This window comes from Halomonas sp. YLGW01 (assembly GCF_014840935.1).
Lineage (GTDB): Bacteria > Pseudomonadota > Gammaproteobacteria > Pseudomonadales > Halomonadaceae > Onishia.
Window position 1 is genome coordinate 1,976,424 of the sequence record NZ_CP062005.1, and the last position, 56,164, is coordinate 2,032,587.

Consider the following 56,164-nt stretch of genomic DNA (forward strand, 5'->3'; position numbering starts at 1 on the left):
GAGCCGATTCTCCCCGTCTCGACTCACTTCGGACCAGAGTCGATGCAAGGCATCGAGCCTAGACGCGCAGGCCGCCGTCACACTCGAGCACGCGTCCACTGAAGTAATCGTTGGCAAAGATATAGGCCACGCTCTCGGCGATGTCTTCAGGCTGCCCCAGCTTCCCCACCGGTATGCCCTTGGTGATCTTCTCGAGCACCTCCGGGCGAATCGCCGAGGTCATCTCGGTCTCGATGAAGCCGGGGGCCACGGCTCCTACCCGAATGCCATAGCGGGCCAGTTCCTTGGCCCAGGTCACGGTCAGCGATGCAACGCCCGCCTTGGCCGCGGAGTAGTTGCTCTGCCCCATGTTGCCGGCCCGCGAGATACTCGAGATATTGACGATCACCCCGCCCTCGCCGGCCTCGACCATTCGATAGGCCGCTTCCTGACCACAGAGAAAGACCCCAGTCAGGTTGACGTCGATGACCTGCTGCCACTGCTTGAGACTCAGTCCCTTCTCGACCTTGCCATCCTTGACCTTGACCAGCAGCCCATCCCGAGTAATGCCGGCATTGTTGACCAGTCCCTTGAGCGGCCCCATGTCGGCCACGATCGACGCAAAGGCGCGGCCCACCGACGCTTCATCCGCTACATTCACCTCGTAGGCTCTGGCTTCGACGCCCTGATCCAGCAGGGCATTGACGGCCTGATCCAGGGTGTCGCGTTCCAGGTCCAGAAGTGCCAGTCGCGCGCCCTGCTGCCCCAGGTGCCGGGCCATGGCCAAGCCAAGACCGCGCGCACCGCCGGTAATGGCCACTACCGCTCCTTTCATCTGCATGTCGACTCCCCTTGCGTGACTCGAGATGGTGCACTCGTCTTGTGCGATGCAACATGAATCAATCTAGCATGGTCTCTCTCTATTTGCCCATGTGGGGTAGAGCGGCGCGCCAGATTGATCGAACATGCCTTGAAAAAGGCCTCGCCGCCGCCATTATTCTTCAGTCACCGAACATGGAGTCATCATGCCCCTGCTCTTGCTTTTTACCCTCTTCGCCCTGCTCGACTTCGTCATCCTGTTTTCCATCGGCAGTGAAATCGGCCTGTTGACCACCCTGCTGCTGGTAATCGGCAGCGGTTTCGTCGGCCTTCACCTCATCCGTCGCGAAGGCACGGCGACTCTCGCCCGTGCCCAGCAGCGCTTTGCTCAGGGCGAAATTCCCTCCGGCGAGCTCATGACAGGTGCCGCCCTGATCTTCGGTGGCGCCCTGCTGATGGCACCGGGCTTCCTTTCCGATGGCCTGGGCCTGATGTGCCTGATCCCCGATGCCCGACGCCTGCTCGGCAAGCTGCTCGCTCGGGTGGGACTCAAGGCCCGCGTCTTTGGTGGCACCTCGGGCGCCGGCCCCTCGGGTCCGTCCTTCGATGGCTGGGAGGAAGCCAGCGGCGCCAAACGCGAGGAGCGCCATGACGACGCTGCCTCCCAGCACTCGAGCGACCAGGCTCCCCTGGAGGGAGAGTTCATTTCCCGAGACGAGCCGCATCGCTGAACCATGTCACTGACCTGAGCGTAAAAATTTTGCCTTCGAGCCCTTGAAAGGCCTTCGCCAGCCCCCACTCATGGCGTAGTGCTGAGAGGTAAGATCAGTACCCCGTTTCGGCGGCCGAGCCAAGGCCCGGTTGCCATCAACACAGAAGGCGCAAGCCTTCGCTTCGAGACTTCGGTTTCGAAGATGATATGGACCCGCCAGGGACATCCCTGGCACCGCTAATTTCAGGAGAACGTGAGCAATGAACATCCGTCCCTTGCACGATCGCGTCATCGTCCGTCGCGTGGAAGAAGAACAGAAAACTGCTGGCGGTATCGTGCTTCCGGGCAGCGCCCAGGAAAAGCCGACGCGCGGTGAAATCCTCGCCGTCGGTAACGGCCGGATTCTCGACAACGGCGAAGTCCGTGCCCTGGACGTCAAGGTCGGCGACACCGTCATCTTCAAGGACGGCTTCGGCGTCGAAAAAGAGAAGATCGACGGTGAGGAAGTCCTGATCATGAGCGAGAGCGACATCCTCGCCGTGGTCGAAGGCTGATTACAGCGAGTAAACACTTGTCGTAAGCACTTGCTCAAGTTTCACGAACATCAAGTAGGAAGATCGAACAATGGCAGCGAAACAGGTTAAGTTCTCCGACGACGCCCGCAAGAAAATGTCTCGTGGCGTTGACGTTCTGGCCAACGCCGTCAAGGCGACCCTGGGCCCGAAAGGTCGTAACGTCGTACTCGAGAAGTCCTTCGGCGCACCGACCGTCACCAAGGACGGCGTCTCCGTGGCCAAGGAAATCGAACTGAAGGACAAGTTCGAAAACATGGGCGCGCAGATGGTCAAGGAAGTCGCTTCCAAGACCTCCGACGTCGCCGGCGACGGCACCACCACCGCCACCGTGCTGGCTCAGGCCATCGTCACCGAGGGCATGAAGGGCGTGACCGCCGGCATGAACCCGATGGACCTGAAGCGCGGCATCGACAAGGCCGTGGCCGAGGCCGTCAAGCAGGTACGTGAACTGTCCGTGCCCTGCACCGAGCCGAAGTCCATCGCTCAGGTCGGCACCATCTCCGCCAACGGCGACGCCAACATCGGCGAAATCATCGCCGACGCCATGCAGAAGGTCGGCAAGGAAGGCGTCATCACCGTCGACGAAGGCCGCGGCCTGGAAGACGAGTTGGAAGTGGTCGAAGGCATGCAGTTCGATCGCGGCTACCTGTCGCCGTACTTCGTGACCAACCAGGACACCATGGCGGTGGAACTGGAAGACCCGTACCTGCTGCTGGTCGACAAGAAGATCTCCAACATCCGCGAACTGCTGCCGGTGCTGGAAGCCGTCGCCAAGGCCGGCAAGCCGCTGGCGATCATCGCCGAGGACATCGAGGGCGAAGCCCTGGCGACCCTGGTGGTCAACACCATGCGTGGCATCGTCAAGGTCGCAGCCGCCAAGGCACCGGGCTTCGGTGACCGTCGCAAGGCCATGCTGCAGGATATCGCCATCCTGACCAACGGCACAGTGATCTCCGAGGAAGTCGGTCTGACTCTCGAGCAGGCCAACCTGGATCACCTGGGCAGCGCCAAGCGCGTCACCATGTCCAAGGAAAACACCACCATCATCGATGGTGCCGGTGAAGAGGCCGACATCGAGGCCCGCGTGGGTCAGATCCGTGCTCAGATCGAGGAAACCTCCTCTGACTACGATCGCGAGAAGCTGCAGGAGCGTGTCGCCAAGCTGGCTGGCGGTGTTGCCGTCATCCGCGTCGGTGCCGCTACCGAAGTGGAGATGAAGGAGAAGAAGGCTCGCGTCGAAGACGCCCTGCACTCCACTCGCGCTGCCGTCGAGGAAGGCGTGGTCCCGGGTGGCGGTACTGCCCTGGTCCGCGTGCTGACCATGATGCAGGAGCTCCAGGGCGACAACGAAGACCAGACTCACGGCATCAAGCTGGCGCTGCGCGCCATGGAAGCGCCGCTGCGTCAGATCGTCACTAATGCCGGTCAGGAAGCATCCGTGATCCTGAACCGCGTCAAGGAAGGCGAAGGCAACTTCGGCTACAACGCCCAGACCGGCGAGTTCGGCGACCTGTTCGAAATGGGCGTGCTGGACCCGGCCAAGGTGACCCGCAGCGCGCTGCAGTCTGCCGGTTCCATCGCAGGCCTCATGATCACCACCGAGTGCATGATCGCCGACGATCCGGAAGAGAAAGACGCCGGCGGTGCCCCCGACATGGGCGGCATGGGTGGCATGGGTGGCATGGGCGGCATGATGTAAAGCCAGCCCAGCGCCATGCTCAGGCCTTGCCCTCGGCAAGGCCCTGACGCTCAAGCCCCATCGGCTCATGCCGGTGGGGCTTTTTTGTGCATCACACCTTGTCCCTCCATGCCCGCCTCGGTCTGCCTTGCCGCCGGTCTCCTTTCCAGCCAGGTGCTACGGGCAGGCATCCGCGCGCCGGCTCGCGTACACTAGGCGCCCCCACTTTCTCAACGCCAGAACCACGATGCTTTCCAACGTCCGAATCGTCCTCGTCCAGACCTTCCACCCCGGCAACATCGGCCAGGCCGCCCGCGCCATGAAGACCATGGGGCTCAACGATCTGGTACTGGTCAACCCGCGCTGCTTTCCCGATCCGGAGGCTACCCGGCTCGCCGCCGGCGCCGAGGATCTGGTCGAATCGGCTCGCGTGGTCGGAAGTCTCAAGGAGGCCGTCGGCGACTGCGTCCAAGTCGTAGGCGCCAGCGCCAGGCTGCGCAGCCTGCCGCTGCCTCACTTCGATGAGCCAGACGACATGGCTCATGAACTTGCCGATCATGCCGTGGACGCGCCGGTGGCGCTGGTCTTCGGTCGCGAGCGCTCGGGGCTGACCAATGACGAGATCGGCCACTGCACCCACCAGGTCAGCATCCCGGCCAACCCAGACTACGGCATCCTCAACCTCGCCCAGGCGGTGCAGGTGCTGGCCTACGAGGTCAACCGCGCCTGGCGGCGCCGGCCAGACAGCGGCTACCACCCCACTCGGCCCACTGGCGAGAAGCTGCCCAGCCGCGAGCAGCTCGACCACTTCCATGAACATCTCGGCCGGGTCATGCAGGCCAGCGGCTTCCTGACCCAGCCCCATGCCCGCACCGAGGCTCAGTTGCAGGCCCTATTCGCCCGCGCCCAGCCGACCCGCCGCGAGCTGTCGCTGCTACGTGGCCTGCTGAGCGCCCTCGAGCCCAAGGATCACACGCCCGGCGACGGGCAAGCGTGATCGCGCTTCCAGTACTCAAGGAACCTTCCAGGCGCTTTTCCTAACAAGCGCTTTTAATACAAAAACGGCGCCCCGAGGGGCGCCGTTTTGCTATCTCAATATGCTCTGTGAACTGGCACTGCCTAGAACGTCATGGCCGCCAGCCACCCAAAGGCGATAAGCGGGATGTTGTAGTGCAGGAAGGTCGGCACCACGCTGTCCCAGATGTGGTCGTGCTGGCGGTCGACGTTGAGCCCCGAGGTCGGCCCGAGGGTCGAATCAGAGGCCGGCGAGCCGGCATCGCCCAGCGCCGCGGCGGTGCCCACCAGGGCAACGGTGGCCAGATCAGAGAAGCCGAACTGCACGGCCAACGGCACGAAGATGGTGGCGATGATCGGGATGGTCGAGAACGACGAGCCGATCCCCAGGGTGATGAAGAGCCCGACCAGCAGCATCAGCAGCGCCGCCAGGCCCTGATTGTCGCCGATCGCGTCGAAGGAGCTCTGGACCAGGGTATCAACCTCCCCGGTCGCTTCCATCACCGATGCAAACCCGGAGGCGGAGATCATGATGAAACCGATCAGTGCCATCATGCGCATGCCGCTGGTGAACAGGTCGTCCGCCTCACGCCATTTGAAGATGCCGCCGACCGACAGCAGGGCGAAGCCCACCAGGCCGCCCAGCACCATCGAGCCGCTATAGAGCTGAATGCCCAGGGCGGCGAGAATCGCCACCACCGACATCACCAGGCCTGAAGTGCTCACCGCTTGCGCCTGGTCGTCCCCATGGGCTGGATAGTGGGGCTGGTTGCTGGTGACCAGCTCGCTGTCGGCGTAGTTCCGCGGCTTGCGATAGCTGAAGGCGACGGCCACGATCAGGCCCAGCGCCATACCGGCCACCGGCACGCCCATGGCCAGCGGCACCATGCCACGAGAGATCTCGAGGCCCAGCGCCTCACCGGCGCTGTTGATATTGGCCAGCAGGATGTCATTGAGGAAGATCGCCCCGAAGCCCACCGGCAGCAGCATATAAGGCGCCGTGAGACCAAAGGTCAGCGCGCAGGCGACCGCACGACGGTCCAAGCGCAACTGATTCATGACCTTGAGCAGCGGTGGAATCAGGATTGGGATGAAGGCGATATGTACCGGGATCAGATTCTGCGATGACACCGCGACCAGCAGCACCGAGCCCAGCAGCAGGTACTTCACCGCTCGCTGGCGACGATGAGTCGCGTCCTGACCCAGCAGCCGGATCAGCCGCTGCGCCAGCAGATCGGGAAGCCCCGAGCGGGAGATCGCCACCGCGAACGCCCCCAAGGTGGCATAGGCCAGTGCCACCTTGGCGCCCCCACCGACGCCCTCGTTGAAGGCCGCCAGCGTGCTATCGAGGGACAGCCCACCGACCAGTCCACCGACCAGGGCTCCGACCACCAGCGCGAAGACCACCGACACCCGGGCCAGCGACAGGCCCACCATGACAAGTACCGCGAGAATTACCGCATTCATGCCTTTTTCCCACCGAAAGATATGTGTTAGGACGCGAAAGGCGGCGATTCTAGCAGAAAAGAGCGCGATGAGCTTCGGATCGTATGGATTCCGCCCCGTAGATACGCCAACAAAATGTCACCAATATGTTATCGGGGTGTCACAAAACGTCGCCATGTACTATTCTGAAGCCAGTGGGGTGTTGAGGGGAAAACGATACTCTGCGGCATAAAAGACAAGGGACACTGTCGATTAGACGCCACGGACGCGACGGCACAGGACGTGCTTCAGGGAAAGGCAGGATGCCACGACACCCGGAGGGTGTTCAGGGAGGTTGAAGATACCGCCGTGGGGTGCATGCACTCCACGGCGTTTTTGTGCTTCTGAGTCACTCTACCCGGCCATAGAATCGCCGAGGTGACAGGGTGCGTCTTACTGACTGACGGGTAGGCGACCATCGACGGCAATGGGTCACAACCAACCCGGTGCCGACCTCAGCCGCCCTGAAATCCCTCGAGGAAGGCGGCCAGATTGGCGCCAAGGGCCTCGGTCGGATAGCCCCCCTCCTGTATCAGCACCGTCGGCAGGCAGAGCCGCCCCAGGCGGGCACCGACGCGGCGAAAATCGGCCGTCTCCAGCGCCAGGCCCGCCAACGGATCATCCTTGTGGGCATCAAGCCCGAGGGCCACCACCACCGCCTCGGGGCGGAAGGCCTCGAGGCGCTCGAGGAGTGTCTCCAGGGCCTCGAGGAATGCCGTCCCGTCACTGCCCAGCGGCAGTGGCAAATTGACGTTGGTGCCCTGGCCATCGCCGCTGCCGGTCTCGTCGGCGCCCCCCCAGAAGAAGGGATAGAACTCATCCGTATCGGCATGCAGCGACCCGGTCCAGACATCGCCGCGTGCATAGAAGATGTCCTGGGTGCCGTTGCCGTGGTGTAGGTCCACATCGACGATGGCCACCCGGGCATGACGTTCGCGCAGGATGGTCGCCGCCAGCGCCGAATTGTTGAGAAAGCAGAAACCACCGGCCCGCTCCGGCCCGGCATGATGGCCCGGCGGACGACAGAGGGCATAGGCACGGGATTCACCGGCACAGACGCTCAGCGCCGCAGCCTCCGCGCTCGCGGCACTGGCCAGGATACCCGTGAAGCTGTCGGGCCCGATCGGGCAGGCCATGTCATGAAGGTGCCACCCCGCCTGACCGACCGGGTGTCGTGGATAATGCTGCCCCCCACCACAAGGATGCACGTTAGGCGCGACCAGGGCCGAGGCCCCCGGCATCTCCTGCCAGCGGGCATGGATAGTCGCGAGAAAGTCGAGATAGCGGGGAGTATGGATGCGCTCAAGTCGCTCGCGGAGGCAAGCCGTGCCCTCGGCCCCGGGGGATTCGAGACGTAGCCCCAGTTCCGCGATGGCCTCGGCGAGGCGCACCGCGCGCTCCGGGCGCTCCGGGGACGGCGCAGGCTTGCCCCTCAGCAGAAAGGTCTCGGGGGCATGAAGATCCTGGGTCGCGGTATAGAAAAGCTTCATGAAGCGTCATCCGGCAGGCTGGGCATCCAAGTCAACAGAACCGGCACGGCGGCCAGGGTCCTGGGCGGTCGTGAACCATGCAATCATGAATCAGGCCAGCATGAAACAGACTAGCAACGCATAGGCCTGACGCGCCGCTACTTCCTGTTTTGTTCCTGCGAGAAAGGAACCGCGAGCGAGCCCAGACGGTGTCTTCGCACGGTTCCGGGCGTCAGCCTGGGCCGAATGGCGGCCCAACCGCCACGCCAAACGTCAGCAGCGTCCCTTCATCGCCTGCCCCGGCGGGCAAAAGCCGCCCCGATGGCTCTCGTCACGATAGCGGTCGCGATCACGATGGCGCCGACGCTCCTCGTAATGACGAACATCGTAGCGACGGACATCGTAGTGGCGCTCCTCATGGTGGCGGCCGTCGTAGTGGCGATTGGAACGATGACCGTGGTAGCCATCGATCTCGAGCAGTGGCCGGGCTTCCAGGCGCGCGGGGGTATAGCTGCAGCCGGCCAGCAACAGCGCACAGCGCACAGCCGATCAGGCAAGGGACGATGAATTTCATGGATCAAGCCTCTCGAGAAGCATGGATGACACGCTTCCCTGCGAGCTACCGGTATGTCGCGAGACCTTTGCGACTCCTGCCGCGCCTCCGACACACTCAAACAGCGTTTTATAACTGATCAGTGTACCCGGCGAGGCGGCGGACTTCCCGCAACAAACGAGGAAACGACTACATCAGAAGCATGACGGCGACCGCACGACCTCAGCAGCGTCCCTTCTTGGCCTGACCGGGAGGACAGAAGCCGCCTCCGCCACTGTGGCCGTCGTGGTGGCCGCCATCGCCGATCTCGATGATCGGTTCCGGGGTGATGCGGGCGGGCTGGTAGCTGCAGCCGGCCAGCATCAGGGCGGCGACTAACGCCGTCAAAGCAAGTGTGGTCGATTTCATGCAAAGCTCCTTCCCGTAAGATCAGGCAGGTAATAGAAAAGGTTGGGCACTGAGTGTAGTGGGCCTGAGTACCGGGCCCCAACTGTCGCAAATGCCAGACAGTCGACGATGACCGCCGTCCTCCCTCACTGGACAGGGTGCTGATTATACAGGTACACCTTGGCGGGCCCGATCCTATCGATCCACTCATTCGACCCATCCACTCATCGAGGACTCAGCATGCGATTTGCCATCTATGGAAGCGGCGGCGTGGGCGGCTATTTCGGCGCCCGGCTCGCCGAGGCCGGCGAGGACGTCACCTTCATTGCCCGGGGCGATCATCTGGCCGCGATCCTGCGCGACGGCCTGACCGTCAGGAGCATCAACGGCGACTGCCACCTCGCCAAGGCACAGGCTAGCGACGATCCGGCGACCATCGGTGTGGTGGATGTGGTGATCGTGGCGGTGAAGGCCTGGCAGGTCGAGGAGATTGCCAGGTCGATGGCACCTCTGATCGGCCCCGAGACCCTGGTGCTGCCGCTTGAGAACGGCGTCGAGGCCACCGAGGTGCTCGGCGAGGCCGTGGGGCACGACAAGGTACTTCGCGGCCTGTGCGGCATCCTCGCCTGGCGCGAGGCCCCTGGCGTGATTCGCCATGCAGGCGTCGAACCGTTCGTGCGCTTCGGCGAGGCCGATAACCACAAGAGCGAGCGCACCCAGCGCGTGAAGGCGGCCTTCGACCAGGCCTCCGGGGTCACCGCCGAGATTCCCGACGACATCCAGGTCGCGGTGTGGAGCAAGTTCCTGTTCATCTGCGCCATGAGCGGTGTCGGCGCGGTGACTCGCGCGCCGATGGGCGTCAGCCGCCAGCTGCCGGAGAGTCGCCGGCTGCTCGAGCAGGTCATGGAAGAAATCACCGCGGTGGGCCGAGCGAGAGGCGTGGCCCTGCCCGATGATGCGGTGACGAAGGCACTGACGTTCATCGACACCCTGCCCGCGACCAGCACCGCCTCGATGCAGCGCGACATCATGGGTGGCCTGCCCTCGGAGCTCGAGTCACAGAATGGCGCCGTGGTGCGCCTGGGCCAGGCAGCTGGGGTCGCGACCCCGATCAACGCCGCCCTGTATGCGGCCCTGCTGCCCCAGGAGGCGCGGGCCCGAGGCCAGGTCGCGTTTGACGACCGCTAAGACAATGACGGACGGCGCCGCCCTCAGGCGTTATGGACGACCTCGCCGAGCCCGGTGAGGTCGTAGCCCTGCATCAGCTCGGCCCGCTCCGCGAAGCGAGCCTCGCGAGCGAAGGCCAGCAGATGCTGCACCGGCCGCTCGAAGTAACTACGCCGACGCATGGCCAGATCGAAGTATTCCTGGTGCAGCGGCACGAACTCGAGCCCATGACGCCGCGCCGCGGCTTCCACCCCCAGTCCCGCGTCGGCCTGGCCCTTGAGCACCGCTAACGCCAGGTCATCCTCGCTGAGCATCGGATGCGGCGCCAGCCGCAGATCCTCGAGAGCCAGGCCGTCGCGCGCCAGCAGATACCGCAACAGTCGGTCGGCCCCGGCCCCCGACTGGCGCCGCGCCACCAGCGGCGCCCCCTCTCCTGCCGCGCGTTTAAACCCGGCCAGCGAGCGAATGCCTCGCGGATTGCCCGGCGGCAACATCAGCCCCTGGCAGCGTCGCGCCCAGCGAATGATCACCAGGTCACGCATACCGCCAAGGCCCAGCGACTCCGGGCGGTTATAGCCGCCGTCGGCGTCGTCGATCACATGCACGCCCGCGAGCAGAGCATCGCCATCCAAGAGCCGACGCACCCCATCGCCGCTGCCATGGCAGAGCAGCGCCAGCTCCGAACCACTCTCGCGCACGCTCCATTCAAGCAGCGGATCCTGGCTGCCGGCGAGCACTCGCGGCACCGGCCGCTGGCCGGGTCGATCGCCTTCCAGATGACTCATCAACCACAGATCCAGACTCTGACGGGGAAAGAGCAGCTTACCGGTCACCTTGGTGCAGGGAATCTCGCCCTGACGGACCAGATCGTAGACCTTGCGCTCCTTGAGTCTCAGGTAATCCGCCGCCTCGGCGGTGGTGAGGTAGGTATGGCGGTGCGGCGCCAGTGGCGAATCATCCCTGGGCATGGGCGTCTTCCCTGTCGGTCATTTTTGTCGTTTATAGATCTTTCGCTGCATATTTTTCAGCATAGGATGCGTTTACGCTCTGCAGAACACATGCTGCAAGCATCATCAGGAGGATGCCATGTCGACCAGCGGGATTGCGGCCAGCGACAGTGCCCTGCACACGGCCCTGGCGCTGGTCATCGACATGGACCCGGCCCTGGTGGAGATCGTCGCCCTGTCGCTTCAGGTGTCGCTGAGTGCGGTGCTGATCGCCAGCCTGATCGCCCTGCCGCTAGGCGCCGCCCTGGCGCTATGGGCCTTCCCCGGCCGAGGCGTAGTGATCGTCGCGCTCAACGCGCTGATGGGGTTGCCGCCGGTGGTGGCGGGGCTCGGCGTCTATCTGCTGCTGTCGCGGGCCGGCCCGCTGGGGGAATGGGGGCTCCTGTTCACGCCCACGGCGATGATCCTCGCCCAGGTGGTGCTGGTGCTGCCGATCATCGCCGCCCTGGCCCGCCAGCTGATCGAGGAGCTGTGGGGCGAGTACCGCGAACAGCTGTCTTCCTTCGGCCTCAGTCGCGCCCGGGCCATCCCGACCCTCTTGTGGGATGCCCGGTTCGGGCTGATTACCGTGATACTGGCCGGCTTCGGCCGGGCCAGTGCCGAGGTCGGCGCAGTGCTGATCGTCGGCGGCAACATCGATGGCGTGACCCGAGTGATGACCACCGCCATCGCCCTGGAGACCAGCAAGGGCAATCTGCCCCTGGCTCTGGGCCTGGGCATCGTGCTTTTGAGTCTGGTGGCCCTGGTCAACGGCGCCGCCTACGGCATCGGCGAAACCGCCAGGAGGCGTCTGGGATGACCGACATGAGCATGGCGATGGGTATCGATCAGGCACCGGCCAGTCTGGCGCTGGAGGCGGTGAGCTTCGAGCACCGCGGCCAGCCCCTGCTTGAGGACGTGACCCTCACGCTCTCGGGCCCCGGCAAGACGCTGATCATGGGCCCCAACGGCGCCGGCAAGAGCCTCTTGATGCGCCTGGCCCACGGCCTGTTGGAGCCCAGCCGGGGCAGGGTCAGCTGGCCCGGTGGCCGGCCGCGTCAGGCCATGGTCTTCCAGCGCCCGGTACTGCTGCGCCGCTCGGCACTGGCCAATCTGACCTACACCCTGAAGATCAACGGCTCGCCTCGCGCCGATCGTCGCGCCCTGGCCCTCGAGGCGCTAGAGCGCTTCGGCCTGGGCGCGCTGGCACGACGGCCGGCGCGGGTGCTGTCCGGCGGCGAGCAGCAGCGCCTGGCCCTGGCTCGCGCCTGGCTGATCGGCCCCGAGATGCTGTTTCTGGATGAGCCCACCGCGGCGCTGGACCCCGCCGCGATCAAGGCGGTCGAGGATGCCATCGAGGACTTCCATCGCCGCGGCACCCGCATCGTCATGACCAGTCATGACCTCCACCAGGCGCGACGCCTGGCCGATGAGGTGATCTTTCTGTGCAACGGCCGGCTGGTCGAGCACAGCAAGGCCGAGATCTTCTTCTCGGCACCACGCAGCGCGGAGGCCCGTGCCTTCGTCAAAGGGGAACTGGTGTGGTGACGCGTTCCGCGCCAGCCACGCCATGCGTCAGTACAGCGCCACTACAAGGAACGACCGTATGCACTATCGGATCATCAGCCTCGCCGCCCTCGGCCTGATCGGCACTACCCTCTCCGCTGCCACTCTGTCCTCCGCGGCTCGGGCGCAGGACGACGCGCCTTTCATCACCCTTGCGTCGACCACGTCCACCGAGCAGTCGGGGCTGTTCGGCTCGATCCTTCCCAAGTTCAAGGAAGGTAGCGGCATCGACGTGCATGTGGTCGCGGTAGGCACCGGCCAGGCCTTCGAGATTGCCCGTCGCGGCGATGCCGACAGCCTGCTGGTGCATGACACCACCGGCGAAGAGCGCTTCGTCGCCGAGGGCTATGGCAGCGAACGCCAGAACGTCATGTACAACGACTTCGTGATCCTGGGGCCGGACAACGACCCCGCCGGCGTGCGTGGTGCAAAAAACATCGAGGAAGCCCTGACCCGCATCGCCGAATCCGAGGCACCCTTCGCCTCACGCGGCGATGACAGCGGCACCAACCGCGCCGAGCTTCGCCTGTGGAATGTCGCCGACATCCAGCCGAGCGGCGAATGGTACCGGGAACTGGGCAGCGGCATGGGCCCGACCCTCAATACCGCCGCCGGCATGGACGCCTATGTGATGTCTGATCGCGCCACCTGGGTGGCCTTCAAGAACCCGCAGAACCTGGCCATCGTCTTCGAGGGCGACGACGCCCTGTTCAACCAGTACGGCAGCATCCTGACCAACGAGGAACGCTTCCCGGATCTCAAGCACGACCTGGCCGAGCAGTGGCATGACTGGCTGCTGTCGGACGACGGCCAGCAGGCGATCGGCGATTACCGCGTCGATGGCCAGCAGTTGTTCTTCCCCAACGCCGGCCCCTCCAAGGCCAAATAGCCAGTTCCCTGAGCACAGGACAGCTCGCCTTCAGACACGAAAGCCCCCGGTGGCCATGGCCACCGGGGGCTTTATCATCTGACGTTACGCGGTATCAGCTCTTTTTCAGGCTGGCGATGTACCAGTCGGGATTGGCACGCTTCAAGCCGATTTCATAGAGCACATAGGCACTCAGGAAGGTAACGGGCGCCGAGAACCCAGCAATGCTCGGCAGCTGCATGATCACCATGCCCGCCACGGTGGCCACACACCAGGCGATCAGGCCACAGGGGTTGTAGGCAGGAATATAGGCATTATCCAGCTCCACATGCCCGTCGAAGCGCTGCTGGTAGGTACGCGACAGGATGTGCGCGAGGGCGACACCGACCCAGGCCACCACGAACACGCCCTGATAGGCGAGCGCCTGGAGGATGTAGCTGAACACATCGGCGATCATCAGCAGGTAGGACATGAGACCGATCAGACACCCCGCCACCACCTTGGGCAGCTTGATGCCTGTGACCTTGCGCACCAGTGCCTCGAAGTTGACCGTGGCCAGATAGTAGTTCGCGGTGTTGATCCGGCTCTGGGTGACCCAGACCAGCAGCAGCCCTCCTACGCCCATCAACTCCAGCAGCCCCAGCACAATAGAGGCTTCCGACAGACCATCGGTGGGAATCATCGAATCCAGCAGGATGCCAATGATGCCACTGAACAGGAACGTCATGGCATAGAAGGGAATGCCGAAGGTCACCTTGGCATGGAAGTTCGCATCACTCTGCTTGCCGAAGCGGGCATAGTCGAAGGTGAACATCATCAGCACCCACACGCCCATGTAGTAGGCAAAGGTATGCAGCCAGCCCCAGGGCGATGCACCACCTTCCGGCACCCGCGACAGCCAGTCGCTCGGATAGCCAAACTCGGCAACGGCCATGCCCACCGCAATCAGCATACCGATGACATAGACCGGCAACAGCACGCCATTGAACTTGTCCAGCCAGTGCTGAACACTGCCGAAAATCAGCGAGACCCCGATAATCGCCACGATGGCGGTACTGACGCCCATCGTCAGGCTGCCACTCCACTCGCTCAGCACCAGGGCCATCACATAGCCTTCGAACACCGCGTAGTAGAGCGCTGTCGCAAAGAAGATCAGTGTGGCGACCACCGCCCCCACATGACCGAATAACACCCGGGAGAAAAGGGCGACGGTCAGCCCCGTCTTCATCGCGTAGCGGCTGATCACTCCGTTGATCACCCCATAGGCGATCACCGTCAGCACGATGCCGATCAGCGCGTTGGCCGTGCCGTAACTGCGCGCCATGGCGGCGGCCACCACCATGTAGAAGATGGCACTGCAGACGGCCCACCATGCCATCATCAGGTTGGTACGCGGCATCCGCCCATCGGCGGGGACCGGCTGTTCTGCATAGTCGAGGTCGGTGGCCTCGTTGGTCTGGGATTGCTTGGTCATTACGCACACCTTTGTTGTGATTATCTAGGTGGTTGTGGCCATCTCTCGGACAGACCCGCCCCGGGCCGCCGGAATCGACGACCGTTACGGGACTGTGAGATAGAGGCCGTGTGGCTCGGGTCATGCCACCACGGTGGCCACCTGGCGCCTGCCGGGTGGCATGACGGTCATGGCATCTGGCGCAGAGCCGCCATCTGCTGTTGATATTCCGCGCGCGCGGCCAGCGCCGCCTCCAGGCTGACGGGCACGAAACGGACCTTCTGGTGCGGCTGGATCTGTCCGACCCAGTCCATGTCGGCACTGATCACAGTACCGATCATCGCGTAGCCGCCACCAGACACGGCATCGCGATGCAGGATGATCGGCTCGCTGCCACTGGGCACCTGGATGGAGCCGATCGGATAGCAGGCATCGACGATATTCGAAGGATCATCACCGGCACCGAACGGTGGCTCGCGATCGATGAACGACAACGGGCTCCCTCCCTTCATGCGGTAGCCGATCCGGTCGGCCTCCGAGGCGACCGTCCAGTCCTCCTCGTAGAAGCGCTCGCGGCTCTCGTCGGTCAGGCGGTGATCGTAGATGCCGGGCACCACTCGCAGCATGTAGTGCTTGGAGAAATTCGGCACCAGCGACTCCGGCAGCCGTCGCCCTTCACGAGTGGAGGTGGCGACAGGCAGCAGGTCCAAGTGATCACCTGCTTGCAGCGGCCGGCCCTCCAGCCCCCCCAGGCTGCCCAGTGAATAGGTACTGCGGCTACCCAGCTTCTCGGGCACGTCGATGCCGCCCTCGATGGCCAGGTAGAGTCTTGCCCCGGCCTTGACGAAATCGAAGCTCAGGGTGGATCCCGCGGGCACCCGGAACACTTCATTGAGCGGCTGCGGCTCACCGTCGATCCGCGGCGTCATCTCGGCGCCACAGGCCGCAACACAGCGGCTCTCGCTGAAGCTAAGCTCCGGCCCCATCAGCGCGCACTCCAGCACCGCGGCACCTTCCGGATTACCGAGCAGCAGGTTGGCCGCTCGCAGCGAACGCTGGTCCATGCCGCCGGAGGGCGGAATCCCCAGGTGGTAATTGCCCTGACGGCCTGTGTCCTGAATGGAGGTGGCAAGCCCTGGCTTGATCACGTCAATGGTCATGGAGCACCTCCTTGATACGACTGGCATAGCCATCGGGGTCACGGTTGAAGTCATCAAGATCGAAGGTGAACGGCACCACCCTGGGTTCGAAGCCACCGGCCTCGGCATCCGCTGACAGGCGATCGTATTCATCACGATCGATGGCGCGATGCTTCACGATGTCGCCGGGACGGAAGAAGATCATCGATTCGTCGATATGCGGCTGCTGATCGGCCGGATCGTAGAGCGGCATCGGGGTCACGCCGAACATCTGGTAGCCGCCTGCGCCGCGCACCGAATAGATGCAACTGAAACAGCCGCCATAACCCACCGTCTGCTTGGGCGTATCGGTTCGCGGCCGCAAGTACTTCGGCACCTGAATCTGACGCTCGCGCGGCACCATCTGATACATGAACGGCAGCCCCGCCACGAAGCCCACCATGGAGACGAACCAGGGACTTCCGCTGTGTGCCTCGATGAAGGCATCGACACTGTCGAAGCCGTTGATTCGCGCTGCATAATCAAGGTCGGTGCCCGAGGGATCCTGGTGACGATCTCGGAAACGCATCAGCGTCTCGTGGGTCCAGGGGTCGTTGTAGAGCACCGGTACCTCGATCACTCGCGTCTCGATGGTGCGCACCTGCTGGGCCGAGACCTCACGATCCAACGATTCCAGGGTCTCCTGCAGCTCGCCTGCGCTGATCTGCTCCGGGTCATAGCGCACCTGGTAGGAGGCATTGGCAGGACAGATCTCGATGATGCCGGGAACGGACATGGCCTTGAGCCGCTGGGTGATCGAGATCGACCGGAAGAAGGCCTCGAGGGTCATCTCCTCGCTCAGTTCCACGAAGAGGAACTCATCGGCGGCCAGGCTATAGCGTGCCTGGGTGCCAGTGGTAGTAGACGTGGTCGCACTCATGACACCGCCTCCTTGACGCTTGCTGAGGAGCTTTCGGTGGAAGCAGGCTCGCCTTCCAGCCAACGCTCCAGAAAGCCTGTATCCATCGCGCCTCGACGCACCTCGGGATCATCGACCAAGCGCCGATGCAGGCCTGCGGTCGTCGCGAAGCCCTCGAGCGTGAACTCGTCCAGGGCACGGCCGGCCCGGGTCAGCGCGCTGTCGCGACACTCGTCCCAGACGATCAGCTTGGCGACCAGAGAATCGTAGAACGGCGGCATCCGATGCCCATCGAAGAGGCAACTGTCGATGCGGATACCGGGACCGGTCGGCCAGACCAGCCGCTGTACCTGACCCGGCGAGGGAAAGAAGCCCCGCTCCGGATCCTCGGCATTGATGCGCATCTCCACGGCCCAGCCGCGACGACTAATCTCCTGCTGCGTGAAGCGAAGACGCTCACCACAAGCCAGCCACAGCATCTCTCGCACCAGATCGACGCCCGTCACGGCTTCGGTGATCGGGTGCTCGACCTGGATTCGGGTGTTCATCTCGATGAAGAAGAACTCACCGGTGGTGTCGTCGAATAGGTACTCGAGGGTACCGGCACCGAAGTAGTCGACATGCTCGGCCAGCGCCACCGCCGAACGGCAAAGCGCGTCGCGGGTGGGCTCATCGAGGGCTGGGGACGGGCACTCCTCGAACACCTTCTGACGGCGCCGCTGCAGCGAACACTCACGCTCGAAGAGATGGATGGCACGCTCTCCGTCGCCGAGGATCTGGACCTCGATGTGGCGGGAACGCTCAATGAATCGCTCCAGGTAGACGCGATCATCCCCGAAGGCAGTGCGCGCCTCGGTCTGCGCCATGGGCAGCTCCTCACGAAGCGCTTCGGCATTTGCCGCCACCCGGATGCCACGACCTCCACCCCCGGCCGCCGCCTTGATCAGCAACGGGTAGCCTACGCTGTCGGCCACCGCCAAGGCCTCGTCCAGATCGCTCACCGCACTGGGTGAACCCGGGACCACGGGGACTCCGGCCTCGATCGCCGTCTGACGGGCCATGGCCTTGTCGCCCATGCGCTCGATGATGGCGGCCTCGGGGCCCACGAACACCATGCCGGCGTCCTTGACGGCCCGGGCAAATCCGGGGCTCTCGGAGAGAAAGCCATAGCCCGGATGCACGGCATCGGCGTTAACGTCCTTGGCGGCCTTAAGTATCGCGTCGATGTTCAGATAGCTTTTAGTCGCCTGTGCCGGGCCGATGCACACGCCTTCATCGGCCTGCTGCACCGCCAGGCTGTCTGCATCGGCCTCGCTGTGAGCGACAATGGCCTGCATGCCAAGCTCACGGGCGGCACGCACCACACGCAAGGCAATTTCCCCACGATTGACGATAAGCAGTCGACGAATCATCACACCACCTCCAGCGTCGCGACGGCCTCACCGGGCTCGACGACGGTTTCATCTTCGACCAGGAAGGCGGTGATGGTGCCTGCCGCCTCGGTCTTGAGTTCGAAGAACTGTTTCATGACCTCGATGAGTCCGATCACCGTACCGGCCTCGACCTGCTGCCCCTCCTCCACGAAGAGCGGCTTGTCGGGGGATGGCCGACGATAGAAGAGACCGGGGAACGGCGCCTGAATATCTTGCTGCGACATGGTGTTGTCTCCTGATGATTGTATTGTTGTTTGAGGAAGCGGAGTCAGTGCGCCTTGATCTCGAACCCAGCCTGGTCGAGTGCGCTGCGCACGGACTTGACGAGAGACAGGGCGCCGGGCGTATCGCTGTGGATGCAGATCGACTGGAAGCTGACGTGGACATGCTTGCCGCTGACGGCTTCGACCACCCCGTCCTGACAGGCCTTTAGCACCTTCTGTGCCACGGCTTCCGGCTCGAGGGGCTTGACCTTGCGCACGAAGACGATGCCGCCCTCATCGTTATAGTCACGATCGGCATAGAACTCGTGGATACGGCTGATACCGGCTTCGCTCGCCGCCCGATCAATGGCGGTGCCGGCCAGGCAATAAATGGGCAAGGAGGGAGCGACGTGCTTGAGCGCCCGACAAAGGGCCTGAGCGAACTCGTCGTCGCGGGCGGCATGCATGAAGAGCGCGCCGTGAAGCTTGAAGTGATGTAGCGTCAGATTCTCGTGGGCGGCCAGTTCGCGCAGGGCGCCCAACTGATAGAGCGCATCGTTCACCAGCTCCTCGGCAGAGGCGTGAATATGGCGCCGTCCGAACCCGACCAGGTCGCGATAACCGGGATGCACCCCCACCGCGACACCATGCTCTGCCGCCTGACGGAGAATATCCGCCATGGTGGTCGGATCACCAGCGTGGAAGCCTGCTGCCACATTGGCGGAGCTGATCAAGGGCAGAATGTGAGGATCGACACCGTCGCCGATCCGCCAGGCACCGAAGCCCTCTCCCATATCCGCATTCAGATCGATTGTCGTTGTCATGGTTGTCTCCTGAAGTGGCCTCATCCATTTAAGGCACTCGGGTCGACAAGTGGAATTACTAATTTTTGTTTTGTATTATCAAAAAACCCGAACGCTTAATGAGCTAGCCATGGCACGCGACCCTTCCCTGCGCAAGATGCGCTACTTCCTCGCGGTGGCCGAAAGCGGCAAGGTCACCCAGGCCGCCGTCGACCTCAATGTGTCCCAGTCGTCCATTACCACCGGGGTACGAGAGATCGAGGAACAGCTGGGCGTGACGCTGTTCCAGCGCACCGCGCAGGGCATGACGCTGACCCGACAGGGCCACCGATTCCTGCATCAGGTCCGCCACGTGTTTCAGGCCATGGACGAGGCCTTCGATAGCCTTCAGGACACCTCGGCTGCCTTGAGCGGAACTCTGGATCTGGCCATGAGCTATACCGTGGCGGGCTACTTCATGCCTCCGCTGCTGGCCCGCTTCCAGCGCCGCTATCCCGGTATACAACTCAGGCTGCATGAGGTTGCCCGCCCGGCCATCCAGCAGGGCCTGAACTCCGGCGAGTACGACCTGGCGATCATGTTGACCTCGAACATCGACGAAACTGCGCGTCTGGAACGCCAACCACTCATTTACTCGCCACGCCGACTGTGGGTGAACAGCCACCATCCGCTGCTGAAGCAAGACTCGGTCAGCCTGCGCGATATCATCGATCAGCCCTTCATCATGCTGACGGTGGACGAGGCGGATCAGACCGCCATGAAATACTGGGCAAGTAGCGGCCTGACGCCCAACATCATTTTCAAGACGTCATCGGTGGAGGCGGTACGCAGCATGGTCTCCAACGGCACCGGCATCACCATCCTCACCGACATGGTCTACCGCCCCTGGTCCCTCGAGGGCAGGCGCATCGAACACATCGACCTGGTAGACCCGATTCCCACCATGGGAGTGGGCCTTGCCTGGTCGCGAGAGCGGCCGCTGTCCCTGCCGGCCAAGGCCTTTCAGGACCTGGCCACCTCCTACACGGACTGAGCTCCCTCCCGGCCGTCTGTTTCCACCTGCGAGCCGTTCATTATCGGGCGCCCCACGGGGCGCCCGAGTGCGTTACAGGGCACTGGGATGCAACCTTGGTCTACCCGGCCTAACCTTCACTTTACGTTAACGTCAACCAAACCTAGGCTAGTCGTATTATCCGACAACATCGGCGCGCGGCCTTTGCAGTCTCATCAGTCTCAACTACCGCCGCCCGCCATCGAACTGCCCGGGAGCCACGCCATGCATACCCCCTATCAGCCCCTCGACTTCGGCCTCGACGAAACGATGGTCATGCTGCGCGACCAGGTGAATGCCTTCGCCCGCGACGAGATCGCCCCGCGTGCCGCCGAGATCGATGCGAAGAATGAGTTCCCGAGCGACCTATGGCAGAAGTTCGGCGACATGGGCCTGCTCGGTATCACCGTGCCCGACGAGGACGGTGGCAGCGGAATGGGCTATCTCGCCCACTGCATCGCCATGGAAGAGATCTCCCGGGCCAGCGCCTCGGTGGGTCTCTCCTACGGCGCCCACTCCAACCTCTGCGTCAACCAGCTGAAGCTCAACGGCAGTGCCGAGCAGAAGGCCAGGTACCTGCCCAGGCTGATCAGCGGCGAGCACGTCGGGGCACTCGCCATGTCCGAGCCCGGCGCCGGCTCCGATGTGGTGTCGATGAAGCTTCGCGCCCGCCGCGACGGCGATCACTACATCCTCAACGGCAACAAGATGTGGATCACCAACGGCCCGGATGCCGACGTGCTGGTGGTCTATGCCAAGACCGACCCGGAGGCCGGCTCCAAGGGCATCACTGCCTTCATCATCGAGAAGGATTTCCCCGGCTTCTCCACCGCCCAGAAGCTCGACAAGCTGGGCATGCGCGGTTCCAACACCTGCGAGCTGGTGTTCCAGGATTGCCGCGTGCCGGCCGAGAACATACTGGGCGAGGAAGGCCGCGGCGCGCGGGTGCTGATGAGCGGGCTTGATTATGAGCGTACCGTGCTCGCCGCCGGCCCCATCGGCATCATGCAGGCCGCCATGGACGTGGTGGTGCCTTACGTGCACGAGCGTAAGCAGTTCGATCAGGCGATCGGCGAATTCCAGCTGGTGCAGGGCAAGATCGCCGACATGTATACCACCCTGAATGCCTGCCGAGCCTATCTGTATGCGGTGGCCGCCGGCTGCGACCGCGGCCAGACCTCCCGCAAGGACGCCGCCGGAGTGATCCTCTACTGCGCAGAGAAGGCTACCCAGGTCGCGCTGGATGCTATCCAGCTGCTCGGCGGCAACGGCTACATCAATGAGTACCCCACCGGGCGGCTGCTGCGCGACGCCAAGCTCTACGAAATCGGCGCCGGCACCAGCGAAATCCGCCGCATGTTGATCGGCCGCGAAATCTTCAACGAATCCAAGTAAGGGCGGCGTTCCATGAGCATCCTCCAGACCCAGATCAACCCGCGCAGCGAGGTCTTCCAGGCCAACGAGGCGGCGATGCGCGACACGGTCGCCTCCCTCAAGGAGCTGACCGCGACCCTCGCCCAGGGCGGTGGTGACAAGGCCCGTGCCCGCCACGAAGCCCGCGGCAAGCTGTACGTGCGCGACCGCATCGATCATCTGCTCGACGAAGGCTCACCCTTCCTCGAGCTCTCGGCGCTGGCCGCCTACAACGTCTACGACACCCCGCTGCCCGCCGCTGGCGTGATCACCGGCATCGGCCGAGTCAGCGGTGTCGAGTGCGTGATCGTCGCCAACGACGCCACAGTCAAGGGCGGCACCTACCACCCGCTGACCGTCAAGAAGCACCTGCGCGCCCAGGAAGTGGCCCGCAAGCATCGCCTGCCCTGCTTGTATCTCGTCGATTCCGGCGGCGCCTACCTGCCCGAGCAGGACGAGGTCTTTCCCGATCGCGACGATTTCGGGCGCATCTTCTACAACCAGGCCACCCTGTCCGCCGCGGGCATTCCGCAGATCGCGGTGGTCATGGGCTCCTGCACCGCCGGCGGCGCCTATGTGCCGGCGATGGCCGACGAGTCGATCATCGTCAAGGGCCAGGGCACCATCTTCCTCGGCGGCCCACCGCTGGTGAAGGCGGCCACCGGCGAAACCATCAGCGCCGAGGACCTGGGCGGCGCCGACGTGCACTGCAAGGTCAGCGGCGTGGCCGATCACTATGCCGACAACGACGCCCATGCCCTGCAGATCGCCCGCCGCGCCGTCTCGCGTCTCAACTGGCAGAAGCGCGGCCAACTCGCGCTCAAGGACTCCCGTCCGCCGCGGCTCGACCCCGCCGAGCTCTACGGCATCGTCGGCACCGATCTCAAGAAGCCCTATGACGTGCGCGAGGTGATCGGCCGCCTAGTCGACGATTCCGACTTCGACGAGTTCAAGCGCTACTACGGCGACACCCTGGTCACCGGCTTCGCCCACCTCCACGGCCATCCGGTGGGCATCGTCGCCAACAACGGCGTGCTGTTCTCGGAAAGCGCCGTCAAGGGCGCCCACTTCATCGAGCTGTGCGCCCAGCGCAAGATCCCGCTGGTATTCCTGCAGAACATCACCGGCTTCATGGTCGGCTCCAAGTACGAGCAGGAAGGCATCGCCAAGCACGGCGCCAAGCTGGTCACCGCAGTGGCCTGCGCCCAGGTGCCCAAGTTCACCGTGCTGATCGGCGGCAGCTTCGGCGCCGGCAACTACGGCATGTGTGGCCGCGCCTATGACCCGAACCTGCTGTTCATGTGGCCCAACGCTCGCATCTCGGTGATGGGCGGCGAACAGGCCGCCAACGTGCTGGCCCAGGTCAAGCGTGACCAGTACGAGCGGCAGGGTGAGACCTGGTCCGCCGAAGACGAAGAAGCCTTCAAGAAGCCCACCCGCGAGCAGTACGAGCACCAGGGCCACCCCTACTACGCCAGCGCAAGGCTGTGGGACGACGGCGTGATCGACCCGCTGCAGACCCGCGACGTGCTCGGCCTGGCCCTGGCCGCGGCCATGAATGCCGAGATCGACGACACCCGCTTCGGCGTCTTCCGGATGTGAGGGCCTAATGACTAATACCACTTCGCAAGGGACCACCTCGACAGGGACAACCTCGTCAGAGACAACCCCATATTCCCGCCTGACCATCGATGAACGCGGCGTGGCCTGGCTGACGCTGGATCGCCCGGCGGTGCTCAACGCCTTCGACGATCACCTGATCGGTGAGCTCAACGACCATCTCGACCGGCTCGCGGCGGCGGCCGAACGCAGCGAGGTCCGCGCCCTGGTGCTTCGCTCCGAGGGCAAGCACTTCTCGGCCGGCGCCGACCTTGGCTGGATGAAGCGCATGGTCGACTATTCGCTCGAGGACAACCTCAAGGACTCCCGCGAGCTCTCGCGGCTGATGCAGGGCCTCGACACCCTACCCTGCCCCACACTCTGCCGCGTGCAGGGCGCGGCCTTCGGCGGCGCCGTGGGCCTCGCCGCCTGCTGCGATGTGGTGATCGCCTCCGAGAAGGCCAAGTTCTGCCTCTCAGAGGTCAAGATCGGCCTCGCGCCCGCGGTGATCAGCCCCTATGTGCAGCGCGCCATCGGCGCGCGCCAGATGCGCCGCTACGCGCTGACCGCCGAGGTCATCCAGGCCGATGCGGCGGAACGGCTGGGGCTCGTCCACCGCATCGCCGAGCCGGATGCCCTGGACGACGCCGTGTCGGCGATGCTCGACACTCTGCTCGCCGCCTCGCCCCAGGCGCAACGCGCGACCAAGGCGCTGCTGGCAACGGTCGGCCGCGACCCCGACAGCGAGGCCACCCGCGAGCGCTGCTGCCGCGTGATCGGCCAGCTACGGGTCAGCGATGAAGGCCAGGAAGGCCTCGCCGCCTTCTTCGACAAGCGCACGCCCCGCTGGGCCCACCACCCCAAGGATTCGACGTCATGACCTCCCTCACGCCCCCCCAGAGCACGCCCTTTTCCAAGGTCCTGATCGCCAACCGTGGCGAGATCGCCTGCCGGGTGATGCGCAGCGCCCGCGCCATGGGGATCGCCACCGTAGCCGTCTACTCCGATGCCGATGCCAACGCCCGCCATGTGCGCGAGGCCGACGAGGCCGTGCGCATCGGCCCGGCGCCGGCCCGTGACAGCTACCTGAAGGTGGACGCCGTGCTCGAGGCCGCTAAGCGCAGCGGCGCCGGCGCCATTCACCCGGGCTACGGCTTTCTCTCCGAGAACGCCGACTTCGTGACCGCCTGCGCCGAGGCCGGCATCGTCTTCATCGGCCCGCCCGCCGCCGCCATCTCGGCGATGGGCGACAAGTCCGCCGCCAAGGCCCGCATGGCAAAGGCTGGAGTGCCGCTAGTACCCGGCTACCACGGCGACAGCCAGGGCGATGAGCTGCTGCGCGCCGAGGCCGACCAGATCGGCTACCCGGTGCTGCTCAAGGCCAGCGCCGGCGGCGGCGGCAAGGGCATGCGAGTGGTCGAGTCCGGCGACGGCTTCCAGGCCGCCCTGGACGGCTGCCGCCGTGAGTCCCAGGCCGCCTTCGGCGATCAACGCATGCTGATCGAGAAGTACCTGACCCAGCCGCGCCACGTCGAAGTGCAGGTGTTCTGCGACCGCCACGGCAATGGCGTCTACCTGTTCGAACGCGACTGCAGCGTGCAGCGCCGCCACCAGAAGGTGCTGGAAGAGGCCCCCGCCCCGGGCATGAGCGAGGTCCTGCGCCGCGAGATGGGCGAGGCCGCAGTGCGCGCCGCCATGGAGATTGGCTATGTGGGCGCCGGCACTGTCGAGTTTTTATTGGATGCGGACGGCCACTTCTACTTCATGGAGATGAACACCCGCCTGCAGGTCGAACACCCGGTCACCGAGATGATCACCGGCCAGGATCTGGTCGCCTGGCAGCTCAAGGTCGCCATGGGCGACGCCCTGCCCTGCCGCCAGGACGAACTCGCCATTCACGGCCATAGCTTCGAGGCGCGCCTCTATGCCGAGGACCCGGAGCAAGACTTCCTGCCCGCCACCGGGCACCTAGAGCACTTCGGGCTGGATCTGGTCGGCGCCGGCCTCGACCCCGTACAGGTGCGCCTGGACAGCGGTGTGGAGAGCGGCGACGAGGTCTCGATGCACTACGACCCGATGCTCGCCAAGCTGATCGTGCATGGCGACGATCGCGCCCAGGCGCTGGCGACCCTCAACCGGGCCCTGGCCGCGCTGGACGTGCGCGGCGTGGTCACCAATCGCGCCTTCCTGCAGCGGCTGGCGAGCCACCCGGCCTTCCAGGCGGCCGAGCTCGATACTCGCTTCATCGAGCACCACCACGACGCCCTGTTCGAGGTTAGCGAACCAAGCGCCGAGGACTACGCCAGCGCCGCTCTGGTAGCGCTGGACCAGCTCGGCCGCGAGGGCACGAGCGATTCCCCCTGGGACCGCCATGACGGCTTTCGCCTCAACGCCGATCATCGCATCCGCGTGGCCTTGAGCGACCCCAAAGCGACCGCCCCCCAATCGACCGACGCCGAGCCCGTTGTCGTCGACGGCAGCCGCCCCCATGACGCCGCCCCTTGGCGGCTCACCATCCAAGGCACGACGCTTTCGGCCAACCTGCAGCGGCTCGATGGCGACGCCGTGGCCATCACCCTCGACGGCCACCGCCGTCGCCTGCTGGCAAGGCTCGATGGCAACGCCATCGTGCTTTCCGATGCCCGGGGCGAGACCCGCTTTAACTGGCTGCGCGCGGACGCCGTCGATCACGGCCAGCACGAAGCCGAATCGACCCTCACCGCGCCCATGCACGGCACCGTGGTCGCGCTATTGGTGGAACCCGGCACCCCGGTCGAGAAAGGCATGCCGCTGATGGTGATGGAAGCCATGAAGATGGAGCACACCCTGAGCGCCCCCGCGGATGGCCAGGTGGCGAGCTTCCACTTCGCGGCCGGCGATACCGTCGGCCAGGGCGAGGTGCTGCTCGAATTCGCCGTCGATGAGTGAATCGCGCTAGCCCGAGAACAGGAGACACCAGATGGCATTCCCCCAATCCGTGCGCCTGGTCGAGGTCGGCGCCCGCGACGGCCTGCAAAACGAGCCCGAGCCGGTCAGCACCGCCACCAAGCTTGAGCTGATCGACCGGCTCGGCGCCGCCGGCCTTCGCCATATCGAGGCGGCCAGTTTCGTCTCGCCCAAGTGGGTGCCGCAGATGGCCGATCACCGCGAGGTGATGGCCGGGCTCAGGCGCCGCGAGGGCGTCGTCTACTCGGCGCTGACCCCCAACCTCAAGGGGCTGGAGGCCGCGCTCGAGTGCGGCGTGGACGAGGTCGCGGTGTTCGGCGCCGCCAGCGAGTCCTTCTCGCAGAAGAACATCAACTGTTCGGTGAGTGAGTCGCTCGAGCGTTTCGCCCCGGTGCTGGCGCGCGCGAAAACGGCGAACGTGCGCGTGCGCGGCTATGTGTCCTGCGTACTCGGCTGCCCCTACGAGGGCGAGATCGCCCCCGCCAAGGTGGCCGAGGTGGCAAAGGCGCTTTATGAGATGGGCTGCTACGAGGTGTCGCTTGGCGACACCATCGGCACCGGCACCCCGCTCAAGGCCAAGCGCATGCTCGAGGCCGTGGCCCGCGACATCCCCATGGCGAAGCTCGGCGCCCACTTCCACGACACCTACGGCCAGGCGCTCGCCAACCTCTATGCCGTGCTCGAGGAAGGCATCGCTGTGATCGACAGTTCCGTGGCCGGCCTCGGCGGCTGCCCCTATGCCAAGGGCGCCTCCGGTAACGTGGCAAGCGAGGACGTGATCTACCTGCTCAACGGCCTCGGCATCGAGAGCGGCATCAATCTTGATGCGTTGGCGAAAACCGGCAGCTGGATCACCCAGGCCATCGGGCGGCCCAACCGCTCCAAGGTGGGCGTCGCGCTCGCCGCCCAGTGATCACAAGACGAATTAAGTCACCCCACCGCTGAAAACGAAAAAGCCCCCGAGCCTGTTTGCTGGCTCGGGGGCTTTGATTGTTCGAGCTATGTATCCTCGGAGGGGAATTAACGCCTACAGCACGCGCGGCTGCGGAATGGAGGCGAAGCCGCAATGTAGTAGCCGTCGCCGTGACTGTGATTGTTAGGCCTTATATCTTTCTGAAAATTGATTTTAAAAAATCCCAGATTTTGAATATTGTAGCTGCGAATGCTGCTCCAATAGTAAATCTAAAATAGTAGCCAGTTACGAAAAAAACGATTGCAATAAGAAAAGAGTAAAATCCCTCATTTCGATAGCTTGCACCAAATGTGTCAGCCAGACTTCTAAACGGGGTATCGCTATAACTCCAATCATAACTTATGCCCCAAATCACGAAGGCAAGGGTCACGACTAGCCCAACGATGCGATAAATTTTTGCGAAGGACTCAACATAGCGGGGATCAATACCGTCAAGGTCATAATCAATACCCTTGCGGATGTTCGTTTTATCCTGATCTTCTTCCATCTCGACCTCTTAAATTTACAGTACAGAGCCTAACGCCTTGCTAAGCGGATAAAAATGGTTGGTTAAAATCGCGTAGCGATAACCAACTGTTTTTATTCCGTTTAAGCAACTTGTTAGTTGCTTCTTAACCAAATACTCGTTCTAAAGTTGCTGATATTAGACCTTGTGTTTGTGCGGAAAGAAGAACGCAACCAATAGTTGTTAAATCGGCTGTCGTGCCTAGCCATTGCACCAGAGATGAGCTCTTCAAACTATTAATACGATCTTCTTTTGGTAATTCTTTATTACCCTCAAGAATCTTAATAGCATCAATTAAATATTCAGAAGGAGTATCATCTGGCAACCCCAGACTTTTCATTAAACTTGGAGGGTCTCTTAACTCAATAGCTTTTTTGGTATTTGTTATTTCAAGACCATCAGCTTTAATGTGTGCGCCTTTAGGAGCACTTATTCCAGTGCCGCAATTGTCAATTCGTACGTTTTTTAAATCTAGCATAGTATTCCTCATGACAACTAACAGTGATTAGACTGCGTGCTCGTTTATTGACTTAAACGCGCTGGCACGTTTAAGTCAATAAACGAGCGCGCCATTTTCTACCTAACCCATTGATAAAAAACATTCCTACGCATCGCTCGGCTACCTATGCAGAATTCGCGCGCTTGCGCATTTTGCCAGATCCAATAATACTGTATGAACATCCATATATTCGGGCAACAACGTATGGGCGCGCAGAGCAGACCACCCAAGCTGATGGATCGTGTGAAGGCCACCATGCGGGTAAAACGCTACAGCCCTCGCACCGAGAAGACCTACTGCTACTGGATACGCTACTTCATTCGTTTCCATGGCGTGCGTCACCCCGCTAGCATGGGCGCCCCTGAAGTGAAGGCTTTCCTGGAACACCTCGCGGTAGAACGCTATGTGGCGGCGGCCACGCAGAACCAATCAACTCTGGACTACAACGCTCCGCTGTAGAGAATGTGGAAGCGAAAACCTAGGTCGGCAGCAGCCGATCATCATGAAAGCTCCAGCTCCATATAGTGAACTGCACCTTCGGTCTTACAAATTCTAAATCCAAGCCGCTCGTAAAGCGCCACAGCAGGATTCATGCTAAACACGCAAAGGCGAAGCAGTCGAACCCCTGCTTCCCGGGCAATGCCGTTAGCAAAACTAACAGCCTGCGAACCTACTCCCCTATTCTGCCAACCTGGCTGTACCTGCAGGTCACGAATGTAATAAGCCGTATTGTCGTGACTCAACCGCAAGACACCCACCGCATCATCATCTAAGATGATCTCGTAACTCTCGAGCTCTTCCCAGTTCTTATCAAACAACGCCTGATCCCAATGAATCCCGATCTGTTGATAGTACGGCTCCATATTCTGACGAGTCAGACTTTCAACAAATTCCTTATCTTTCGCTTGCCGAAGCTCAGGTTTCATTCCAACTTTCCTGACAGTGATAAAACTGCGTTAACGATCATGACGTGAACGTGCCGGCGTACACACCTAGACGATCCGGCGGCGAGCCTGGCGAGATACATTCACAATGAGCAACACGAAAAAACTCCGACTGCCGAGACGAATCTTAGCCAGGCTCGTAAAGTACATACTTCATCCTTACGCACGCCCTCATCACCTAGTGCGACACACCGCCAGCCCTTCTTCCCGGAGGTAACCACAAAAGTTCTCGACATCTTCATTACTGAAATTTCCAGAAACAAAATCACCTGGAATCAGCCCTTCGTCCCAACGCTCCGCCACCAGAATATACCCCGCTTCCTTTTCATCGCCCGGAAAAATCTCCACTACGACGGTGGTTTGATGGATATAAATATCACGGAGCTCTTTGGTACAGCGAAGAACGGGATATTGCTCGTCGACCCTGCATTGATAACCCGCTTTGGAAAAGAATTCGCTAGCGCTGGAGAACAGGGCATCATCCTCCAAGTGCGAATGAGGTGCTTGTTCAATGCTTCTGGTGATACCACTGGCCACATTGGTGCAACCGGAGAGAAGCACGGACATCAAGGTGAAAAACAGGTAGTGCTGCTTCATGGCGGTAGTAACTCTTCACAAGAGGTTGAGAAGCAATAATGAAGCCGAGCACGCTACCGCCCCTACCTGGGCATGTGACGATGGCGTCCTGCCACCCATGCGGTAGTCCCTGCGTCCAGCTATGGTGTACTGCTCGTCTCAGCGATCTGGCCATCAAGCGTATTCATTAGTCATGACGGATGCAAAACAGCGGTAGGTCGCGGAAGTAGCTCAACGTGACGCCTGAATCTCCTCGCCACCGAGCGACTCACCTGCACCAACGAGAGCAAGGGCCTGCCGACGAAGTGAGTGCTACCCAACCAAAAGCCCCGAGCCAGTGATCTGGCTCGGGGCTTTTCTTACCACCCTAATTCATCCTGATCGCGGCTGGTGAGCTAGTGTTGCGCTCCTGCCGCGAGCGCCGACGGCGTCTGACAGCCGACGATGGCCGGGGCCTTCTGAACCAGTGCTTCATCTTCGAGCGCTGCCACCATGAAACGGGCGAAGTCCACTCGGCGCGTGAGGTTGCTGGCGAGGGCAGGATCGCCCACATGCCGTCGCCATACCGGTAGTCCCTGGCTGTCGCCCTCCTCCAGATCGCTGGCGCGCACCACGGTCCAGCGCGTGTCGCTCTCGAACACGCGCCGGCAGGCTTCCACCTGATCATCCAGGTCCGCGAAGCGGATCAGGCGCGCCAGCCAACCAAAGACCGCCACGAAGGTCCTGAGCTTCCAGGAATAGACGTCCTGGCCATCGCGGGAGATGTGCCAACCACAGGAATAGACGAGGCGTGCTCCCGGCTTCGCATGGTCGAGCACGGCCTGCGCGGTTCCCGTCCCGTACTGCTTAACGCCCCAGGGACCAGTACCGTCAACACGCCATCGCACCCGGCGACCGCCTTCTTGATCACTTCCGGGTCATTCGTCGCGCCGGGCACGATCGTCATGCGCCCCTTAAAGGCCTCGAGCTTGCCCACGCTCTTCTCGCGACAGACCCCGACCACCTCGTAGCCCCGGTCGAGCGCCTGCTGCACCATGTACTGCCCTAGCTTCCCGGAAGCCCCTACGATGCACACCTTGTTCATCGTCACCCTCTCGCATTGGCCTGCGATCCGGTCATGAAGCAGTCACCCGAAGAAGCAGGCATTTTCATCCTTAGCCACCAGCTCCAGATATTCCTGGACAGAACTCACCTCCGGTTGCGGCGGATAGGCATGCCATTTCATATCTGCCCGATGCCAATACACCTTCCAGATCTTCTGGCTTTTGACATGAGTCGCCTTGGCGATCGGCGTTTCCATCATTTCGCCCGCAGCTCCCCACTTCGGCCGAATCTCGAAGATCTCGAGGCTTTGCCCCGAAATACGAAAGCCAAGATCCACTTCGGCGCGGAGGTGCGCCGGCGGGCGGTGCTGATCGATAAATGCCTGGGCCGCCTTTTCTACTCGTTTGCGGTCTAGCTCATTAAATGCCATTCGGCCCTCCTTTCTACAAACCAGATCAGGGCCAATTTAACACCACGAATCGGCGACTGCAGGCCGCCCACTCTACATGCGGCTTGTCATAGCCCCTTGATGGGCCATGCTTCGTCGCATCGGCAACGATCACTGTCTATGGCGAGTCTCGGCTTCAGGGCGCGACCCACTGCTGGCCACGATAGGCGAGGATCTCGCCGGTGTCGTCGTTCAGCGCGAACAGGTACAGCCAGTCGTTGGCCACCAGCGACGAGAGCATCTCGTGGCGGGCGACGATGGCCTCGATGGCCTCGGTGGGCGCGGCCAGATAGGCACTCAGGCGCAGCGGTTCATGGCGCCAGTGCTCGCCGTCGTGCAGCGACTGCAACGGCAGGCCGATGCGCAGGTCGCCACCGTTGCCTTCGAACACGCCGATATGCCCGCCGACCACGTTGTGCAGCACCTTGTTGCCGCTGCCCAGCTTGCGGTTGTCCAGGGTCGAGCTGTTGTACTGCATGTTGATCCAGTGCGCGACGACCATGGGCGCGGTCATGATCAGCTCCAGCCGCTGGAAGTCGGGATCCGTGCGCCAGTCATAATCGTGCATGAAGCTGCGACCCTCAAGATCGATTGGGGCCGTGACATGGCGCGGCGCGGCGATGAAGCTGGCATTGTTGGCCAACCCCCACTCCGGACGGGTCTGGGACCAGTCGGCGCCGCGGCGGTCGAGTACCTGGGCCAGGTCCGTGCGATCCCCATCCAGGCCGAGGGCGGGCGCCCGCGCACGCCGCGCCTGCTCGGCGGCCTGGGCAAGCCATTGCCGCTCCGTCGGGCTAAGCGGGCCCTCGCCTTCCGGCAGTTCGATCCGGTCGGTGATGGTGTGGTGAAGCGCGGGCACGAAGCGGCTGTGGTCGGGGATGACAAGCCCGCCGTCGGCCAGCTGCTCGCGTACCGCCGGGTCGTTGAGCAGTCGGGCCAGGGCCCTGACCGAGACTTCCCCCGACTGCCCGCCGCAGGCGCCGCACTCCAGCCCCGCCGCATGGGGGTTATTACTGCTGTGGCTGGCATGGCCCACCAGCAGCACCCGGCGGGCGATATGCTCGGAGAGCCCCATGGCGTCGAGAATGGTGCGGGCGAGCTGCACCTTGTCATCGAGGGTCAGCGCCTCGCCCGAATCCCGCCAGTGCCAGGTGAGCTGCTCCAGATGCAGCGACGCACGGCTGGCCTTGGGAGACAGCGAGCGCAGCAACAGCTTGCCCGCGTACAGGAGCCCGCCGGTCTCCACGGCGGTGAAGGTGGCGGTGGCCGACTGCGACCATTCCTGCAGGCGCGCCTGCCAGTTGAGCCGCTTGGCGGCGCGCTGGGTGCCATCGGGCGCCCCGCTGGTCAGGGTCACCTTCGGGGCGAGCAGGCCCGGCAGATGAGGCTGGGCCATCGCGGAGCCGGCCGGCCGATACTCCAGCGGCAGGCCGAAGAAGCCGGCGAACCCCAGGGTCTGGATGGCCGGACTCTGCCGCTCCAGCGCCCGGCGCAGCGGCTCGGAGCGCACGTCGATGCAGAATACCGCCTGCATCTCAGGCGACGGCACCGTGAGGGCCGGCGTGCGAATCGAATCGCTCAGCGCCCGGTTCAGGGGCTGCTGGTAGGCCAGCTCGCTGGCGACCTGCCACACCCACAGCGGCCGCTGCGCCTTGCGATGACGCTCGACCTGTCCCGGCAGTTCCGCCAGCTCACGCTGCCACTGGGTGCTCAGCTGATCGGCCTGCTCGGGCTGCTCGTGGTGAAGGTAGCGCCACAGCACCAGCTCCCAGGCCAGGCGGATCGCCAGCAGGCTGCGCATGTCGGAGGCGCCCCGTTCGCCTGCGGAGGCCGTCAGGGCTCGCTGCCAGTCCTGATAGGCGACCCAGGCGGCCCAGCCGTTGATATCCAGCAACAGCGCCTGGGCATAGCCATGGAGGCGCTGGGCATCGACATCCAGCTCGGCGATCACCGCCTCGAGCAGCTCGGCGTCGCTGACCGGCAGGGTCTCGAAGTAGCGCCTCAGCTTGGGCTCGCCCATCAGGATGGCGATGCCGCGATCCTTGAGGGTCGTGTCCAGCCAGTGCTGATACAGGGTCTTGTCCGCGGGGGCGTTCAGGCGCCCGGCATTGAGCGGCCCGTCTTCCTGAAAGTAGGCGGCACAGAACTGGCTGATCTGGTGGGTGATCTCGTCACGCCAAGCCATCTTGTGCTGCCGGTCGCGACGGGCATCCACCAGGTCACTGATGTTGTGCCAGTGAGGCAGCCGGGCAAGACCATCGACCACCGACAGCAGGTTCTTGTACCCCCCGCGGTACCCGAGCCGCTGGGCGGCCTGGGTCAGGTGGTCGCCGGTGATCTCGCCGCGCTGCCAGCGGCCGAGGTAGTGGCTCGGTGGCATCAGGCACTGAATATTACCAAGTGCCGACAGCCGCGCGGAGACGGTGTCCGCGGCTTGCTCGCGCATGTTCCAGAAGGGGCTTACCGCGATCAGCCGATCCAGCGGCCAAGTGGGGGCCACACTTTCGCAGGCACGATCCAGTGCCTGCTCATGGGCCGGCGTCAGGGACACGGACTCCTCCGCCATCGCCGCCTGGCGATCGAGGGCCTGAGGCGTATGTTCATGAATCGTCATTGTGACCCCTCGCGAGAAGCGGCGTGAAGTTGCTTGGCGTTGATACGCCCCGGCAAACGATGCGGCCAGAATTTCAGGGTGTTCTTGGTGACCCACTCATCCAGGTAGAAGCCGGCGTAGCAGTAGAGGTTCAGCTTCTGCACCCAGCCAAGGTGCAGGCCATAGCGTTGCAGGCAATAGCCCGCGAACAGCAGCACGAACAGCAGGCTAACCCAGAGATCGGCCCACACGGAGGCCGTATGCTCGACCGTCGGCAACAGGGCAGCGAACAGCGACTTGAGACCGAAGTAGGTGAGCACCACCAGCGCGGCCAGGCCGATGAAGCGCAGGCCCGAGCCCGACCCCGGCTGGCCTCGACGCTCCGCCAGCATGGCGGTCAGCGCCAGCGTCAGCAGGACCCAGGGGCTCATCATCTCGAAGGCCGTGGAATCGGTGGCGTACTTCGCCACCACGGCGAGCCCCGCCACCATGGCCACACTGATGATGCCGGCCATGATCCACTCGACGCGAGACGGGCGCCGGGCCGGTGCACGGTGGCGGAGCAGGTTCTGCTGCACCGCTTCGCCGGAGCTGAGGAAGGCGTAGGCCTTGTAGCAGGAGTGCGCCAGCAGGTGCAGCATCGCCAGCTCGATCAGCCCCAGGGCAATCTCGACCAGCATCAGACCCATCTGGGCGCTGGTCGACCAGGCCAGCCGCACCTTGATACTGATGCGGGTCATCATGATCAGGGCCGCCAGCACGCTGCTGATGCCCGCCACGACCAGGATCAGGGCCTGCGCGGGCGTGGATTGCAGCAGCAACGGCGAGAAGAGGATCAGCAGGTAGCCGCCGAGGTTGATCACGCCGCCGTGCAGGGCCGCAGAGACCGGCGTGGGTGCCTCGACCACCTGGATCAGCCAGCCATGCAGGGGCAGCTGCGCGCACTTGATCAGCGCCGCCAGGCCGAGCAGGCAGGCGGCCGCCTGTTCGCTCACCGACAAGGGCTCAGCCGGTGCCGCATAGGCGCTCGTGATGACGCTGATGCGGGCACTGTCATGATGCAGGTAGAGCAGGACGAAGGCCGCCAGCACGCAGAGCTCGGCGCCGCGCGCGAAGAGGAACTTCTTGTGCGCGGCCAGGGCCGCCCGGGGGCGGTGAGGATAGAACATCAGTAGCTGATGCATGGATAGGCCGATGATGAGCCAGGCGACCAGGAACAGCACCAGATGGTCGCTCAGCACAGCCACGCTGACCGCGGCGAACACGGTCTGGGCGAGCATGACGAAGCGCTGCTGGCGGGGCTCGCCGCGCAGGTAGGTGGCGCTGTAGCGCACCACGATGAAGCTGATGAAGCTGGCGAGCAGCAGCATGATCAGGTGCAGGGGCGTGGTCTGCCACCACCCGACCACCGCCGGCATCGCCCCCGACACGCCCGCCAGCACCAGCAGCAAGGCGAGCAGCAGCCCCCCCAGGGTGGCCAGTCGCGCCGTTTGCCAGGCTTGGCTTTCCGACTGGCGAGCACTGGTCACGGCCCCCATCCCGAGAACAAAGGGCACCAAAGACAACAGAAGGGTGAACAGCGGCTCGCTCCAGCTCATAGGTGACTCCCGGAATCTATGTGGTATGCAGTATCCAGAGACTCGAACTTGAAATAAAATATATATATATAAATTGATTGTTCTCAAAAAGTGAACGATATGAGCCGCCTGAACTATCACCACCTCTACTACTTCTGGCGCGTGGCCGCCGAAGGCAAGCTGACGCGGGTCGCCGAGTCGCTGCACCTCTCCCAGAGCGCCCTGTCGGCGCAGATTCGCAAGCTGGAAGAGCGGATGGGAAAGCCGCTGTTCGAACGGCGCAACCGATCTCTGGTGATGACCGAGGCCGGGCGGCAGGTGTTCAACTATGCCGAGGTGATCTTCACCAAGGGCGAGGAGCTGGAATCGCTGATCAGCCGCGGCATCGAGCCGGAGTATCAGCAGTTGCGCATCGGCATGCTCTCCAGCATGTCGCGTAACTTCATCGAGGGCTTCGTCGCTCCCCTGCTCGACCAGGAAGAGTTCAAGGTACGTTTCAGCCTGCATGCCAGGGGCATGACCGACCTGCTCGCCGGCCTGGCCCGCCATGAGTTCGACCTGGTGCTGACCAACACCCAGTTCCAGCCTTCCGACTCGCCCCAGGCGTCCTGGCAGAGCCAACTGCTGGCCCGCCAGCCGCTGTCCATCATCGGGCCGCCCGACTCGGCGCCGCCCCACCCCTTCCCCGAGGGCTACGCCAACCTGCGCTGGGTGCTGCCGGGCGAACACCACGAGGTGCGCCGGGCCTTCGATGGCTATTGCGGGCTCCACCAGTATCGGCCGGAGGTGCTGGCCGAGGCCGACGATATGGCCATGCTACGCCTGCTGGCGCGCGACAGCGGCGCGCTGAGCGTCCTGCCCGAGGTCGTGGTCAAGGACGAGCTGGAGCAGGGGCGGCTGACCAGCTTCATGCGGCTACCCAATGTGTACGAGAACTTCTATGCCATCACCCTGCCCCGGGAATTCATGCCGGCGGTGGTCTCGGAGCTGCTGGCTCGCCCGCTGATCAACCTGAGCTGAACCGTCACCTTCTCGCCCCGGCCCCTGTCTTACGCAGCCCCGGCATCACGACGTCATGACCAGGTTCGGACCCGCTCCAAGACGCCAAAGCCCCCGTGCCGGATCACCGACACGGGGGCTTTTCATCAAGGTCCGGCTGACGCCTGGCGCCAGTTCTCAGCGGCTCAGTGCTTGCCGGCCAGGGCGGCGCGATGGGCGTGCAGCTTCTTGTAGCTGTCGATCAGGCGCTGATGCTTCTCGAGCCCTTCCAGCTGCATGCTGGTCGGGGTCAGACCATGGAAGCGCTCGTCGCCGTTGATGGAATCGACCACGGCACTCATGGTGGACTCGCCGAACATGCGGCTCAGGTTGTGGTAGTAGTCCTCGAGCTCCAGCTCGTCGTCCAGGGCGATCTGCAGCACCGCGTTCATCGCCTGGTAGAAGAGCCCGCGCTCGACGCTGTTGTCGTTGAACTGCAGGAACATCTCGACCCGCTCGAGGGCCTCCTCGAGCTGCCCAAGCGCCAGGTTGATCAAGAGCTTCAGCTCGAGGATGGTCAGCTGGCCCCAGACGGTGTTCTCGTCGAACTCGATGCCGATCAGGGTGATGATGTCCTCGTGGTCATCGATCTGGGTCTCTTCCAGGCGTTCGAGCAGGTCGGCCAGTTGATCGTCATCCAGCGCATGCAGGTTGAGGATGTCCTCGCGGAACAGCAGCGACTTGTTGGTGTTGTCCCACACCAGATCCTCGACCGGATAGACCTCGGAATAGCCCGGTACCAGGATACGGCAGACCGGCGCGCCCAGGTCCTCGAAGACAGCCACGTACACTTCCTTGCCCAGTTCCTCGAGCATGCCGAACAGGCAGGCGGCTTCCTCATCGTTGGTGCCGGAGAAGTCCCACTCGCAGAAGTCGACATCGGCCTTGGCGCTGAAGAAGCGCCAGGAGACCAGCCCCGAGGAATCGATGAAGTGCTCGACGAAGTTGTTGGGCTCGGTGACGGCCAGCGAATTGAAGGTCGGCGGCATGAAGTCGTTCAGGCCCTCGAAGCTGCGGCCCTGCATCAGCTCGGTCAGGCTGCGCTCCAGCGCCACCTCGAAGCTCGGGTGCGCGCCGAAGGAGGCGAAGACGCCGCCGGTCTTGGGGTTCATCAGGGTGACGCAGGCCACCGGGAAGCGCCCGCCCAGGGAGGCATCCTTGACCAGCACCGGGAAGCCCTGCGCCTCCAGCGCCTCGATGCCCTCGAGGATATCCGGGTACTTCTTCAGGACCTCCATCGGCACGTCGGGCAGCGCGATCTCCTGCTCGATGATCTCGCGCTTCACCGCCCGCTCGAAGATCTCGGACAGGCACTGCACCTTGGCTTCGGCGAGGGTGTTGCCGGCACTCATGCCGTTGCTGAGGAAGAGGTTCTCGATCAGGTTCGAGGGGAAATAGACCGTCTCACCATCCGACTGACGCACGAAGGGCAGCGAGACGATGCCGCGCTCGGTCTTGCCGGAGTTGGTGTCGATCAGGTTGGAACCGCCCAGCTCACCGTCCGGGTTGTAGATCTCGAGGCAGTGCTCGTCGAGGATGCCCTCGGGCAGCTCGTCGTTCGGGCCCGGCTGGAACCACTTCTCGTTCGGATAGTGCACGAAGTCGCTGTTCGCGATCTCCTCACCGAAGAATTGATCGTTGTAGAAGAAGTTGCAGCTCAGGCGCTCGATGAACTCACCCAGCGCCGAGGCCAGCGCGCTTTCCTTGGTGGCGCCCTTGCCGTTGGTGAAGCACATGTTGGAGTGGGCATCGCGGATGTGCAGCGACCACACGTGGGGCACGATGTTGCGCCAGGAGGCGATCTCGACCTTCATGCCGAGATCCTCGAAGATCGCCGTCATGTTGGCGATGGTTTGCTCCAGCGGCAGGTCCTTGCCCTCGATCCAGGTGCTCTGCCCTTCCGACGGCTCGGCCATCAGCAGTGCCTGGGCGTCCTCGTCCAGGTTCTCCACCGTCTCGATCTTGAACTCGGGGCCGGTCTGCACCACCTTCTTGACCGTGCAGCGCTCGATGGAGCGCAGGATGCCCTCGCGGTCCTTGGCGGAGAGGTCTTCCGGCAGCTCGACCTGAATCTTGAAGATCTGGTTATAGCGGTCTTCCGGGTCGACGATGTTGTTCTGCGACAGGCGGATGTTCTCGGTGGGGATGTTGCGCGCATTGCAGTACAGGCGCACGAAGTAGGCCGCGCAGAGCGCCGAGGACGCCAGGAAATAGTCGAACGGACTCGGCGCCGACCCATCGCCCTTGTAGCGGATGGGCTGATCGGTGATGACGGTAAAATCGTCAAACTTGGCTTCAAGTCTGAGATTTTCGAGGAAGTTGACCTTGATTTCCATGAACGAAGCACCGGATGTGTGAATGGTGGGGCCCGAAGGCGTAACCCGCCATTATCCAGCTTTTACGGCCCTTCGTCTTGGGCGCTTACCAAAAATCACCGCCCTCGCCGCGAGCATGACAAGAGAAAAAAGGGACGGCTCTGCCAGGCCTGAGCCATCTTCTTGCCAAGCCAGCACTCTTTGGCAAGTATCTTCCTTCCCCTGAGCAAATGCATGGAGCCATACCTTGGACAGACTGGCGGTCATGAGGGCCTTCTGCCGCATCGTGGAACGTGGCAGCTTCGCCAGGGCGGCGGAGGATCTCGGCGTGTCGCCCGGGCTGTTGAGCCGCGACATCAAGCGACTGGAGCAGCACCTGGGCTGCGCCCTGCTCACCCGCACCACCCGCCGAATGGCACTGACCGAGCAGGGCCGACTCTACTACGCAGAGAGTCGCCGACTGCTCGAGGAGGTCGAGCAAGTAGAGGACAGGGTTCGCGAGCACAGCGACCGCGTGCGGGGGCGGCTGCGTATCAATGCGCCCCAGTCCTTCGGCCTGATGGTGCTTTCGCAGCTGCTGCCTGGCTTCATGGAGCGCTACCCGGAGGTCGAGGTGTCACTGGCCCTCGAGGATCGGGTGGTCGACATGGTCGAGGGCGGCTTCGATCTGTCGATCCGGGTGCGCGCCACCCTGCCGGACTCGAGCCTGATCGCCCGCCGCATCGCGCCGGTCCGCCAGCGGCTGTTCGCCAGCCCGGCCTACCTGGCGACGCACGGCACCCCGCAGATACCAGAAGAGCTCGCCGCCCACGAGGCGGTGAGCTATCTGCTGGCCGATGACGCGAGTCACTGGACGCTGCAAGGTCCCGACGGCGCGGTCTCAGTGCCTTGCTCCGGGCGCCTGGAGGTCGGCAGCAGTCTGATGCTGCAGGATATGCTGATCGCCGGCCTGGGCATCGGCGCCCTGCCGGACTTCATCTCCGATCAGGCCGAGACTGCCGGCCAGCTAGAACGGGTGCTCCCGGCATTCGAGATCCCGACCCGTCAGGTCTACGCCGTCACCGCCTCGCGGCTGGGCACCGATGCCAAGACCCTGGCCTTCCTCGACTATCTCAAGGAACGGCTGGGTAGCTGACCTCCGACGGCCGCACCCTCAACTCCCAACATTCTTTACCATGAGTAAAGAATGTCTTTCTCTTTCCCCGCTTATTCTCGCTGCCATGCTGGCTCATGCTCTGTTTCGTCACCCATCCGAAATAGAGAGGCTCACCATGACCCGCGTTCTCGTTCTCTACTATTCAAGCTACGGCCATATCCGCTCCCTCGCCGAGGCAGAAGCCGAGGGCGCGCGAAGCGTCCCCGGCGTACAGGTCGACATCCGCCGCGTACCCGAGACGGTTCCGGCGGAGGTGCTTAAAGCGGCAGGCCAAGTCGCCGACGACACCCCGGAGGCCAGGGTCGAAGACCTGCCCGGTTACGACGCCATCATCCTCGGCACGCCGACGCGCTTCGGCAACATGGCCGCCCAGATGAAGCAGTTCATCGATCAGGCCGGGGGGCTCTGGGCACGCAATGCCCTGGTCGGCAAGGTGGGCGCCGTTTTCACCTCCACCGGTTCGCAGCACGGCGGCCATGAGGCGGCAGTGCTCTCCACCCAGGTGCCCCTGCTGCATTTCGGCATGCTGATCGCCGGGCTGCCCTACACCTTCACGGGCCAGATGCGGCACGACGAGATCGTCGGCGGCTCACCCTATGGCGCAGGTACAGTGGCCGGCGGGGACGGCTCTCGCCAGCCAAGCGACACGGAGCTGGCCGGTGCACGCTTCCAGGGGCGCCACGTGGCCGAGATTGCCGCGCACCTGGTCGCCGGCCGCGACGTTGCGCTCTCCGCCTCACTGCCAACCGAGGAGGTGGAAGCCTGATGGCCCTTTTGCCTACACCCTCCCTCACCCTCGACTTCTTCCACGATGTCGTCTGCGGCTGGTGCTTCAACCTGTCGCCGCGGCTACATCGTCTGGCCGAGGAGTTCGAGCTGGATATCCGGCATCGCACCTTCGTACTGCAGGACAGCCCGGCACGCATGGTGGAGGTCTTCGGCTCCATGGCACAGGCCAAGGCGACGATCCTCGATCACTGGGCGGCCTGCCGGGACGCCAGCGACGCACCAGAACGCTTCAACATCGAGGGCATGCGCTCGGCTCCCTTCGACTATCCCCATGGCTTGCCCGGGGCACTGGCCTGCCAGGCCGCGCAATACCTGGCCGGCCAGGCAGGTCACTGGCAGATGTTCGATGCCATCCAGGCCGCGCACCTCAGCGAGGCCCGTAACATCGCTGATCCCAGGGTGCTCAGGGCCATCGCACAGGAGGCCGGGTTCGGCACCTATGCCTTCTGGCGACTGATGGAAGACCCGGCGACCTTCGAGGCCGTCCAGGCCAATCAGCGACTGGACCGGCGGCTGCGGGTCAGCGTTGTGCCCACGGTGATCGTGCGCGAGACGGGACAACGGCTTGTCAATGGGCCACTGGACAGCCTGCGCTCGCAGCTAGTCGACAACCTGCGGCTCGTCGCCACCGAGCTCACCTCCTGATTCACTGTGCCGGGCTGACCTTCCCTCTAAAGCCCGGTGCCCCTGCCGATGCGAGGCATCGCCATGAACCGCTTGACCGACCTGCTGCTCACTGCCCTGGCGCCCGCCGTCTGGGGCAGCACCTACATCGTCACCAGCGAGCTCCTGCCTGCCGGCTATCCGATCACCCTGGCCGTGCTGCGTGCCCTGCCTGCCGGTCTTCTGTTGCTGCTGCTGGTCCGCCGGCTGCCGGGGCGCGACTGGTGGAGCCGGGTGCTACTGCTCGGCGCCTTCAACTTCGCGATCTTCTGGACCCTGCTGTTCGTCGCGGCCTATCGGCTACCGGGCGGTGTGGCCGCTACCCTGGGCTCGCTGCAGGCGCTGTGGGTGGTGCTGCTGGCACGCGGCCTGCTGGGCACGCCGATCATGGCGTTCTCAATCTTGGCGGCACTGGCCGGTGTCGGCGGGGTCGCCCTCTTGGTACTCACCCCCGCCGCCCAGTTGGACCCGCTCGGCCTGGCGGCCGGCCTCGGAGGCGCTCTATCTATGGCGACCGGCACCGTGCTCAGCCGCAAGTGGCAGCCACCGGTATCGCCACTGACCTTCACCGCCTGGCAGCTGACCGCAGGCGGCCTGCTGCTGGTGCCGCTGGCCTGGTTCGGCGAACCCGCGCTGCCCGCCCTGACAACGACCAATCTTGTGGGCCTTGGCTATCTCGGCTTGGTCGGCGCCGCCCTGACCTATTTCCTGTGGTTTCGTGGCCTCGCCCGCATCGAACCGGCGGCGGTCTCGATGCTCGGGATGATGAGCCCGGTAACCGCGGTGGCGCTCGGCTGGCTGCTGCTGGACCAGAGGCTGAGCCCGCTGCAAGCCGGCGGCGCCGTAATCGTGCTCGGCTCGGTGTGGCTCGGGCAGTGGGCGGCGCGCCGCGGATCACGGCCTGCAACCGGAGCGCACTCTCGGACCTTTCTATTGCCGAGGTGACTGTCCAGGATGCGTGTATCCAGCCCATCAGCGTCCGGTGCCACTGAAGTCAATCTGGAGAGCTGGTATACATGTGAAATCGTACCTGCCTGTGACTATGCCGCATGTGTGAACACGGGAAAGGAGCCATGTCTGACTACTATGGAAGAATGGCGGCTAAGCGACCCGAGTAAAAACAGCGGGGTGGTCAATGACGCGGGCCCCGACATTCAAGATTTATGGGAGAGCGATGCCATGTTTGTCGCTGTGTATGAATTTGAAATCAAGGATGGCAAAGAAGCAGAGTTTCGTGAAGCGTGGTTGGAAGTGACAAAGGGTATTTATCAACACTGCGGTAGCTTGGGCTCCAGGCTGCACAGAACCGATAATCCCAGCATTTTGGTTGGCTACGCCCAATGGCCCAGTCGTGAGAAGTGGGAAAAAGACCACAAGATTACCGATGCACGGCATCAGATGGCGCGTGAAAAAATGCGTGGCTTATTGGTTCAATCGAAAGCAGTTTACAAGCTGGATGTTGCCGATGACTATCTGCAGCCGACTTTGGTGACAGAACGATAAATGATATGCCGCATGTGGCTTTAAATGCATAAAGTTTGTGGTTTGCAGTGGTTTTTATGATTTGCGCTTTTTGCGGCCAAGCTCCACTAGCCCAGAATGGTGCTTTTATGACTCTAGATGCGACGATGTGCGTGAGGATTAGGCAGTGAGCTCTCTCGGAACGTTGATTTTATTCTCAGGGAAGATGGGGGCTGGAAAAAGCACTCTATCTGCTAAAATTGCTCGAAAACGTGGAGCCGTTCTTATTTCAGAGGATGAGTGGCTATCTGCCCTGTTTCCCGGTGAGATCAAGGATTTTAATGACTACATCAGTTACTCGTCCCGTCTTAAACCGGTCATCAGATCACACGTTGAGAAAGTGCTTTTGGCGGGCACTACCGTAGTTCTGGATTTTCCCGGCAATACGAGGAAGCAAAGGGCCTGGTTTAAGGAGATATACTCACCGCGCGGCATACCCCACGAGCTATATTATGTAGCGGTAGATGATGAGGCGTGCCTAAAACAGCTAAAGAAGCGACAAAAAGAACAACCTGATCGGGCGCAGTTCGACACTGAGGATGTCTTCAGGATGGTGACCAGTTATTTTGAGCCGCCCGAAGAATCTGAGGGGTTCAATGTACAGGTGGTAAAGGCGGAGTCTTCATAGCCGTGCGCAGCTGCGGAAAAATTTCTGGCTTATTCTATGCGTCTGAAATCACTGAAGAGTGCTGCATCAGAAGCAAGGGCAAGTGCCTATTCAAAATTAATCGTGTGCTCATTCCCATAGCCGTCGAGCAGCCGGTGTACCCCATGACAAAGGTGATCAAACGAAAGGTACGCACTCAGTGGCAGCCATGCATACTTCATCTGCCGCCATAAGATCTCAATCAGGTTTAGCTCTGGCGAGTAAGCTGATAAATAGATCAGGTAAACACGATGCGACATCCACTCGATCATCTTCCGCTTGAAGGCCTTGGAACGATGCATGCTGGCATTATCGAGCACCACCACGGCGAAGGTATCGGGGTCTTTCTGGTCTACAAAGTGGTCAAACGCGTCGATGACCGTCTCAGTAGTCACGGGTTCGGTGGCGGTGTGATAGACCAGCTTCCCTGTTCGACTGAGGAATCCCAGTACGTTCAGCCTCCGGCTGTGTGAGTAGGCGGTTACCTCGCAAGGCTTGCCAACGGGGCTCCACGCGTATGGCACCGACGATGATTGTGAAAAGCCGGACTCATCGAAGTAATAGAGCTCATGTTCACCTTGGTCTTCCCGCTGGTGAAGCGCCTTGAGCAGGCCCTGAGTGTTGCGGAAATCCGCTTCGTCACGCCGCGCCTTGAGTGAGTGCCGAATGCGCTTGAAGCTGAAGTCATTTTTTTTTCAGCGCCCGGCGAAGCGTCACCGTGCTGACCGTCTTGCCGGTCTCTTCTTGAAAGCGAGCCTGCAAAGATCGAATCTGATGAGGCTGTTCGGCGACCAGTTCCTTCAATCGCTGGTGGTCATTCTCATCCAAGACTGGCGTGCGGCCACTGCGCGGCTTGTCGATTAGCCCGTCGAGGCCTGACGCCTCCCACTGTTTGAGCCATCGTGATACAGCATCACGGCGAACCTGCAGTATCTCAGCGATCTGATTGATCGTATGGCCTTGATCACTCAATAGGATGGCATGAGCACGCCGACGAAGGGCGCGCTTCTCACCATGATGATAGGCAGAGGACAGCGTCTGCTGCTCAGAGTCAGTGAGAGGGGCAACAAAGCGCCTGGCCATGGTTCCATCCGTGTCAGAAATCCTCGCGCAATTATACACGAAAACTTAAGACCAAGCACTTAGTCGTGTGGGAAGGTGATTCTTGACACCATCTTCGTCGGAAGCCAGAAGCAGGCATGAAGACATACAACGGGGAAGGACAGAAACGATGACCATGAAGGTCTGCATCGTAGGGGCTTCCGGGAAACTTGGACAGTACATGGTGCAACAGGCGCTCGACCGGGGCTACGAGGTGGTCGGTGTCTGTCGAGAGAAGAGCGTGGGCAAGCTCGCGGCGTTCGAGAGACGCATGACGATCATACCCGGCGCGACGAACGACCCGGATGTGATCAGGCAGGCGGTCGCCGGGTGCGATGGCGTGCTGACGGTGTTGGTGCCCTGGGGCGTTCAACAGTACGCGACGGGAACGGCACAGGCGATACTCGACCACGCCCGTCCGGGGGCACGCCTCGCCTTTTCCTGTGGCTGGCACATCTCCCGCGACGGCAAGGATGTCTATTCCTGGAAACTCAAGACCTTCTTGGCAGTCTTCGGTTGGCTAGCGCGCCTTATCCGCTTCGCGGACCTGGATGACCAGGTGGAAGCCTGCCGGCGCGTTTTCGAAAGCGATACTAGCTGGACCATGGTGCGGGCCAGCGATCTGGAGGAGGGAGAAAGCCAGGGCTTGCCGGTATGGAGCCGGCATGTGGGCGACCCTATCCTCGCCAGCAACCTTACTCGACGGGTGGACTTTGCCCGCTTCATGGTGGACGCACTTACCAACGACGTCCTTATCCAGGAGGCTCCGGCCATCGTGGGGTGTCAGACGCCGTCGGCGCTCGCTCATGCCAAGGCCGCTTGATACACCTGGCGACCGGCCTCGGCGGTGCGGTGCCCGTACTTGGCTCGGTGTGGCGTGAGCAATAGTCGGGAGCGTGTCAGCTTCCCGAGACAAACAGCACCCGCTCGAAGCAGCAACGCGGACACTGTGCCGTGTAGGTCGGCCCGGTGCGAGAGACGCGCAGGGTTGTGTCGCCGCAGGCGTAACACGCCTGGTTCATGGAGGTGATCACGCCACAGTCCGTGCATTTGAGAAAGTAGCCCAGCCGGCCATAGCAATCGACCAGCCCATGGCGGGTACCACAGCCTCGACAGGCGATGGGCTGAAGGTCGCCAATCACCACCTCCTGCCAGAAGGCAGGCGTGAAGGTGGCAGGGAACGAACACCGGGCCCCAGTCACCGTGTCCAGCATGGTGAGTGTGGGCACTGACCGTCTCGTTCGGCATTGGGCGTCGTGAGCCTGCAGGATCTGACCAAGCTGCTCCAGATCCGTCTTCCTCAGGCGTGGCGCGCAAGGCGTCGTCAGCGACCCCAGGATTCCCCGGGGGCCGATCAGCCGATGGATTCGCTTGCCGATATTCGCGGCCGCCACCACCGAGACCTGCGGCGCCCGCGGATCGCGATCCAGGGTCGCCATATCGGGGAGAACACTCAGGATTTGCCACTCGCCGTGCTCGAGCAGGCGGGGAATGGCCGCGTCATTGTCCGCAAGCCGGTGTCGATTGGCGCGCAGCAGCGCCATCAGCAGGGTCTGCTGCACCTCGAGCCGGTGCAGTGGCGAGGAGGTGGCTACCCACTGCCCATGCGCATAGCGGGACCAGGCACCAAACCGGTTGACCCTCAACTCCCCGTGCAGGCTGCGAGACTCGATGAGGATGCATCCACGGGGATGCAGCACCAGATGGTCGATGCAGGTATGTTTGCCGTGGTGGGTCAACGACAGATGGTTGAAGACCATCACCCGTGGATCATCGGCCCACGCCTTCGCCAGCTGATCGGCCACGACCCTCTCTTGGCCACAGGCCCGAGGGGCCGCTGCTTCAAACCTGTCGCCTTGGCTCATATCCTTGAGAATCATTGAGGCTTCCCTGCCTTACCCGACACCGAGGTGATCGTTGCCGCGGCGTTTTCCCTTCCTGAGATACGCTCCTGCCGCCATCGATTGAGCCTAGTCGGATAATCGCCTTACGCAAGACCTGGTGTGCCAGCGTGTCGCACCTCTCGGTCGCTCATGGCGCCTATCGGACGGGCTCGTCAACCGTCAATGGCTCGAGGGCCTCCACCTCCAGCCGGCGCCCGGCATCCGGCGTGAAGCGAAACCGGCCGACCACGCTCACCTCTCGGCCGAGATGCGCGGCGACTCGTTCAGGGGGCACAATCTCGACGCGATGAAGGTCCTGATCCTCGATCCAGTAGTGGCGGGGAGGCGCGAAACTGCGCACCACCCCACTCGTCGCCACCCGCTTGCCGTCATAGGCAGCAGGCTCGGCGGCCAGCACCGGCAAGGGAACGGGCATGACCTCGTCCGCCCCGCCACAGCCAGCCAGCGCCAGCAGGCAGGGAATGACGAGTACGTGGAGCATTGACTTCATGGCGAGGCTCCCGGCCTGGACGGACTCTCGGGCATGACATCTCCGGGATCGGCTGGACCGTCAGACAGCGGGTCCCTGGTGGAATGCGACGGGGCACTCTGGCGAAGCGGTGGCATCAGGACGCCGGCCGGCGCTTCAGGCTGGTGCGCCGCTCGTGATAGGCGATCGCCAGGCCGCTGGCAATGATGATCAGGGTACCGACATAGACCCATCGGTCCGGCATTTCATCCCAGAACCACCAGCCCAGCAGTACCGCCCACACCATGCCGGTGTAATCGAAGGGGGCGGCCAACGCGGCCGGGGCATGGCGAAACGCCAGGGTAATGCAGGCCATGGCACCGATACCGAAGACGCCGGCGCCGAGAAATCCCAGCCAATGCAGCGGCCATGGCACCTGCCAGACGAAGGGCAGCATGGCTCCGGTGACCACCAAGGGTACCAGCGTCACATAGAAGACCATCGCCCACAGGTATTCGCGCACTCCGTAGCGCCGTGCGGTGATCATCACCAGCGCATAGAAGAGCGCGGCCCCGACCACCACCAGGGCGCCCGGCTGGAACCCTGCCGCTCCCGGGCGCACCACCACCAGCACGCCACAGAAGCCGACCAGGGCGGCCATCAGCGGCAGGCGCGCGACCCGTTCCCCGAGCAGGGGCACCGAGAGCAGGGTCACGAACATGGGGGCCGCGAAGGCGATCGCCGTGGTTTCGGCCAGCGGCAGCACCGTCAAGCCGAACACGAAACACAGCATGGTCCCGGTCGCCAGCAGGCCGCGCAGCAGATGCACCCCAGGGCGCTGCGTGGAAAGCTTGCGCAACCCACCGTTGAAGTGCGCGATCAGGGCAATCAGCGGCAGCGATACCAGGGTGCGGAAGAAGATGATCTGGATCGGCGAATGCACCTCGCCCAGCCACTTGGAAATCGCGTCGCCCACCGAAAGGCAGAACACCCCGGCACACATCCACAGAATGCCTTGCAACGACGGCGTCATGCCTTTCTCCTTGTGTCCATACTGATGAGAGCCTCCCGCCCCGACTTTTCGGACTCAACACCTAGGGCCAGGCAAAGAGGGCTACGCTATCATCTTTCACTGCAGGCAAGGCAGGTGACGAGCCCCGGTATCCGAGGCAGCAATAGGCTAGGCTTGAAAGCCATCAGCGTGGCCTCGAGGCAGCACCATGCACATCACCAGCCTGGCGGCATATACCGGTGAACTCCGCTACGACGGCACGGCCTACGCCTTCGCCGGCGGACGCTCCTATCAACAGTTCACCAGCACCATGGTGGTGCTGACGACCGATGAAGGCCTGACGGGCTATGGGGAGGTGTGTCCATGCGGGCCGAGCTACATGCCCGCCTTCGCCGGCGGCCTGCCCGCCTGCCTGGAGGAGCTCGCGCCCCAGGTGATCGGCGAGGATCCCCGCCATGTCGCGCGCCTCACTCGCAAGATGGACCAGGCGCTCAACGGTCATGCCTATGCCAAGGCCGCCATCGACATCGCCTGCTGGGATCTGCTCGGCAAGGCCGCGGGGCTACCCGTGCATGTGCTGCTGGGCGGCCTGCTCACCGAGACGATGCCGCTGCATCGCATCGTGCCGCTGGCGGCGCCCGCGGCGATGGCCGATTCCCTTGCGGCCTATAGGAAGGCCGGCTTCCGCCACTTCCAGATCAAGCTCGGCCATGACGTGGACGACGATATCGCCATGATGCGCACGCTTGCCGACGGCCGGCCAGCCGGCGAGGTCTGGGTGGGCGACATCAACGGCGCCTGGCGCCGCGACCAGGTGGCCCGTTTTTCCCGATCGCTTCAGGATCTCGACCTGATCCTCGAGCAACCCTGTGCGAGCTACGACGAATGCCTGTCGTTTCGCCAACGCGCGCATCACCCCATCAAGCTCGACGAATGCCTGAACAACATCGCAGACGTGCAGCGTGCCTTGAGGGACGATGCCATGGACGCCATGGCGTTAAAGGTCAGCAAGTTCGGCGGCCTCACGCCCTCGCGCCTGATCCGCGACCTGTGTGTGGCCGCCGGCATCCCGCTGACCATCGAGGATGCCTGGGGCAGCGGCATCGCCACCGCCGCCTATGCCCAGCTGGCCGCCAGCACCCCCACGCCCTACCTGCTGAACACCACCGATCTGCACCGCTACAACACCACCCAGCTGGCCCATGGCGCTCCGGACGTCACCGACGGCACCATGCGGGTCAACGACCTTCCCGGCCTGGGGGTCGAGCCGATCTTCGACCAACTGGCGGGGCCGATCCTGCAGCGGTGACCCGGAATCCGCTCCTCCGGCGAGACATCAAAAGTTACCAGCAAGCACAGGCACCGACGCCAATGCCAATGCTCCCACCCCGCTTCGCCCCACTGCAGTCACCAGGCGCATCGACGCACGGGCTGGAGGTCGGGGCCAGGCCAACGGCTGGTCGCACACAACATCGATCAGTCTGGTGCCGCCGTCGGCTCCCACAACGTCAGTCGGTGCGAATCGACATGCAGGCGCACCAGCGCCCCCTCTTCATCGAGAAAGCCGACCACGGTATCGAAGACATCGGCCGCAAGTGCATGACCGACGGGGTAGGGGTTTTCCGGCGGAGTCGTGAGTTTCTCTAGCAGAATCATGGGCTCACACGGCGCCATGTCGATGGTTGGCGCCATCCCTGCCTTGAAGCTCACGTGAGCGCCTACCTCGAGGGCTTCCATGATCTGCCATTGGTTCAGGTACTCGGTCAGGCGGCTGGCAACCTGCGCCGGCGACTCCGGGCCAGAGTGATCGGCGAGATGACCTTTGCCGTTTCTCTCCCAAGACGCCAGAGCCTTGCGCTCGATGTCCTCATCCGACAAGAGAGCAGGTTGTCCAACAACCACAGGCGCGATGTCTACGCCCGGTATGTCATCGGCCCAGCGCCCCTGGGGGTTCGCCTTGATGCCCAGCACTTCGCGGCGAACAATAAAGTCCCTTGCCGCCTCCGCCGACGCAAACAGCAGGACCTGGCCACCCTCGACAAGGGGGCTCCAGGCCTCGATGGTGATGTCATCGCAGGCCTGACGCGTCTCGCGCAGGATCAACGCGTCGAGAGTGAGGCCGATGACTTCGAAAACCATCCCCCTGTGGCGTGTCAGATCCAGAGCGGCAAAGACGCGGTCCTCCTCGTAGAGCAGTTCATCCAGAAGCACCAGCAAGGGAGGAATCAACGCCGTGGCACGCAGTTGACGCGACCACAGCAAGGCGTCCAAGGCCTCGGCCCCCGACAGGACCTGTTGATCTCCTCCCGGTGGCTCCAGTGCCGAGCTGCGAACCTGCTGAAAGGCATGCCGGACCGCGTCGACATCGGCGGCCTGGGCCTCCTGCAAGCTGTCGAAGATGGCAAAGTGGTGCATCAAGCCTTGCGTGGGAGTAATCAGCAGACGGGCTTCGTCTTTCACCACCCGCAGCACGAGGCCCGGATCGCTGGCCCCTGTGCGCTTGATGAGATCAAGGGGGTAAACTCCGCCTACGATCAGGTCAGGCACCTGTGAGTGACAGAGCACGAACAATGGCGCCCGTCGCTCCAGGATCATGTCCTTGAGCATCTCCAGGTCACAGCGATTGAGAATCCATGGAACGTCTGATTGCCATGCCATGGCCCGACCTCCTGAGGGAACGAGAGAACAGGCTTTTTACCAAGGGGTTACGCCTGCCACCACAGCCGGAACCTGCCAGCGAAGCCTCCCATGGCAGGATAAGCCCGAGGTGTTTAGTACCGGAGCGCCATGGGGGAAATCTGGTCGCACGCTTAGGCACTCCGGGCCCGCTTGGTTGAGGATTTATGTCTCCCCATGCATGGACGTGGTCCGTTTCAACAGCACCTGTTCCATGACATCGACAGGCATGGGCTTGGCCAGCAGATAACCTTGCCCCAGGTGACAGCCCAGCCGATTCAACTGCTCCATCTGCTCCGACGCCTCGATACCTTCGGCGGTCACCACCATATCCAGGCTCTTCGCCAGCGAAATAATGGTTCTGATCAGGCTGACCGCCCGGGTATCTGATGCGAGATCGTCAATAAAGCTCTTATCAAGCTTCAACTTGTTGAATGGGAGCTGGCGCAGGTGGCTGAACGAGGAATAGCCCGTCCCGAAATCATCGAGGGCGATCTCCACCCCGAGCTGGCGAAGTTCCTTTACCCTGTCGAGCGAGCCGGCCGTATCCCACAGGCTGGTATCCTCGGTGATTTCGAGCACCAGGGACGAGGCCGCTAGGGAAGCTGAGTCCAACGCCTCTCGTATTGTGGCGACCAGCTCACCGTCCTTGAAGATACTGGGACTGATATTGACGTTGACCTTCAGGCCATCACGCTCGGACAGCTTCCAGCGCTTCAATTGGCGACAGGCCTTGAGGAGCACCCATCGATTAAGGCGCTGAGCAAGACCATGCTTTTCTGCCACGTCGATGATCTCTAACGGACTGATCGCCCCAAACTCCGAGGAGTTCCAGCGCAATAGCGCCTCCACCGACTCGACCGTTTCGCTCCGGAGGTCAAAGATGGGCTGATAATGCAGCTCGAGATGGTCGTGCTCAATCGCCGCCTCCAGCGCCAGCGCCAGTTTTTGACGACGCACGCGCGGTTCATTCAGGCCAAACTCAAAGAGTTGCACCGAGCTGTCCGAGCTTTGCTTGGCATGATACATGGCCGTATCGGCATGGCTTAAGAGTTCTTTCTTTGTGGTCCCGTGGTCAGGATAGAGGCTGATGCCGATACAGGCATGTGGCGACAGGTTTCCATCGGGCAGCTTCACCTCACGAGACAGCGACTGCCACAACAGGGCGGCCATCTGCTCGGGCCCCTCATCGGGCTTGAGCCGCTGAAGTACCACGAACTCGTCACCGCCAAGCCTGGCCGCCACCCCCTGTCGGCCGATGGTGTCACGCAGCCTGCTCGCCACCTCTTGCAGCAATCGGTCTCCCACCTCATGCCCCAAGCTGTCATTGACCGCCTTGAAACCATTCAGATCGATCATATAAACGGCCAGCTGGCTTCGCTCCCGCGCCGCCTGACCGAGATCACTGGCGATCAAGTGATAGAACGACATGCGATTATGGAGGCCAGTGAGCACATCATGATAGGCCAAGCGCCAGTTTCGACGGTTTTCCCGCACGAGCAGGATCAACATCGCCAACCCGCTCAGCATCAGCCCGGCAAGATAGAGATTGGAGCGTAGGCGGATATCCTGAATCATATCGAGCTGGCGCCATACGCTCTCGCCCGAAAAGGTGTCGACATTAACCTCTCGCACCAGCGTGCGATATTCAGACAGCTCTTGCCGGAGCGCCTTGATCGTCGCGACGTCATCAGAACTCAGCGCATAGACCCGTTCTTCCCACTGCTCCAGCTGTGCCTTGAACTCCCGGAGCAACGCCAATACCCCTGGCTGCTCCCTCATTGGGCGACTCACTTCCCCTAGCAGCAAGGAGTCGATTCGACTCCACAACAGCTCGAAGTGAAGCTCGACTTCATCCTCCTCCACCATGCTAGCGGCCAGACCGGTCAGAGCCTGATCAAACTTGAGCAACTCAATCTCCAATTCGGAGCTTTCCCAGCCAATCGACTTGATGGTGCTGGATACATAGCTCACCACTTCCAGGTCCCGGTTATAGCTATACAGGGAGCTGGCGCCGAAGATCAGCGCGATCGCTATGAGTAAGAAGAGTCTGAATCGCTTCATATCACCGCACGGTTAGGGTTTTAAGCTGCCACACCATCATGTCGAGATAGCGCTTCTTACTGTATTGCGGTGAGTCCGACACTGGCAGCATGATCCTGACCGGGCCCTTGTCGCGTATTCTCATCGGCTCGCCATCTCGATGGGTCGCCAGCAAGAGCGGCTCCTGCACCACGGTCTGCATGCCGATATCATGATGGTAGTCGTTCATCGCCGAGGCCCGTACCCGCTCGCCGTCAGCGCCCACGCGCTCGAGCAGGTCCCGTAATAGCACGCCCTGGTAGCGGTGAGGCCCTTCCGTCCAGGGTGTTTCGGTGTCAAAGGCCTGCTGCGGCAAGCCCGAGAGCATCTCGAGATCAAACTCGGCGCGCTCCCCCTCCCCGGCGTTCGCCACATCGATATTGCCCGTCACCGTCAACACCACCCTGCCGGCAGGCTGCGGCAAGGCATCTGCCGCCAGCAGCAGCGAACTCGTCACCATCAGCCAGCTCCCCGCCACGAGGCTGAGAAGAGACCGACATCTTGGTTTTACAGCAAGGGATAGTTGCATGGGGGGCCAACCAGGGCGGCGTTGTATCGAGTATTAAGCTGAAACTAACATTAGTGTAGGAGAAAAATAGTCATTCTTTCGACTTCATGGACGCGGCCACAGGCCTCGCCGGCGACTCAAAAACCCACGATAAAGCCACTATCGGCGCCATTGCCAACTATCAAGGCACTGATTCTTCACGAAGAACCAACCAGTTCGGCAGTGAGCCGCAGGAGTGACATCGGGGAGAGCGAGATCAAGCAAGCCTGGGTGTATGGCCCCGGGAAGAGTGGGCAGCGGACGGAGGTACCGGCCCCCTTCACAAGGGGGCAAACCTTGCGATCACCTCGGCTTCTGTCATCTCGGCGGTGTGGTTGGGGTTCTAAGGTCGGGTAGCGGTCAGGATGAGCACGGGCATCAGGAAATCAACGTCGCCGTCGGCGTTCACGAAGGGCCGCAGGGATTCCTCGGCCTTGTCCTGCAGGCGTTCGAACTCGCTGTCATCGAGCACCCCACCAAGGGTCCAGGCACAGGCGCGCTCGGTGGACACCAGCGCGTCGATGGAGGCGAATCGCACCCGACCGTCATGACGAGCCACGGTGGCCTCTCCGATGCCGGCCTCATCGCATGCCGCCAGCAATAGTGCCGAGTCCCCGCTGGCGAAGGGAGCGCGAAAGGCCTCGACCACCCGTTCGCCAAACAGGCGATGCAAGAGCTCGGCGAAGACGGCATAACCGGGAGAGTGATCCAGGGCGTCGCACACGGCCACCGCCAGGCGGCCAGAAGGACGCAGTACGCGCATCATTTCCTGCAAGGCGCGGGGCTGGTCGGAAAAGAACATGAAACCGAACTGGCTGATCACGGCGTCGAAGGTCTGATCCTCGAAAGGCAGCGCCTCGGCCTGACCGGCCCGCCATTCGATGTCGGCATGCTTGCGCCGCGCCACACTCAGCATTTCCTCGTTGGCATCCAGTCCCATCATCTGGCCGCCGCGACCGACGCGTTCGGCGGCGGCACTGGCCAACAGGCCACACCCAGTACCCTGTGGCCCGGGCCGATACCGGCCGCCTCACTGACGATCGGGCCCCATTGAGCGAACAGCGCCGGCACGAACTGGCTATCGTAAACCTCGGCGGGGTCACGTGATGTCTGCGGAGTATTCATCTCATCGACCCTCGGTGCGCATGCCTTGCACCGATCTTACCTGCACCACTCCCATGACGAGGCACGTCAGGATAGGACCGGGAACCTCCCTGTGCGACGGGAATGGACTTCCTTCAGTGTGACCCCATCTCGTCGATTTCGCCTGTGGAATCATCGCCTCGACACAGAGTGGCGTGGCTGTTTAACCGCCGCCAGGCATCACTCATCATAATCCACGGCAAAAGGGGACCAGGCCTGACGAGTGGGCATGATCTCCATACGATTGATGTTGACGTGGGCTGGCAGGGTGGCGACATGGAACATCTGTTCGGCGATGTCCTCGGCCACCAGCGGATCGGTCCCGCGATAGAGCGCATCGGACGCTGCCTGATTGCCACCGGTGCGCACCAGGGTGAACTCGGTCTCGGACAGCCCCGGCGCGATATCGGTTACGCGCACACCGGTGCCCAGCAGGTCACAGCGCAGGTTGTAGCTGAACTGCTTGACGAAGGCCTTGGTGGCGCCATAGACGTGGCTGCCCGGGTAGGGCCAGTGGCCGGCGATCGAGCCGACGTTGATGATGCTCGCGCCCTCGCCGGTCGCGATCAGGGTCGGCAGCAACGCATGGGTGACATTGACCAGGCCGGTGACATTGGTATCGATCATGGTCTGCCAGTCGGCGAGCGCGCTCTGCTGCGCCGGTGTCGGCGCAAGTGCCAGGCCGGCGTTGTTCAACAGCGCCTTCACGGGACGGAACTCGGCCGGCAGGCTCTCGACCGAGGCGGCCACGGCCTCGGCATCCCGCACGTCCAGCGCCATGATATGCACCGGCACCAGCGGAGCCAGTTCCTCCTTGAGGGCCTCGAGTCGCTCCTGTCGGCGCCCGGTCAGCACCAGTCCCCAGCCGGCCTTGGCGAAGCGACGAGCGGCGGCGCGGCCGAAGCCGGAGGTGGCGCCGGTAATGAAGGCGATATCGGTCATGGTGTTCCTTCCTCATGTTACGTGTGCGGTGAGCGAGCCGAGCAATACGGCAGGCCCTCACCTTAGCCAGAGGCGAATCGCGGCCGGTAGGGCCAGTCCTGCACCGTCGATGTGACATCCTCCTGTCACACCGCCACCTGCGTTCTGGCTCTATTCGAGCGGCGATGGGGCTGCCTAGTCTGTGGCGAGTCAATCGCCAGCCGCCACCCGATGGCGAGCGGCGCGAGCCACCTCTCACTCACTCCGGGGAGCCCCATCATGAATCCCATGACCAACGACGCCGTTTCCGCGCTCGATCAGCAGCATGTCTTCCATTCCTGGTCGCAGCAGAATCTTCTCAACCCGCTGGCGATCGCCGGTGCCAAGGGCTGTCGCCTCTGGGACTTCGAGGGCAAGGAATACCTGGACTTCAGCAGCCAGCTGGTCAACACCAACATCGGCCATCAGCACCCCAAGGTGATCGAGGCGATCAAGGCGCAGGCCGATACCCTAGCCACCATCGCCCCGGCCCATGCCAACGCGACGCGTGGCGAGGCGGCCCGGCGCATCCTCGAGCGGGCGCCCAAGGGCTTCAGCAAGGTGTTCTTCACCAATGCCGGCGCCGATGCCAACGAAAACGCCATGCGCATGGCCCGTGCGATGACCGGGCGCCCTAAGATCCTCTCGGCCTACCGCTCCTATCATGGCAACACCGGCTCGGCGATCGTTGCCACCGGCGACCCGCGCCGTATCCCCAACGAATACGCTCACGGCCATGCCCACTTCTTCAACCCCTTCCTGTATCGAAGCGATTTCTGGGCCGACAATGAAGAGCAGGAGTGCGAGC

The 56,164-nt window shown here is 62.9% G+C and carries 55 protein-coding genes (1 of these 55 running past the window's edge); 25 read left to right on the top strand and 30 right to left on the bottom strand.

Annotated elements, in window-relative coordinates; all coding sequences use genetic code 11:
* Positions 1–58: 58 nt before the first annotated feature.
* On the bottom strand, positions 59–820 hold the full coding sequence (locus tag IEJ03_RS09165) for an SDR family oxidoreductase (RefSeq protein ID WP_192034576.1): 762 nt from the start codon (positions 818–820) through the stop codon (positions 59–61).
* 184 nt (positions 821–1,004) lie between these two features.
* On the opposite strand from IEJ03_RS09165, the gene IEJ03_RS09170 reads away from it, so the two are divergent.
* The 4 genes from IEJ03_RS09170 to IEJ03_RS09185 all read left to right on the top strand — a co-directional run bounded on the left by IEJ03_RS09170 (position 1,005) and on the right by IEJ03_RS09185 (position 4,760).
* Complete coding sequence (locus IEJ03_RS09170) at positions 1,005–1,529, top strand: FxsA family protein (protein ID WP_192034577.1); 525 nt, start codon at positions 1,005–1,007, stop codon at positions 1,527–1,529.
* A 241-nt stretch (positions 1,530–1,770) separates the two neighbouring features.
* The gene (locus tag IEJ03_RS09175) at positions 1,771–2,064 is read left to right on the top strand and encodes a co-chaperone GroES (protein ID WP_192034578.1); all 294 of its coding nucleotides are present in this window, start codon (positions 1,771–1,773) and stop codon (positions 2,062–2,064) included.
* A gap of 70 nt (positions 2,065–2,134) precedes the next feature.
* Entirely contained in the window at positions 2,135–3,784 is a 1,650-nt protein-coding gene (groL, locus tag IEJ03_RS09180) for a chaperonin GroEL (RefSeq protein WP_192034579.1), read from the top strand.
* A 226-nt stretch (positions 3,785–4,010) separates the two neighbouring features.
* On the top strand, positions 4,011–4,760 hold the full coding sequence (locus tag IEJ03_RS09185) for an RNA methyltransferase (RefSeq protein ID WP_192034580.1): 750 nt from the start codon (positions 4,011–4,013) through the stop codon (positions 4,758–4,760).
* 122 nt (positions 4,761–4,882) lie between these two features.
* Here IEJ03_RS09185 and IEJ03_RS09190 read toward each other — a convergent pair whose 3' ends face one another.
* The 4 genes from IEJ03_RS09190 to IEJ03_RS09205 all read right to left on the bottom strand — a co-directional run bounded on the left by IEJ03_RS09190 (position 4,883) and on the right by IEJ03_RS09205 (position 8,692).
* Complete coding sequence (locus tag IEJ03_RS09190; protein WP_192034581.1) at positions 4,883–6,244, bottom strand: Na+/H+ antiporter family protein; 1,362 nt, start codon at positions 6,242–6,244, stop codon at positions 4,883–4,885.
* A 473-nt stretch (positions 6,245–6,717) separates the two neighbouring features.
* Complete coding sequence (locus tag IEJ03_RS09195) at positions 6,718–7,752, bottom strand: histone deacetylase family protein (protein WP_192034582.1); 1,035 nt, start codon at positions 7,750–7,752, stop codon at positions 6,718–6,720.
* 252 nt (positions 7,753–8,004) lie between these two features.
* Positions 8,005–8,274, bottom strand: a complete 270-nt coding sequence (locus IEJ03_RS09200; protein ID WP_192034583.1) for a hypothetical protein — start codon at positions 8,272–8,274, stop codon at positions 8,005–8,007.
* A 232-nt stretch (positions 8,275–8,506) separates the two neighbouring features.
* Positions 8,507–8,692: a hypothetical protein gene (locus tag IEJ03_RS09205; protein ID WP_192034584.1), complete on the bottom strand. Its 186-nt coding sequence runs from the start codon at positions 8,690–8,692 to the stop codon at positions 8,507–8,509.
* Positions 8,693–8,911: 219 nt separating this feature from the next.
* Between IEJ03_RS09205 and IEJ03_RS09210 the strand changes: the two genes are divergently transcribed.
* Positions 8,912–9,859 (top strand): 2-dehydropantoate 2-reductase, encoded by a 948-nt coding sequence (locus IEJ03_RS09210; protein WP_192034585.1) that lies wholly within the window; start codon positions 8,912–8,914, stop codon positions 9,857–9,859.
* 23 nt (positions 9,860–9,882) lie between these two features.
* On the opposite strand, the gene IEJ03_RS09215 is transcribed toward IEJ03_RS09210, so the two are convergent.
* Complete coding sequence (locus IEJ03_RS09215) at positions 9,883–10,806, bottom strand: helix-turn-helix transcriptional regulator (protein ID WP_192034586.1); 924 nt, start codon at positions 10,804–10,806, stop codon at positions 9,883–9,885.
* Positions 10,807–10,924: 118 nt separating this feature from the next.
* Here IEJ03_RS09215 and IEJ03_RS09220 point away from each other — a divergent pair, with 118 nt between their 5' ends.
* From IEJ03_RS09220 to IEJ03_RS09230, 3 genes are read left to right on the top strand one after another with little or no spacing between them, the layout of a single operon-like run.
* Entirely contained in the window at positions 10,925–11,644 is a 720-nt protein-coding gene (locus IEJ03_RS09220) for an ABC transporter permease (protein ID WP_192034587.1), read from the top strand.
* Positions 11,641–12,372 carry an ATP-binding cassette domain-containing protein gene (locus IEJ03_RS09225; protein ID WP_242457919.1) on the top strand — a complete coding sequence of 244 codons (732 nt, stop codon included), beginning with the start codon at positions 11,641–11,643 and terminating at the stop codon, positions 12,370–12,372. The genes IEJ03_RS09220 and IEJ03_RS09225 overlap by 4 nt, the downstream gene beginning before the upstream one ends.
* 58 nt (positions 12,373–12,430) lie before the next feature.
* Entirely contained in the window at positions 12,431–13,279 is an 849-nt protein-coding gene (locus IEJ03_RS09230; RefSeq protein WP_192034588.1) for a substrate-binding domain-containing protein, read from the top strand.
* Positions 13,280–13,373: 94 nt separating this feature from the next.
* On the opposite strand, the gene IEJ03_RS09235 is transcribed toward IEJ03_RS09230, so the two are convergent.
* The 6 genes from IEJ03_RS09235 to IEJ03_RS09260 form a co-directional block, all read right to left on the bottom strand.
* Positions 13,374–14,732, bottom strand: coding sequence for a cytosine permease (locus IEJ03_RS09235; RefSeq protein ID WP_192034589.1), 1,359 nt, complete (start codon positions 14,730–14,732; stop codon positions 13,374–13,376).
* A gap of 167 nt (positions 14,733–14,899) precedes the next feature.
* On the bottom strand, positions 14,900–15,871 hold the full coding sequence (locus tag IEJ03_RS09240) for a biotin-dependent carboxyltransferase family protein (RefSeq protein WP_192034590.1): 972 nt from the start codon (positions 15,869–15,871) through the stop codon (positions 14,900–14,902).
* A complete protein-coding gene (locus IEJ03_RS09245) occupies positions 15,861–16,769 on the bottom strand; it encodes an allophanate hydrolase subunit 1 (RefSeq protein WP_192034591.1) in 909 nt (302 codons plus the stop codon). The genes IEJ03_RS09240 and IEJ03_RS09245 overlap by 11 nt, the downstream gene beginning before the upstream one ends.
* Positions 16,766–18,160: an acetyl-CoA carboxylase biotin carboxylase subunit gene (locus tag IEJ03_RS09250; RefSeq protein ID WP_192034592.1), complete on the bottom strand. Its 1,395-nt coding sequence runs from the start codon at positions 18,158–18,160 to the stop codon at positions 16,766–16,768. Before IEJ03_RS09250 ends, IEJ03_RS09245 begins: the two co-directional genes overlap by 4 nt.
* On the bottom strand, positions 18,160–18,405 hold the full coding sequence (locus IEJ03_RS09255) for an acetyl-CoA carboxylase (RefSeq protein ID WP_192034593.1): 246 nt from the start codon (positions 18,403–18,405) through the stop codon (positions 18,160–18,162). Before IEJ03_RS09255 ends, IEJ03_RS09250 begins: the two co-directional genes overlap by 1 nt.
* A gap of 44 nt (positions 18,406–18,449) precedes the next feature.
* Entirely contained in the window at positions 18,450–19,208 is a 759-nt protein-coding gene (locus IEJ03_RS09260) for a 5-oxoprolinase subunit PxpA (RefSeq protein ID WP_192034594.1), read from the bottom strand.
* A 109-nt stretch (positions 19,209–19,317) separates the two neighbouring features.
* Here IEJ03_RS09260 and IEJ03_RS09265 point away from each other — a divergent pair, with 109 nt between their 5' ends.
* The 6 genes from IEJ03_RS09265 (at position 19,318) to IEJ03_RS09290 (ending at position 27,109) form a co-directional block, all read left to right on the top strand.
* On the top strand, positions 19,318–20,220 hold the full coding sequence (locus IEJ03_RS09265; protein WP_192034595.1) for a LysR family transcriptional regulator: 903 nt from the start codon (positions 19,318–19,320) through the stop codon (positions 20,218–20,220).
* Positions 20,221–20,463: 243 nt separating this feature from the next.
* A complete protein-coding gene (locus IEJ03_RS09270; protein ID WP_192034596.1) occupies positions 20,464–21,633 on the top strand; it encodes an isovaleryl-CoA dehydrogenase in 1,170 nt (389 codons plus the stop codon).
* A 12-nt stretch (positions 21,634–21,645) separates the two neighbouring features.
* Positions 21,646–23,253 carry a carboxyl transferase domain-containing protein gene (locus IEJ03_RS09275; protein WP_192034597.1) on the top strand — a complete coding sequence of 536 codons (1,608 nt, stop codon included), beginning with the start codon at positions 21,646–21,648 and terminating at the stop codon, positions 23,251–23,253.
* A gap of 7 nt (positions 23,254–23,260) precedes the next feature.
* Entirely contained in the window at positions 23,261–24,130 is an 870-nt protein-coding gene (locus IEJ03_RS09280) for an enoyl-CoA hydratase-related protein (RefSeq protein WP_192034598.1), read from the top strand.
* Complete coding sequence (locus IEJ03_RS09285; RefSeq protein WP_192034599.1) at positions 24,127–26,178, top strand: acetyl/propionyl/methylcrotonyl-CoA carboxylase subunit alpha; 2,052 nt, start codon at positions 24,127–24,129, stop codon at positions 26,176–26,178. Before IEJ03_RS09280 ends, IEJ03_RS09285 begins: the two co-directional genes overlap by 4 nt.
* 31 nt (positions 26,179–26,209) lie before the next feature.
* On the top strand, positions 26,210–27,109 hold the full coding sequence (locus IEJ03_RS09290) for a hydroxymethylglutaryl-CoA lyase (protein WP_192034600.1): 900 nt from the start codon (positions 26,210–26,212) through the stop codon (positions 27,107–27,109).
* A 190-nt stretch (positions 27,110–27,299) separates the two neighbouring features.
* Here IEJ03_RS09290 and IEJ03_RS09295 read toward each other — a convergent pair whose 3' ends face one another.
* Both IEJ03_RS09295 and IEJ03_RS09300 read right to left on the bottom strand, forming a co-directional pair.
* Positions 27,300–27,656, bottom strand: a complete 357-nt coding sequence (locus tag IEJ03_RS09295) for a hypothetical protein (protein ID WP_192034601.1) — start codon at positions 27,654–27,656, stop codon at positions 27,300–27,302.
* A 124-nt stretch (positions 27,657–27,780) separates the two neighbouring features.
* Positions 27,781–28,152 (bottom strand): hypothetical protein, encoded by a 372-nt coding sequence (locus IEJ03_RS09300; protein ID WP_192034602.1) that lies wholly within the window; start codon positions 28,150–28,152, stop codon positions 27,781–27,783.
* Positions 28,153–28,407: 255 nt separating this feature from the next.
* Between IEJ03_RS09300 and IEJ03_RS09305 the strand changes: the two genes are divergently transcribed.
* Positions 28,408–28,632, top strand: a complete 225-nt coding sequence (locus IEJ03_RS09305) for a phage integrase N-terminal SAM-like domain-containing protein (protein ID WP_242457920.1) — start codon at positions 28,408–28,410, stop codon at positions 28,630–28,632.
* A gap of 41 nt (positions 28,633–28,673) precedes the next feature.
* On the opposite strand, the gene IEJ03_RS09310 is transcribed toward IEJ03_RS09305, so the two are convergent.
* The 6 genes from IEJ03_RS09310 to IEJ03_RS09335 form a co-directional block, all read right to left on the bottom strand.
* On the bottom strand, positions 28,674–29,099 hold the full coding sequence (locus tag IEJ03_RS09310) for a GNAT family N-acetyltransferase (RefSeq protein WP_192034603.1): 426 nt from the start codon (positions 29,097–29,099) through the stop codon (positions 28,674–28,676).
* Between the two features lie 192 nt (positions 29,100–29,291).
* Positions 29,292–29,714, bottom strand: coding sequence for a hypothetical protein (locus IEJ03_RS09315; protein ID WP_192034604.1), 423 nt, complete (start codon positions 29,712–29,714; stop codon positions 29,292–29,294).
* Positions 29,715–30,088: 374 nt separating this feature from the next.
* Positions 30,089–30,511: a hypothetical protein gene (locus IEJ03_RS15810; protein WP_242457921.1), complete on the bottom strand. Its 423-nt coding sequence runs from the start codon at positions 30,509–30,511 to the stop codon at positions 30,089–30,091.
* Positions 30,512–30,819: 308 nt separating this feature from the next.
* On the bottom strand, positions 30,820–31,167 hold the full coding sequence (locus tag IEJ03_RS09325; RefSeq protein WP_192034605.1) for a DUF3024 domain-containing protein: 348 nt from the start codon (positions 31,165–31,167) through the stop codon (positions 30,820–30,822).
* Between the two features lie 154 nt (positions 31,168–31,321).
* Positions 31,322–33,799, bottom strand: a complete 2,478-nt coding sequence (locus IEJ03_RS09330) for a DUF2309 domain-containing protein (RefSeq protein ID WP_242457922.1) — start codon at positions 33,797–33,799, stop codon at positions 31,322–31,324.
* Complete coding sequence (locus IEJ03_RS09335; RefSeq protein ID WP_192034606.1) at positions 33,796–35,376, bottom strand: NADH-quinone oxidoreductase subunit L; 1,581 nt, start codon at positions 35,374–35,376, stop codon at positions 33,796–33,798. Before IEJ03_RS09335 ends, IEJ03_RS09330 begins: the two co-directional genes overlap by 4 nt.
* A gap of 99 nt (positions 35,377–35,475) precedes the next feature.
* On the opposite strand from IEJ03_RS09335, the gene IEJ03_RS09340 reads away from it, so the two are divergent.
* Positions 35,476–36,375 carry a LysR family transcriptional regulator gene (locus IEJ03_RS09340; protein WP_192034607.1) on the top strand — a complete coding sequence of 300 codons (900 nt, stop codon included), beginning with the start codon at positions 35,476–35,478 and terminating at the stop codon, positions 36,373–36,375.
* Between the two features lie 164 nt (positions 36,376–36,539).
* Here the strand turns inward: IEJ03_RS09340 and IEJ03_RS09345 are convergent, their stop codons facing one another.
* The gene (locus tag IEJ03_RS09345) at positions 36,540–38,729 is read right to left on the bottom strand and encodes an OsmC domain/YcaO domain-containing protein (protein WP_192034608.1); all 2,190 of its coding nucleotides are present in this window, start codon (positions 38,727–38,729) and stop codon (positions 36,540–36,542) included.
* 226 nt (positions 38,730–38,955) lie between these two features.
* On the opposite strand from IEJ03_RS09345, the gene IEJ03_RS09350 reads away from it, so the two are divergent.
* From IEJ03_RS09350 to IEJ03_RS09375, 6 genes are all read left to right on the top strand, one after another.
* The gene (locus tag IEJ03_RS09350) at positions 38,956–39,843 is read left to right on the top strand and encodes a LysR family transcriptional regulator (RefSeq protein WP_242457923.1); all 888 of its coding nucleotides are present in this window, start codon (positions 38,956–38,958) and stop codon (positions 39,841–39,843) included.
* Between the two features lie 136 nt (positions 39,844–39,979).
* Complete coding sequence (gene wrbA, locus IEJ03_RS09355) at positions 39,980–40,630, top strand: NAD(P)H:quinone oxidoreductase (protein ID WP_192034609.1); 651 nt, start codon at positions 39,980–39,982, stop codon at positions 40,628–40,630.
* Positions 40,630–41,298 (top strand): DsbA family protein, encoded by a 669-nt coding sequence (locus tag IEJ03_RS09360; RefSeq protein WP_192034610.1) that lies wholly within the window; start codon positions 40,630–40,632, stop codon positions 41,296–41,298. The genes wrbA and IEJ03_RS09360 overlap by 1 nt, the downstream gene beginning before the upstream one ends.
* 63 nt (positions 41,299–41,361) lie before the next feature.
* Entirely contained in the window at positions 41,362–42,261 is a 900-nt protein-coding gene (locus tag IEJ03_RS09365; protein ID WP_192034611.1) for an EamA family transporter, read from the top strand.
* A 9-nt stretch (positions 42,262–42,270) separates the two neighbouring features.
* On the top strand, positions 42,271–42,819 hold the full coding sequence (locus tag IEJ03_RS15915; RefSeq protein ID WP_242457924.1) for an antibiotic biosynthesis monooxygenase: 549 nt from the start codon (positions 42,271–42,273) through the stop codon (positions 42,817–42,819).
* 145 nt (positions 42,820–42,964) lie between these two features.
* Positions 42,965–43,465 carry an ATP-binding protein gene (locus IEJ03_RS09375; protein ID WP_192034612.1) on the top strand — a complete coding sequence of 167 codons (501 nt, stop codon included), beginning with the start codon at positions 42,965–42,967 and terminating at the stop codon, positions 43,463–43,465.
* Positions 43,466–43,551: 86 nt separating this feature from the next.
* Here IEJ03_RS09375 and IEJ03_RS09380 read toward each other — a convergent pair.
* Positions 43,552–44,566 (bottom strand): IS630 family transposase gene (locus tag IEJ03_RS09380; RefSeq protein ID WP_192034613.1). Its coding sequence is split into 2 segments (ribosomal slippage): positions 43,552–44,178 and positions 44,180–44,566, totalling 1,014 coding nucleotides; the frame shifts between segments, so codons are not numbered across the junction.
* A gap of 148 nt (positions 44,567–44,714) precedes the next feature.
* On the opposite strand from IEJ03_RS09380, the gene IEJ03_RS09385 reads away from it, so the two are divergent.
* Complete coding sequence (locus IEJ03_RS09385; RefSeq protein ID WP_202884361.1) at positions 44,715–45,407, top strand: NAD(P)H-binding protein; 693 nt, start codon at positions 44,715–44,717, stop codon at positions 45,405–45,407.
* Between the two features lie 76 nt (positions 45,408–45,483).
* Here IEJ03_RS09385 and IEJ03_RS09390 read toward each other — a convergent pair whose 3' ends face one another.
* From IEJ03_RS09390 to IEJ03_RS09400, 3 genes are all read right to left on the bottom strand, one after another.
* Positions 45,484–46,389, bottom strand: a complete 906-nt coding sequence (locus IEJ03_RS09390) for a nuclease-related domain-containing protein (protein WP_192034614.1) — start codon at positions 46,387–46,389, stop codon at positions 45,484–45,486.
* A 235-nt stretch (positions 46,390–46,624) separates the two neighbouring features.
* Complete coding sequence (locus IEJ03_RS09395) at positions 46,625–46,978, bottom strand: hypothetical protein (protein ID WP_192034615.1); 354 nt, start codon at positions 46,976–46,978, stop codon at positions 46,625–46,627.
* 115 nt (positions 46,979–47,093) lie between these two features.
* Positions 47,094–47,969 (bottom strand): DMT family transporter, encoded by an 876-nt coding sequence (locus tag IEJ03_RS09400; protein ID WP_192034616.1) that lies wholly within the window; start codon positions 47,967–47,969, stop codon positions 47,094–47,096.
* A gap of 187 nt (positions 47,970–48,156) precedes the next feature.
* Here IEJ03_RS09400 and IEJ03_RS09405 point away from each other — a divergent pair, with 187 nt between their 5' ends.
* Positions 48,157–49,257 carry an enolase C-terminal domain-like protein gene (locus tag IEJ03_RS09405; RefSeq protein ID WP_192034617.1) on the top strand — a complete coding sequence of 367 codons (1,101 nt, stop codon included), beginning with the start codon at positions 48,157–48,159 and terminating at the stop codon, positions 49,255–49,257.
* Between the two features lie 167 nt (positions 49,258–49,424).
* Here the strand turns inward: IEJ03_RS09405 and IEJ03_RS09410 are convergent, their stop codons facing one another.
* From IEJ03_RS09410 to IEJ03_RS09430, 5 genes are all read right to left on the bottom strand, one after another.
* Complete coding sequence (locus IEJ03_RS09410; protein WP_192034618.1) at positions 49,425–50,606, bottom strand: hypothetical protein; 1,182 nt, start codon at positions 50,604–50,606, stop codon at positions 49,425–49,427.
* A gap of 183 nt (positions 50,607–50,789) precedes the next feature.
* Entirely contained in the window at positions 50,790–52,688 is a 1,899-nt protein-coding gene (locus tag IEJ03_RS09415) for an EAL domain-containing protein (RefSeq protein ID WP_192034619.1), read from the bottom strand.
* Between the two features lies 1 nt (position 52,689).
* Positions 52,690–53,166, bottom strand: a complete 477-nt coding sequence (locus IEJ03_RS09420; protein ID WP_192034620.1) for a molybdopterin-dependent oxidoreductase — start codon at positions 53,164–53,166, stop codon at positions 52,690–52,692.
* A 430-nt stretch (positions 53,167–53,596) separates the two neighbouring features.
* Positions 53,597–54,238, bottom strand: coding sequence for a methyltransferase domain-containing protein (locus IEJ03_RS09425; protein WP_202884362.1), 642 nt, complete (start codon positions 54,236–54,238; stop codon positions 53,597–53,599).
* 338 nt (positions 54,239–54,576) lie between these two features.
* Positions 54,577–55,338 (bottom strand): SDR family NAD(P)-dependent oxidoreductase, encoded by a 762-nt coding sequence (locus IEJ03_RS09430; RefSeq protein WP_192034621.1) that lies wholly within the window; start codon positions 55,336–55,338, stop codon positions 54,577–54,579.
* A gap of 258 nt (positions 55,339–55,596) precedes the next feature.
* Between IEJ03_RS09430 and IEJ03_RS09435 the strand changes: the two genes are divergently transcribed.
* Positions 55,597–56,164 carry the 5' end (the start) of an aspartate aminotransferase family protein gene (locus IEJ03_RS09435; protein WP_192034622.1) on the top strand. 752 nt of this gene lie beyond the right edge of the window, so 568 of the gene's 1,320 nt are visible here — the first part of the coding sequence; it begins with the start codon at positions 55,597–55,599; its stop codon lies beyond the right edge, outside the window.

What these genes read in the sequence shown, in the direction of transcription:
- IEJ03_RS09345 (WP_192034608.1), bottom strand. Translation starts at nt 38,729, where the DNA reads ATGGAAATCAAGGTCAACTTCCTCGAAAATCTCAGACTTGAAGCCAAG.
- IEJ03_RS09415 (WP_192034619.1), bottom strand. Translation starts at nt 52,688, where the DNA reads ATGAAGCGATTCAGACTCTTCTTACTCATAGCGATCGCGCTGATCTTC.
- IEJ03_RS09420 (WP_192034620.1), bottom strand. Translation starts at nt 53,166, where the DNA reads ATGGTGACGAGTTCGCTGCTGCTGGCGGCAGATGCCTTGCCGCAGCCT.
- IEJ03_RS09175 (WP_192034578.1), top strand. Translation starts at nt 1,771, where the DNA reads ATGAACATCCGTCCCTTGCACGATCGCGTCATCGTCCGTCGCGTGGAA.
- IEJ03_RS09300 (WP_192034602.1), bottom strand. Translation starts at nt 28,152, where the DNA reads ATGCTAGATTTAAAAAACGTACGAATTGACAATTGCGGCACTGGAATA.
- IEJ03_RS09190 (WP_192034581.1), bottom strand. Translation starts at nt 6,244, where the DNA reads ATGAATGCGGTAATTCTCGCGGTACTTGTCATGGTGGGCCTGTCGCTG.
- IEJ03_RS09365 (WP_192034611.1), top strand. Translation starts at nt 41,362, where the DNA reads ATGAACCGCTTGACCGACCTGCTGCTCACTGCCCTGGCGCCCGCCGTC.
- IEJ03_RS09185 (WP_192034580.1), top strand. Translation starts at nt 4,011, where the DNA reads ATGCTTTCCAACGTCCGAATCGTCCTCGTCCAGACCTTCCACCCCGGC.
- IEJ03_RS09405 (WP_192034617.1), top strand. Translation starts at nt 48,157, where the DNA reads ATGCACATCACCAGCCTGGCGGCATATACCGGTGAACTCCGCTACGAC.
- IEJ03_RS09170 (WP_192034577.1), top strand. Translation starts at nt 1,005, where the DNA reads ATGCCCCTGCTCTTGCTTTTTACCCTCTTCGCCCTGCTCGACTTCGTC.
- IEJ03_RS09385 (WP_202884361.1), top strand. Translation starts at nt 44,715, where the DNA reads ATGACCATGAAGGTCTGCATCGTAGGGGCTTCCGGGAAACTTGGACAG.
- IEJ03_RS09255 (WP_192034593.1), bottom strand. Translation starts at nt 18,405, where the DNA reads ATGTCGCAGCAAGATATTCAGGCGCCGTTCCCCGGTCTCTTCTATCGT.
- IEJ03_RS09265 (WP_192034595.1), top strand. Translation starts at nt 19,318, where the DNA reads ATGGCACGCGACCCTTCCCTGCGCAAGATGCGCTACTTCCTCGCGGTG.
- IEJ03_RS09195 (WP_192034582.1), bottom strand. Translation starts at nt 7,752, where the DNA reads ATGAAGCTTTTCTATACCGCGACCCAGGATCTTCATGCCCCCGAGACC.
- IEJ03_RS09210 (WP_192034585.1), top strand. Translation starts at nt 8,912, where the DNA reads ATGCGATTTGCCATCTATGGAAGCGGCGGCGTGGGCGGCTATTTCGGC.
- IEJ03_RS09360 (WP_192034610.1), top strand. Translation starts at nt 40,630, where the DNA reads ATGGCCCTTTTGCCTACACCCTCCCTCACCCTCGACTTCTTCCACGAT.
- IEJ03_RS09410 (WP_192034618.1), bottom strand. Translation starts at nt 50,606, where the DNA reads ATGGCATGGCAATCAGACGTTCCATGGATTCTCAATCGCTGTGACCTG.
- IEJ03_RS09430 (WP_192034621.1), bottom strand. Translation starts at nt 55,338, where the DNA reads ATGACCGATATCGCCTTCATTACCGGCGCCACCTCCGGCTTCGGCCGC.
- IEJ03_RS09400 (WP_192034616.1), bottom strand. Translation starts at nt 47,969, where the DNA reads ATGACGCCGTCGTTGCAAGGCATTCTGTGGATGTGTGCCGGGGTGTTC.
- IEJ03_RS09330 (WP_242457922.1), bottom strand. Translation starts at nt 33,799, where the DNA reads ATGACGATTCATGAACATACGCCTCAGGCCCTCGATCGCCAGGCGGCG.
- IEJ03_RS15915 (WP_242457924.1), top strand. Translation starts at nt 42,271, where the DNA reads ATGCGTGTATCCAGCCCATCAGCGTCCGGTGCCACTGAAGTCAATCTG.
- IEJ03_RS09315 (WP_192034604.1), bottom strand. Translation starts at nt 29,714, where the DNA reads ATGAAGCAGCACTACCTGTTTTTCACCTTGATGTCCGTGCTTCTCTCC.
- IEJ03_RS09340 (WP_192034607.1), top strand. Translation starts at nt 35,476, where the DNA reads ATGAGCCGCCTGAACTATCACCACCTCTACTACTTCTGGCGCGTGGCC.
- IEJ03_RS09220 (WP_192034587.1), top strand. Translation starts at nt 10,925, where the DNA reads ATGTCGACCAGCGGGATTGCGGCCAGCGACAGTGCCCTGCACACGGCC.
- IEJ03_RS09205 (WP_192034584.1), bottom strand. Translation starts at nt 8,692, where the DNA reads ATGAAATCGACCACACTTGCTTTGACGGCGTTAGTCGCCGCCCTGATG.
- IEJ03_RS09240 (WP_192034590.1), bottom strand. Translation starts at nt 15,871, where the DNA reads ATGACCATTGACGTGATCAAGCCAGGGCTTGCCACCTCCATTCAGGAC.
- IEJ03_RS09270 (WP_192034596.1), top strand. Translation starts at nt 20,464, where the DNA reads ATGCATACCCCCTATCAGCCCCTCGACTTCGGCCTCGACGAAACGATG.
- IEJ03_RS09260 (WP_192034594.1), bottom strand. Translation starts at nt 19,208, where the DNA reads ATGACAACGACAATCGATCTGAATGCGGATATGGGAGAGGGCTTCGGT.
- IEJ03_RS09395 (WP_192034615.1), bottom strand. Translation starts at nt 46,978, where the DNA reads ATGAAGTCAATGCTCCACGTACTCGTCATTCCCTGCCTGCTGGCGCTG.
- IEJ03_RS09295 (WP_192034601.1), bottom strand. Translation starts at nt 27,656, where the DNA reads ATGGAAGAAGATCAGGATAAAACGAACATCCGCAAGGGTATTGATTAT.
- IEJ03_RS09290 (WP_192034600.1), top strand. Translation starts at nt 26,210, where the DNA reads ATGGCATTCCCCCAATCCGTGCGCCTGGTCGAGGTCGGCGCCCGCGAC.
- groL (WP_192034579.1), top strand. Translation starts at nt 2,135, where the DNA reads ATGGCAGCGAAACAGGTTAAGTTCTCCGACGACGCCCGCAAGAAAATG.
- IEJ03_RS09245 (WP_192034591.1), bottom strand. Translation starts at nt 16,769, where the DNA reads ATGAGTGCGACCACGTCTACTACCACTGGCACCCAGGCACGCTATAGC.
- wrbA (WP_192034609.1), top strand. Translation starts at nt 39,980, where the DNA reads ATGACCCGCGTTCTCGTTCTCTACTATTCAAGCTACGGCCATATCCGC.
- IEJ03_RS09235 (WP_192034589.1), bottom strand. Translation starts at nt 14,732, where the DNA reads ATGACCAAGCAATCCCAGACCAACGAGGCCACCGACCTCGACTATGCA.
- IEJ03_RS09215 (WP_192034586.1), bottom strand. Translation starts at nt 10,806, where the DNA reads ATGCCCAGGGATGATTCGCCACTGGCGCCGCACCGCCATACCTACCTC.
- IEJ03_RS09225 (WP_242457919.1), top strand. Translation starts at nt 11,641, where the DNA reads ATGACCGACATGAGCATGGCGATGGGTATCGATCAGGCACCGGCCAGT.
- IEJ03_RS09230 (WP_192034588.1), top strand. Translation starts at nt 12,431, where the DNA reads ATGCACTATCGGATCATCAGCCTCGCCGCCCTCGGCCTGATCGGCACT.
- IEJ03_RS09285 (WP_192034599.1), top strand. Translation starts at nt 24,127, where the DNA reads ATGACCTCCCTCACGCCCCCCCAGAGCACGCCCTTTTCCAAGGTCCTG.
- IEJ03_RS09310 (WP_192034603.1), bottom strand. Translation starts at nt 29,099, where the DNA reads ATGAAACCTGAGCTTCGGCAAGCGAAAGATAAGGAATTTGTTGAAAGT.
- IEJ03_RS09165 (WP_192034576.1), bottom strand. Translation starts at nt 820, where the DNA reads ATGCAGATGAAAGGAGCGGTAGTGGCCATTACCGGCGGTGCGCGCGGT.
- IEJ03_RS09250 (WP_192034592.1), bottom strand. Translation starts at nt 18,160, where the DNA reads ATGATTCGTCGACTGCTTATCGTCAATCGTGGGGAAATTGCCTTGCGT.
- IEJ03_RS09325 (WP_192034605.1), bottom strand. Translation starts at nt 31,167, where the DNA reads ATGGCATTTAATGAGCTAGACCGCAAACGAGTAGAAAAGGCGGCCCAG.
- IEJ03_RS09305 (WP_242457920.1), top strand. Translation starts at nt 28,408, where the DNA reads ATGGATCGTGTGAAGGCCACCATGCGGGTAAAACGCTACAGCCCTCGC.
- IEJ03_RS09280 (WP_192034598.1), top strand. Translation starts at nt 23,261, where the DNA reads ATGACTAATACCACTTCGCAAGGGACCACCTCGACAGGGACAACCTCG.
- IEJ03_RS09275 (WP_192034597.1), top strand. Translation starts at nt 21,646, where the DNA reads ATGAGCATCCTCCAGACCCAGATCAACCCGCGCAGCGAGGTCTTCCAG.
- IEJ03_RS09335 (WP_192034606.1), bottom strand. Translation starts at nt 35,376, where the DNA reads ATGAGCTGGAGCGAGCCGCTGTTCACCCTTCTGTTGTCTTTGGTGCCC.